The sequence below is a fragment of the Streptomyces roseoverticillatus genome (assembly GCF_000719265.1).
GTDB lineage: Bacteria > Actinomycetota > Actinomycetes > Streptomycetales > Streptomycetaceae > Streptomyces > Streptomyces roseoverticillatus.
In genome coordinates, this window is sequence record NZ_JOFL01000007.1 from 1 (window position 1) to 57671 (window position 57671).

Here is a 57671-nt window from a genome sequence, read left to right on the forward strand (position 1 = left end):
CGCCCCCTCTCCCCCGCCGGCCCCACACGCCGCGCCCGTCGACGGGACGTTCCGTCGGCGGGCGCTTGCCATACACAGATACCCTTGACCGGTGACCGACGCCCAAGAAACCGCAGCAGACACACCACTGCGAACCACCGGGGGCGGCCCCCCGGACGACGTCGTTTCGGCGCCGATCCCCCTACTGGAGCCACGCGAGGGCATCCCGCCGGTCGTCGCTGACAACGATGCCCTGGCGGAGGTCGTCGCCGCGTTCGCCGCCGGCACCGGCCCCGTCGCCGTCGACGCCGAGCGCGCCTCCGGATACCGCTACGGCCAGCGCGCCTACCTCGTACAGCTGCGCCGCGAGGGCGCCGGCAGCGCGCTCATCGACCCGGTCGGCTGCCCCGACCTGTCCGCGCTCGGCGAGGCCATCGCCGACGCCGAATGGGTGCTGCACGCCGCCACCCAGGACCTGCCGTGCCTGCGCGAGATAGGGATGACGCCGACGCGGCTGTTCGACACGGAGCTGGCCGGACGGCTCGCCGGGTTCGCGCGGGTGGGTCTCGGAGCCATGGTGGAGAACGTCCTGGGGTACGCCCTGGAGAAGGGCCACTCCGCCGTCGACTGGTCGACCCGCCCCCTGCCCGACCCCTGGCTGCGCTACGCAGCCCTCGACGTGGAGCTCCTCGTCGACCTGCGCGACGCCCTGGAGGCGGAGCTGGAGCGCCAGGGCAAGCTGGAGTGGGCTCGGCAGGAGTTCGACGCCATCGCCTCCGCGCCGCCCGCCCCGCCCCGCAAGGACCCCTGGCGCCGTACGTCCGGGATGCACAAGGTGCGCAGGCGCCGCCAGATGGCGGTGGTGCGCGAGCTGTGGACCGCTCGTGACCAGGTGGCGCAGCGGCGCGACGTCTCGCCCGGCAAGGTGCTCGGTGACGCCGCGATCGTCGAGGCCGCCCTGAACATGCCGCCGAACGCCCACGCGCTGGCGGCCCTGCCCGGCTTCGGGCACCGCATGAGCCGCAAGCAGCTGGAGCAGTGGCAGGCGGCGGTCGACCGCGCCCGCGCCATCCCGGACGCCGAGCTGCCGCAGCCCGGCCAGCCGCTGACCGGCCCGCCGCCGCCGCGCGCCTGGGCCGACAAGGACCCGGTGGCCGCGGCCCGGCTCACGGCGGCCCGTACGGCCGTGTCCGCGCTCGCCGAGCGCCTCACGATGCCGCAGGAGAACCTGATCACGCCGGACACGGTGCGGCGCCTGTGCTGGGAGCCGCCGGCGCGTCCCACGCCGGAGGCGGTGGCGGAGGTCCTCTCCGCGCACGGCGCCCGCCCGTGGCAGGTCGAACAGGTGACCCCGGTCCTGGTGGAGGCTCTGACGGAGGCCACGGCCTGACGACCGTTTCCCGGGGCTGCGCCCCGGCTCCTCTTCGGGATGCTGTTGACGCATTCGGGACTTGATCACTTCGTCCCGCCGGGTTCACCCGGCGGGACGAAGCGCTGCCGGGCGGGAGGTCCGGGTGTGGGCCGGGGCCTGTCCGCGGTCCAGGCACCGAGCCGGATGAGGTTGCTCGCGGCTGCGGTGAACCAGGGGTGGAGCCGGGTCTTACGGCGTTGTCGGCCATGGAAACCGGGGCGCGCTGTCCTGACCGTCCGGCTGGTGATCACTGTCCGGCAGAAGCCGCCGCGGCCTGAGATCCGGCAGATCCGGCGCATGACGTACGTTTCGGCGTGATCAACATTTCAGGACGTGGTCGTCGTACCGCCCGGCACGCAGCATGCTTTTGCCGCCGCGCCCGGTGAGATTGCGGACATGCTCGTCATCATCACGCCCGGGGTGGAGCGCTTCGAGTACTTCCGCCACCTTGAGCGCATCCGCTACGGCAAGGTGCCGCCGGAGAGCCTTCTCGAAGTCCAGGAACTGTACGACTCCTACTTCGGGACCAGCGCGGTCTGGGACGCCGCACGCGGATAGACACGGATCAACGCACTCAGGCTCAGACGATTCGCTGGAAGGCGCCGGCGTTCTCTGAAGCCCACTGCCGAAACGGGCGGGCCGGCGTTCCGGTGACCTGTGAAACCGTGTCGCGCACCATCAGCAGCTCGTCGTTCACGTCTCCGCCCATGACGTCGAGCACCGCGTCCGCGGCTTCGGCCCCGAAGACCGCGGCCATCTGCGCGTGGGCCTCCTGGCGGCTGACCTCGGCGAAGGGGACCTCCCGGCCCAGTGTTGCCGCGATGGCCTCGACCTGCTGCCGAGCGGTCACCGGCTCCGGACCGGTCAAGGCATACGTGCGCCCCTGGTGGCCGGGCTCGGTAAGTGCCACCCGTGCCACCGACGCGATGTCCGCAGGGTGGATGGTGGGCAGTGCAGTGTCCGCGTACGGCGCGTGGACGGTCTCGTGGTCACGGATGGAAGCCGCCCACATGAGGGTGTTCGAGGCGAACTGCGTCGGCCGCAGGATCGTCCAGGCCATGCCGCTTGCCTTGAGCAGTTGCTCCACCGCCAGGTTCTCGCCGGCAGGGCCGAGGCGGGGGTGGGTCTGGACGGTAATCGACGACACCAGCACGACGTGCTCCACACCCGCCTGCCGGGCAACTTCAAGGATGCCGGCGTCCGGCCCCAGGCGCGACACAAGGAACAGCGAGCGCACCCCGTCCAGCGCGGGCTTCAACGACGCCGGCTTCGCGAGGTCGCCCTCCACGGCCTCGACCCCTTCGGGGAAGACGGCCCGTGCGGCATCACGGGTGAGTCCTCTGAGCGGACCGACACCGCGTGCGTGCAGTTCTTCCAGCAGGGCACTGCCTATGTTTCCGGTGGCTCCGGTCACGAGGATCATGAGTTGTTTCCCGTCGTCAGATGATCAACCAGACGCCACGGTAGAACCTCAATCATGATTCAGGTCAAGGAATCCCTTGGGCATTCGCACTGCTGAGCACTTCAGCTGTACGCAGTTGGGCACGATTGTTCACGTGTGCGCCGGCACCGGGCCCCGGATTCGCCGGCAGCATCCCGACGAGGGGCCGGGGCGCAGGCCCTTTTCCCTCCCCGGCGCCCCCGCCGGGCCCGAACCCGCAGTAGCCCCCTCCGCACACGGAATGTGACCTTCGCCGCCCGCCGAGGGGGCTGGGCAACTTAGTTACCCGTAAGTAGCATGACGGTGTCAGCCCGCACCGCGGCGGAGCCGTCCCCCCGGCATGCCCGCGCGCAGCGATCCCGCACAGGAGGAGAGCCAAGTGCCTCGTACCGCTAGGGACGTCGTATTCGTCGACGGCGTCCGCACCCCGTTCGGCAAGGCGGGCCCGAAGGGCATCTACCACGAGACCCGCGCCGACGACCTCGTCATCAAGTGCATCCGTGAGCTGCTGCGCCGGAACCCGAACCTGGACCCCGCCAAGATCGACGAGGTCGCCATCGCCGCGACCACGCAGATCGGCGACCAGGGCCTGACCCTGGGCCGTACGGCCGGCATGCTCGCGGGCCTGCCGCAGACCGTGCCCGGCATGTCCATCGACCGCATGTGCGCCGGTGCCATGACCGCCGTGACGACCGTCGCCGGCGGCGTGGCCTTCGGTGCCTACGACGTCGCCCTCGCGGGCGGTGTCGAGCACATGGGCCGCCACCCGATGGGCGAGGGCGTCGACCCGAACCCGCGCTTCCTCTCGGAGAAGCTGGTCGACGAGTCCGCCCTCGTCATGGGCATGACGGCGGAGAACCTGCACGACCGCTACCCGCACCTCACCAAGGAGCGCGCGGACGCCTACGCGGTCCGCAGCCAGGAGAAGGCCGCCAAGGCCTACGCCGACGGCAAGATCCAGGCCGACCTCGTGCCGATCTCCGTGCGCCGCACCACGCCCGAGGGCGGGGAGCTGGGCTGGGGCCTGGTCACGGCCGACGAGCCGATGCGCCCGGGCACCACCATGGAGGGCCTGGCGAACCTCAAGACGCCGTTCCGCCCGCACGGCCGGGTCACCCCGGGCAACGCCTCGGGCCTCAACGACGGCGCCACCGCCTCGCTGATCGCCGCCGAGGACGTCGCGCGCGAGCTGGGCCTGCCGGTCCGCATGCGCCTCGTCTCGTACTCCTTCGTGGGCGTCGAGCCCGAGGTCATGGGCTACGGCCCGATCCCGGCGACCGAGAAGGCCCTCGCCAAGGCGGGCCTGACGATCGACGACATCGGCCTGTTCGAGCTCAACGAGGCCTACGCGGTGCAGGTGCTCGCGCTCCTGGACCACTACGGCATCGCCGACGACGACCCGCGCGTCAACCAGTACGGCGGCGCCATCGCGTTCGGCCACCCGCTGGCCTCGTCCGGCGTCCGTCTGATGACCCAGCTGGCCCGCCAGTTCGAGGAGCAGCCGCACGTCCGCTACGGCCTCACCTCGATGTGCGTCGGCCTCGGCATGGGCGGCACGGTCATCTGGGAGAACCCGCACTTCGACGGAGGCAACAAGTGAGCACCACCGCTGAACTTCTCAAGGGTGCGGCGGAGCTGTTCCCCGGCGAGGTCGTGACCCAGGCGCACGTGCGCCACTTCGACCTCCCCTTCGGCGCCGGGCGCTTCGCGCTCATCACGCTGGACAACGGCCTGGACCACACCAAGCCGACCACCTTCGGGCCGCAGTCGCTCGCGAACCTCAGCGCCGCGATCGACCAGGTCGAGAAGGAGGCCGCCGAGGGCTCCATCACCGGCATCGGCCTCACCGGCAAGCCGTTCATCTTCGCCGTCGGCGCCGACCTCAAGGGCGTCGAGCTGCTGAAGAAGCACGAGGACGCGCTCGCCATCGGCAAGGGCGGCCACGACGTCTTCAAGCGTCTCGCCTCCCTCGCCGTCCCGACCTTCGCGTACTACAACGGCGCGGCCATGGGCGGCGGCGTCGAGGCCGGTCTGCACTGCACCTACCGGACCGTCTCGCGGGCCATCCCGGCCTTCTCCCTGCCCGAGGTCTTCCTCGGCCTGGTCCCCGGCTGGGGCGGCTGCACCCTGCTGCCGAACCTCATCGGCGCCGACCGCGCGGTCTCGGTCATCATCGAGAACTCGCTCAACCAGAACCGCCAGCTCAAGGGCGCGCAGGTCTTCGAGCTCGGCATCGCCGACGCCCTCTTCGACGGCGCCGACTTCCTGGAGCAGTCCCTCATCTGGACGGCCTCCGTCCTCAAGGGCGACATCCAGGTCGACCGCGCCGAGATCGACCGCGGCGAGGCCTGGGACCAGGCCGTCGAGCGCGGCCGCTTCATCGCCGACTCCAAGGTCCACGGCGCCGCCCCGGCCGCCTACCGCGCCCTGGACATCATCGCCGCGGCGAAGAACGGCGACCTGCGCCAGGGCTTCGACGCCGAGGACCAGGCCCTCGCGGACCTGATCATGGGCGACGAGCTGCGCAGCGGCATCTACTCCTTCAACCTGGTGCAGAAGCGCGCCAAGCGCCCGGCCGGTGCCCCCGACCGCTCGCTGGCCCGCCCCGTCACCAAGGTGGGCGTCGTCGGCGCCGGCCTGATGGCCTCCCAGCTCGCGCTGCTCTTCGCGCGCCGCCTGGAGGTCCAGGTCGTCCTCACCGACATCGACCAGGAGCGCATCGACAAGGGCGTCGGCTACGTCCACGGCGAGATCGACAAGCTCCTCGCCAAGGGCCGCATCGGCAACGACAAGGCCAACCGCCTCAAGGCCGCCGTCACCGGCTCCCTCGACAAGGCCGCCGCCTTCGGCGACGCGGACTTCGTCATCGAGGCCGTCTTCGAGGAGATGGGCGTCAAGCAGCAGGTGTTCGCCGAGGTCGAGGCGGTCGTGCCCGCGCACACCATCCTCGCCACGAACACCTCCTCGCTGTCCGTCAGCGAGATGGCGTCCAAGCTCAAGCACCCCGAGCGGGTCGTCGGCTTCCACTTCTTCAACCCGGTCGCCATCCTCCCGCTGCTGGAGATCGTCCGCGGCGAGAAGACGGACGACGCCTCCCTGGCCACGGCCTTCGCCGTCGCCAAGAAGCTGAAAAAGAGCGCGGTCCTGGTGAAGGACGCCCCGGCGTTCGTCGTCAACCGCATCCTCACCCGCTTCATGGGCGAGATCCAGAACGTCATCGACGAGGGCACGCCGGTCGCGGTGGCGGAGAAGGCCGTCGAGCCGCTCGGCCTGCCGATGTCCCCGCTGGTGCTCCTGGAGCTCGTCGGCCCCGCGATCGGCCTCCACGTCTCCGAGACGCTGGCCGGCGCGTTCCCCGACCGCTTCAAGGTCTCCCCGAACCTCGCCGCGGTCGTCAAGGCCGGGAAGCGCGGCTTCTACGTCTACGACTCCGGCAAGCCGGAGCTGGACCCGGAGGTCGCTGCCCTCCTCGTGCAGGGCGACTCCGTCCTGACGGAGGAGCAGGTGCGCGCCCGCGTCCTGGAGGCGGTCGCGCAGGAGATCGGCCTCATGCTGGACGAGGGCGTCGTCGCCGAGGCGCAGGACATCGACCTGTGCCTGATCACCGGCGCGGGCTGGCCCTTCCACCTGGGCGGCATCACGCCGTACCTGGACCGGGTCGGCATCGCCGAGAAGGCCAACGGCAAGCGGTTCCTGCCGGTGGGCGTGGCGAGCGTCCCCGCGTAGTCGCTGACGCTGTGCCGAGACGAGGGCCGTACGGGGTTTCCCCGTACGGCCCTCGTTGTCGGTGCGGCGCCGTGGGCACGTGCGGCCCGGCCTCAGCGCCGCCCCACGCGGTCGACGACAGCATTACCGCTGGTGCGGGGGTCGGCCCATGGGAGTCGGATAGGTCAGGGGGGCGTAGTCCTCGGGCAGCGTCTCCATCACCGACTGGATGAACGCCACCGATTCCGACGGTGACAGGGCGCAGGACCTGAGCAGATCGTAGGAACGCCGACGGGCGACGACCCTTTCGAGGTCCTCCATCAGCGTCCCGTTGTCAGAGCTCTCTTCCCAGGCCACTTGAGTGTCGTCTGCCAGGGTGAACAGCGCCAGAGCCGCCCACCAGGGGGTGCCCTCCGTAGGCGAACGGCAACACCTGCACCACGCCCGCGGACGTCAGCATCAGCTCGATCAGCCGGGCGAGCTGCGCCCGCATGACAGCAGGCCCTCCGAAGCCGCGGTGCAGAACAGCCTCATCGAGAATCGCCGAGTATTCCGGCGGATTGTCGCGCCGGAACACGGCTTGTCGACTCATCCGGCGATTCACAGCTTCCTCGATGGCGTCCTCTGTGTGGCGCGGGTAATGCATCTTGTAGAGAGCGCGGGTGAAGTCCGCCGTCTGCAGGAGGCCCGGAACCACCTGACAGGTGTACTCGGCGATGACGCACGCCTGTCGTTGCCCGTTGCGGGCGAGCAAGACCCAACGGAGGCCGGACAAGACGAACGCACGCGCGAACGCCCACCCGTACAACGATGACGAGGGCAGCCGTACGGCGAAGACCGCCTCATGTCTGACGTGCGCCATCCTCGTCATGAAGCGCGCCAACGCCTACCGGCAGGGCCTCGCCGCGGTCGAGGAGATCGAGGACCGGCGCAGGGAGCATCTTCAGAAAGAGCACCAGTGACGCGTAGCAGATGGCTAGCATTCTGCTATGGCTACAACCCAGTTGAACGCGCGAGTGCCTGAAGAGCTCGCCGAGCAAGTACGGGCCGCCGCCGCGCGCGCGGGCATGTCCATCGGCGACTACGTGAGCGACGTACTCGCCGCCGACCAGGCCGCGGCATCCGGCAGCCCGGCCTTGAGGGAAGCTCGCGCGCAGATGCACGCCCTCGCGGCCTACAAGAAGTGGAAAGCCAGCGGTGGATCCGAAGAGGGCGCGATGGACATGAGCGAGGTCTTCGGCACGTGACTGCCATCTCCGCGCGGTTCGCCGCAAGCGTCGGCGAAACCATCAAGGGCCTGCCGGTCGCCGCGAGGGAAGAGCTGCACAAAGCGATGCTGCGGGCGTGCTCCGACCCTTGGTCCTGGCCTCAGGCCGACAAGTACGAGATGGACGACACCGTACGCATCGCCACGACGAGCGCCGCCATCGTCCACTACGCGATCCTCATGGGCCCTAACCCTCACCTGTGGGTCTTCGCCATCACCGTCTGACCAAGGGCACCCACAGGAATTGGCCCATGATCCATGGAGCGAAGTGGACCTGACCACCGGTCCGCCTCCCCCGTAGCCTCATGGTCATGACACGCAAAGTCGACTTCTACTTCGACCCCGTCTGCCCCTTCGCCTGGATCACCTCCCGCTGGATCCTGGAGGTCGAGCGCCACCGCGACCTCGACCTCCGGTTCCGGGTCATGAGCCTGTCCGTCCTCAACGAGGGCCGGGCCGGCCTGCCCGAGCGCTATCGCAGACTGCTCGACGTCGGCTGGGGCCCGGTGCGCGTGTGCACCGCCGCGGCGCAGGAGCACGGGGAGGACGTGCTGCGCGACCTGTACACGGCCCTGGGTACCCGCATCCACAACGACGACGGCGAGGTCTCCGACGAGCTGATCAGGAAGGCGCTGGCCGACGCCGGCCTCCCGGAGTCGCTGGCGGACGCGGCCCACTCGACCGACTACGACGAGGCGCTGCGCAAGAGCCACCACGAGGGCATGGACCCCGTCGGTGAAGAGGTCGGGACGCCGACCATCCACATCGACGGGGTCGCCTTCTTCGGGCCCGTCCTGACCGCGATCCCGCGGGGCGAGGAAGCCGCCCGGATCTTCGACGGCGTGCGGCTGCTGGCCGGTTACCCGGACTTCTTCGAGCTCAAGCGCACCCGTACAGGCAGCCTGGACTTCAGCTGACCCGGGACCCGAGGGTTCAAGGCCCTACAGGTCGAGCCGGTACTGCCGCACCTCGTGCGTGGGGACGTAGCCGAGGCCGTCGTTGATGCGCCGCATGGGCGCGTTGACGTCGGCGGTGTCGGTCAGCAGGCCTGCCAGGTCCGGGTGCCGCACGCGGGCCCGGCGGATGGACTCGGCCTTCATCCACCGGCCGAGGCCGTGCCCGCGGTGCTCGGGCAGGACCGCGGTGCCGTAGTGCCGGGCGTCGCCTTTGCCGTTGCCGGGGACGACCAGCTCCGTGAATCCGGCGACGGAGCCGTCGGACGCGTCGACGGCGACGACCGTGTGCAGAAGGTCGCCGCGCTCTTCGACCACCCGCGCCACGGCCCGGACCCGGTCCACGTCCCAGGTGAGCGTTCCCTGATCGGTGTCGCCCATCGGCATGTCGTCCATAGCCCGGCGTGACGCGGCGTACGTCCGGGCGAGGTCGTCGGGGACGGTTCCCTGCCAGGACGCGAGCCGGTAGCCGGGGTGCGGCTGCCCGGTGATCGTCGCGAGGGCGGCGAGGTCCACGCCCGCAAGGGCCAGGCGCGTGTACTGCAGCGTGAGGATCTTGCGGAAGCCCCGGGCCGGCAGGAACCGGTCGCCCGGCGTTCCCGCCTCGGCCTCCGCGACGACGCAGCGCCGGGCATCGGCCCGGGCAGCCGCCGCAGCGGCGTCCAGGAGCCGGGAACCGACGCCGCCCCGCCGCTCCGCCGGGTGGACGTGGAGGGTCAGTTCGGCCAGGTGGTCCCGCCCGGCGTCGGTGAACAGCCGCAGGAAGGCCGTACCGGCGGGAGCGCCGTCGGCATCGCTCGCCAGCCATGCGAGACGCCGGCTGTACGGGCTGTCCTGGGGGTCGGTCAGTGCGGTGAGGTGGAACGACAAGGTGTCTCCGTCGTGAGGAAGCAGCGAACGTCAGTACGCGAGATCACCTGCTGGGCACTCGTGCGCATGTGCTCCACACCTCCTGTTGACGGCGTGACGGCGTGACGGCGTAATCACGTAACAACGTGACGACGTCCGGGGAACGTAACTGCTCCTGCCGTCCACCCGCAAAGGGTTAACGCCCCGCGCCCCACGTCCTCGCGATCTCCACCAGCGCCCGCACCGCCTTCGCGACCAGCCCGTCGTCGTCCCGTACGCGCCGGTTGTGCTCGACGTGTACGAAGGGCACGCCGGCCTCCCCCGCATACTCGCCCTCCACGTTCGTACGGCCTTCGAGGCGGCCGCAGTAGCGCTCCCAGACCTCGCAGACGCGCATGCCCTGCGCGCGGTAGGCGGCGGCGAGGCGGCGGGCGGAGGGGAGGCCCGCTTCGCCGCTGCCGGGGGAGACGACGACGTCGTGGTCGGGCAGGCTGCTGTCGGCGAAGCCGTGGACCTGGACGGCGGGGAGGCGGCGGTCGGCGAGGGTGTCGGAGACGGCGGCGAAGACGGAGTCGCGGCGGTGGGCGACGTCCGCGGCGTCGGGGCCGGCGCCGGAGTCCGCCGCGCGGTGGGCGCCGGCGAGGACGAGGACGCCGCCGGGCGCGCCGCGCAGGAGGCCGATGCCGAGCTGCTCGGTGCGCTGGTCGGCGGAGGGGTGCGGGACCTGGACCTGCCAGCGGGCCGGGCCGCGCAGGTCGGCGTAGACGCGTCCCCAGCCGCGGCGGACCTCGCCCTCGCGCGTGGCGTCGGCGATCTCCGCGTACCGGGCGCCGCCGCCGCTGTCGACAAGGGTGCGGACGGCGTACCCCACGCCCGCGAGGCGGCGGGCGGCCGTGGCGCGGTCGCCGTCGAGGAGGGCGCGGACGCCGTCGGCGACGGCCCGGCGCTCGCGGTCGGTGGGGATGCGGTAGCTGCCGTCGGCGGTGATGCCGGCGGTGTAGTCGGTGATGTGGCGGCCGAGGTCGACGGTGCCGGCGGGGTCCGCCGGGGCGGCCTTGCGCGACGCCGGGGCTTCCTTGTGCGCGTCCGCCGTCGAAGGGCCGCCGCAGCCGGTGGCCCCGGTGAGGGCCAGTGCGCCGAGCAGCACGCAGGACAGCACGGCGCGTGCGGTGCGGGCGGCAGTGCTGCGGGCGGCCGGCTGGGTCGTCATGCGGGCAAAAGTACCGCGGAAGCGGCCGGCCCCCGCGCCTGTACTCCAACTACGTCCGCAGCGCACGCATATGACACACGCGCCGCCAAAATTTTGTCGATACTTTAACTTCCACTTAGAATTCAGCGGTTCTCGATAGTTCATCCTGATGTGCGGCAAGCGGAACAAGGCATTCCGCCGACCCGGTCAAGTCAGCAATGCCGAGCCGCGGCCGAAAGGAATACCCAGGAATGCCGCTGTCCGCCCCGCGCGGCGCGCGCCGGCGCAAGCTGCGCCGACGCGCCGACATGCCTCTCCTCGGCGGGGCCCGCCCGCCGATCGCCGCGCTCCTCGCACTCCTGCTGCTGGTCGCGGGGGCGACCGCCCTCGTGCTGGGCGACCACGACCGGACCGCCGTCGACAAGGCCGTCCTCTCCTCGCAGCAGCGGGTCGCGGAGGACGGCGCCCTCGCTCTGCGCGCCTCCCTCGACGAGAGCGTCACCGACCTCCAGCGCGCCGCCGCGCTCTTCGCCGGCCCCGAGGCCGTGCCCGCCGACACCGTCCTCGACAAGCTCGGCAAGGTCTACAACAAGTGGCGCGGCCTCGCCGTCATCGACCCCGCCGGCGGCAGCCTCCTCGCCGCCCGCGGCGAAACGATCCCGCTGGCCGACGCCCTCACCGGCAAGAAGACCGATGCGGACAAGGACGGCGCCCCCGCCCCCCGCCTCGTCAAGCTGTCCTCCGGCGACACCCGCATGCTCGTCACCGCCGCCCTGCGCGGCGGCGACAAGCCGCGCCTCCTCGTCGCCTCCGGCACCCTCAACGTGCCGGGCATCTCCACCGGCGAGAACCGCTCCCTGCTCGTCGTGGACTCCGCCGGCACGGTGCTCGCGAAGGACGGCCCGTCGATCGCCCGCACCGCGTGGGCCAAGCGCGCCGCGAAGACGGCGGCCGCGGCCTTCGCCAAGATCCCCGAGCCCGGCGGCCACCCCGGCGCGAGCGGCAATCTCATGGGCGGCACGGACAAGCACCGCACGGCCGTGGGCTACGCCGCCGCCGGCCGCGCGCCCGGCGAGACCAGCCCCGCGGGCGGCCTCGGCCTGTCCGTGGTCACCTCCGTCAAGGTCACCGAGGACGCCAAGGCGGTGCGCACCCAGGCCTTCGGCCTCGTCGCCGCCGCCGTGCTGCTGCTCCTCGCCGTGCTCGTGACCTGGGTCCTGATCCGTACGGTCCAGCGCCCGCTGATCGGGCTGTACCTGGAGAGCCGCCGGCTCGGCCGCGGCGAGCTCGACCGGCCCGTCCGCGCGTTCCGCGGCCGCGAGCCGGCCCGCACCGGCGCGGCCCTGGAGAGCCTGCGCGGCCAGCTCCTCGGCGGGCGGCCCACCCGCGCCGGCCGGGCCCGCGGCGGCATCGGCACCCGCACCACCGTGATCGTCTGCGGCGTCGTCCTGCTCGCCTGGGCCGCACCGCTCCTGCTGCTGCTCAACCGCGCCGGCAGCGGCGTCACCGTGCCCAAGCAGCTGGTCGAGGACCAGCGGCGGCGTACGGACACGGCCGCCGACCGCGTCCGGAAGGCCCTCAACGAGGGCTGGGCCGACGTCGCCTCCGTCGCGCAGATCGTCGGCGCGGGCAGTGAAAAGGGGGACAAGGAGGACGCCGACGCGGGCAGCGCCACCAAGGCCGTCCTGCAGACCACCCTGCGCGAGCACCCCCGCTACCGCTCCGTCTACGTCCTCGACGCCGACGGCAAGGTCCTCACCCGCGCCGGGGCCTCCCCGCGCCACCCGGCCGACCGCAAGCCCTACGCGGACTCCGTCGCCCAGCTCAACACCTCCGGCAAGGAGCCGGCCGTCGCCGCGTACGCGGCCGTGCCCGGCGGCAAGGGCCGCACCGTCGTCGGCGAGTACGACCCGCAGTTCCTGATCTCCATGGTCACCCGGCCCGGCCTCGGCCAGGTCTGGCTCGTGGACGACAAGCACCGCATCATCGCCGCCGACCGCCAGCACGGCTTCCGCGCCTTCTCCAAGCTGCCCGGCAGCCACCTCGGCGACCTCGTCACCAAGGCGCGCAAGGACACCAACGGCACCGCCCTGCTGCACCGCTCCGGCGGCGGCTCCTCCCTCGCGGCCGCGGCGTCCTTCACCGGCGGCGGCGCCGTCCGCGACCTGAACTGGCAGGTCGTGAGCGAGCAGCCGGCCTCCTGGCTGGAGCTGCCCGAGTACACCGCGCAGCGGCACACCATGCTCGCCGGCCTGCTCGGCGTGACCGCCGCCGTGGCCTGCCTGGGCTGGCTGCACATCATCGTCGTCCGCCCGCTGCGCACGCTCGCGGACCAGGCCGAGGCGCTGGCCGGCGGCGACCGCAAGACGGTGCTCTTCCCGCAGCACCACGACGAGGCGGGCGCGGTCGTCCGCAACCTCGAACTGATCCGGCAGCAGCTGCGTACCGCCGAGCGACCGCCGGCCGGAAGGAACTGACGCGTGCTCTTCCTCTACACGGTCCTGGTGATCTGCTGCGCGATCGTCCTGGTCGCGGGCGTGATCGAGCAGCGCCGGCACTTCACCAACCTCGACATGATCCCCACCCGGGTGCTGATCAACGGCATCCGCGGCAAGAGCTCCATCACCCGGCTGTGCGCGGGCGCGCTGCGCGGCGGCGGGCTGGTCACGGTCGCCAAGACCACCGGCACCGCGGCCCGCTTCATCCACCCGGACGCCACCGAGGAGCCCGTCTACCGCAAGTTCGGCATCGCCAACGTCGTGGAGCAGATCGGCATCGTGCGGCGCGCCGCCGCGTACCGGCCGCACGCGCTGGTGATCGAGTGCATGGCCGTTATGCCGGCCCTGCAGGAGGTCAACCAGACCAAGCTGATCCGTTCCACCATCGGCGTGCTGTGCAACGTCCGCGAGGACCACCTCGCGGAGATGGGCCCCACCCTGGACGACGTGGCCCGCTCGCTGAGCCGCTCCATGCCGCACGGCGGGATCTGCGTCACGGCTGAACGCGACCGGCTGCACATCCTGCGCGAGGAAGCCGCCAAGCGCGACTGCCGGCTGATCGCCGTGGACCCGGAGACGGTGACCGACGCGGAGCTGCGCGGCTTCAGCTGGTTCACGTTCAAGGAGAACGTCGCCATCGCTCTCGCCGTCGCCGAGCTCCTCGGCGTCGACCGGGCGACCGCCCTGCAGGGCATGTACGACGCGCCGCCGGACCCCGGCGTGCTGTCCGTGGAGCGCTACCGCACCCCGGGGGGCATGCCGTTCCGGTTCGCCAACATCTTCGCGGCCAACGACCCCGAGTCGACGCTCATGAACGTCGAGCAGCTGCTCAGCCTCGGCGCCATCGACCGGCCCCTGCACGTCCTCATCAACTGCCGCCCGGACCGCGTCGAGCGCAACGGCCAGATGGGCGAGCTCATCCCCCGCCTCGCCCCCGAGTCGGTCTTCCTCATCGGCCACCCGGCGAAGAGCGCCGCCGACGCGATCCCCGCCGAGTGGCGCTCGCGCATCGTCGACCTCGGCGGCGACCGCCGCGACCCGGCCGAACTGGAACGGGAGATCCTGGAGCGGCTCGGGCCGGGCGCCTCGCTCATCGCCATCGGCAACATCCACGGACAGGGCGAGCTGCTGCTGGAGCGGCTGGCGGAACTGCCGGCGGACGACGAGCCGGAGCCGTCCCGGACGCAGCATCCGGAGGACCCCCAGGTATACGTCCCGACCTACATAGACCCGGACTTCACAGGAGACTTCCGTTGATCCCCGCCGTCCTCACCCCGGAGATCGCCGCCATCGGGATCGCCCTGGGCCTGCTGTTCTCCCTGGTCTGCTACCTCACGACCAACCTCTCCCCCGGCGGCATGATCACCCCCGGCTGGCTGGCCCTCACCCTCGTCGAGAGCCTCCAGCGCGCCGCCATGGTCGTCGGCATCACCGTCCTGACGTACCTGGCCACCCTGCTGCTGCAGCGGTACGTGATCCTCTACGGCAAGCGGCTGTTCGCGGCGGTCGTGCTGACCGGCGTCGTGCTGCAGGCGACGCTCTACGTGATCCTGCAGCAGCAGTTCCCGCTGATGTACGCGAACCAGACGCTCGGCTTCATCGTCCCCGGCCTGATCGCCTACCAGCTGGTGCGCCAGCCGCGCGGCGCGACCCTGCTGGCCACCGGCACGGTCTCGCTCGCCAACTACGTCGTCCTGACCGCCGGCATCCTGCTGGGCTTCATGCCCACCGCCTGAGCCCTACGGAGCAGAGCCCCATGAAGAAGGACCGCAAGCGCAAGAAGCGCGTCACCGGCCGCCACGCCCTCCACACCCTGGTCGTGCTCGGCCTGCTCGGCACCAGCGCGTACCTCACGGTGGAGCTGCGCGAGAAGCAGGACGGGACCGCGCCGCCGGTCCAGTCCGTCTCCGGCGCCGGGGCCGCGTCCGGCAGCAAGCCGGCCTCCGGGGAGCGCCGCTTCGAGCGGCTGACCGGCCCGGCCCGCACGGTCGTGCGCGCGGCGGACGGCGGCGTCCTCGCCACCTTCACCGACGGCGCCCGCACCGCGGTCCTCACCGGCGCGAGCCGCACCTTCACCGAGCCGAAGTACACGGACGCGAAGGTCACCACGGACAGCTGGGTGCGGCTGCTGCCCGAGGCGTGGAAGGAGGGCGCCGAGAAGGCGGCCTGGTTCAAGAACTGGTTCAGCACGTCCCTGGGCAGCAAGGACCCCGACGTCTTCGCCTTCGCCATGGAGTACCTCGAGGGCGCCCCGCAGAAGAAGGACGCCAAGGGCGTCCCGTACTCCGGCGACGCCCAGTTCGGCCCGCCGAACCCCAACGGCTCCGTCGCCGGCGACCTGCGCCTCGAACAGTCCGACTTCTACGACTACCTGGGCATCCCGTACCGCTTCCGCGACGGCACCGTCGAACAGCCCGAGACGGCGCGCTTCCGGGCCATGGACTGCTCGGGCTTCGTCCGCACAGTCTTCGGCTACCGGGCGCGCTACCCCCTCATGGCCAAGGACATCAAGGGCGACGGCCTGCCGCGCACGGCCGACGGCATGGCCCGCCTCTCCCCCGGCGTGCCGGTGCTGGAGCTCACCGGCAAGCGCCCCGACAGCATCGACAAACTGCAACCGGGCGACCTGATCTTCTTCGAGATCGACAAGCGCACCGGCGAACGGCTCGACCACGTCGGCATCTACATGGGCCTCGACACCGACGGCAAGCCCCGCTTCATCTCCAGCCGCGAAGAAGCCAACGGCCCCACCTTCGGCGACAAGGGCGGCACCGCCCGCCTGGACGGCAACGGCTTCTACGCGACGGGCTTGCGGAGCGCGAAGCGGCTCTGACGCCCCCTCAGCAATACCTGCCCAAATATTCCGTTTGCCGGAACTCCGTGTCAGACTTGCCCGGTTCACAGGTGGTTCGCGAGAGAAGTGTGAGACCGTGCCCCAGCAGGTGAAGTCCTCGTCCGGAGAACGGAGCGCAGGAGAACGGATCGGCCGCGCGGCTCGCGGCGCCCGCACGCGGCTGTGGTCGACCCGCAGGCGCCGGCTGACGACCATCGGCACCTCGGCCGCCCTGTTGGCCGCCGCCGTCACTGGCGTCCTGGTCTTCTGGGACAGCGATCCCGGAGCGGATCCCGGAGCCAAGGGCGCTCGCAAGCTCGTCATGGCGTACATCGACGCGCTGGCCGACGACGACATGCGCGAGGCGTGCCGCCTGATGCATCCCAAGGTGGTCTCCTCCATGGCCGAGGCCGAGGGCGGTTGCCCCGGGGCCATGCGCGCCCAGATCGGTGACCGGCTCAGCAGCAAGGAACAGCGCAGGGTAGGCGACATCGACGTCCACGCGGCACGGGTCGAGGGCGGGGGCAAGGTCGCCCGCGTCGAGGTCAGCTCCGGGCCGAAGGGAGCCAGGAAGAGCACCGTGACGGTGGAGCGCACCGACGGGCACTGGCGCATTCTGGAGGACTGAACAAGCCGTGCGAGGGGTGGGCGGGAAGCGTGCCTCCCGCCCACCACCACTATCGGCCTTCCTTCGCCACCGGCTTGCCGTCATGGGACCTTGCGGTGACCCCGCCGGTGAACACCGGGTCGGCCGGGGTGCTGCGCTTCGCCCTGGTCAGGGAGCGGGGCTGAGCGCTGCCGCCGTCCGCATCGGAGAGCCAGTACATCCGCTCCAGGCCGTCGGTGTCGACGTAGAACACGGCCCACTGCCCGTCGGCGAGCTGTACCACCACGGGGTCGGTCGCCGCCTGCTTCGAGGCCACGAGGCTCCACCTGCTGAAGTCGCCGTCCGGGCCCAGCTGACGGGCGTAGTGGACATAACCCTTCTCGTCCCGCACAACCACCCCGAGCGACTTGTCCTGATTGACGGCGACCGCAGGTGAACCCGTCGTCTTCACGCCGGACAGTACGGTTCCGTCACCGAAGAATCCGTTGAGCGGGAGCTTGGTGTCCGCATCGGTACGAGTGGACTCCTTGGCCGACCAGATCTCGCCGTCCTTGGTACGGGCGAAGGCCATGACCTTGCCATCGGCCCCGCGCGCCGCGGCCGGCGTGCCGCCGAGGCCGCTCACGTCGGAGGCTCCCCAAACCCACCAGCCCTCGCGCTTGGCGTCCGCACGGTTCATCCCGAGGCGGCCCTGCTTGTCCAACCCGAGGATGAACGGGCGGTCGGCGTTGGCGTCCACCGAGGCGACCTGGCCCGTACCGGCGAAGGACGACTTCTCGTACCCGGCAGGCATGGAAGAGTAGGCGTCCCGGGTACGCCACGGGATGAAGTTGTCGCTGTTCGGGCTCTGCTGGTTCAGGTACCACATCTTGCCGTCGCGATCGAAGGCATGGACCCCGACGATGCCCTGGGTGTTCCTGGAAACGGTGGGCGCGCCGGTGAAGTCGCCGCCGAGGTCCGCCAAAGCGGACCAGACTCCACCCGCTTGACGCTTCGTCATCCAGACGTGGCCGTCCTTGCCGAGGACGAAGGCCATCGGGGTACCGTCCGCCTGCTCCATGACGACCGGCTGGTCGACGAAGTCACGCGCGCCGGGCACGGTGCTGTAGGCCACGGTGCCCAGGTCCCTGGGATCGCGCTGGACACCGTTTATCAGCCAGCCGCGCTCATCGACGTAGAACTGCTGGATGAGCTTGTCGCTGCCCTGCCGGATCGCGGCGGGCATGTTGGGCCGCGGTGCGACGGGGGACTTCGGGGGCTGGGCCGGAGTCTTGCAGGCGTCCGTGGACATGGATATTCCATGGAACGTCTCGAAGTTCCAGCCGGCCTTACGGCCCTTGGTGTCGACCCAGGCACCGGCGCTGACGTCGTAGCGGAACCAGTAGAGCGAGCCGTCGGCGTACAGTCCGTAAAGGGTGCCTCCGCCCGCCGAGCGGATCTCCCGGAAATTCTCCCAGCCGCTCATCCAGGCCGGCGCCTTGAGCTCGAGCCACTGCTGGCGGTCGACGTCGTAGCGGTAGCGGTACATGTCCTTGCCCTGGCGGGCGAAGATCAGCCCGTCTCCGGCAGCGACGACGAGGTTGTACCCGCCCCAGTTGCCGGTGTCGATCACACGGCCGTTGCCGGGCACCGGGGCCCCGGTCTTCTCGTCGTAGCGGTATATCCGCAGAGTGCCGTCGTCGTGGACGGCGAAGATGTTGCCGCGTTCGTCGACGGTGACGCGGTTGCGGTGGGCGGCGCCGTTGAGGAAGTTGCCCCAGCCACTGTCGATCTTCTCACCACGGGGCTTGTCCCAGCTGCTGGTGGCCGGATCGTAGCGGTGGCGGTACAGGTCGCCCTCGGAGTTGATGCTGTAGATCCAGTTGCCGGGGCCGCCGAGGGTGATGCGGGGCGAGCCCCACCCGCCGTCGCCTATCCGCTTGCCGATCACAGGCCAGTTGAAGGACCCCTGCGCGGCGTCACCGTGGGTGAAGAGCTCCAGCTTCCCGTCGGTGGCCGCACCGTAGAGCTGGGCTTGGGGCCGACAGGTCACCTGGGAGACGGCGGCGGGCGTAGGCGGCACCGCGTCCGCCACGGCGGCGGGTGCGCACACCAGCCCCAGCGGCAGGGCCGTGACGGCTGCGAGGGTCAGTGCCGCCATGCGGGCGGCAGACGGGCGGGGGCGACTCAAAGACATCGAGGGGCACTTTCTGACGGGGCGACAAGGCCCGGCCGGGGCCGAGGTCCCGGCCGGAGGACGGCGGGGCGGGATGCATGTAATCACACCCCATGTACCTACCTTTGGGATAGTTACGCTCGATGAGCGTTGATGGCGGCAAATCGCCCATAAGCCCTGTTCCCGATTTCGGAGTGTAGTCACTACCGTTCCAACTGCCCCAACCTCTTGCATATCTGATCTTTACTCAGATAAAACATCGTCTCAATGCCCGCCATCTATTGGTTGTGGCGGTCTGTGGCGACCTATGCCCATATGGCGACGCATGTCCATATGCAGGCTCGCCACCTCCAGGTCTATGGGTGGGGTGTGTTCTCCGTGTTCCTTGGCAGCCGGCGCTCCGGGTCCTCCGGCGCGCGACGCCGCCGCGGCGCCTTCAGGCACCGCGGCTTCTTCGCCACCAGACCGGGGGTGAGCAGAACCGTCGCGGCGACGGCCGCAATGCTGGTGTTCGCCGCCACGGCCCCCTCGGAGGCCGTGGCCAAGCCGGAGTCCGGGCCCTCGCTGCCGGGCGTCAAGGGCCACACCAAGCGGCCCGACGGGCAACGCTGGGGCAGTGCGGCGGATCTCGACCACCTCGACGGCACGTCCACCCCGGTCAAGTCCCGCGGCCCGCAGACCCTGCACGGCAAGTACGCCGCGGAGCACCCGAAGGCCTCCGAGGTCACCGCCCGGAACGAGGCCAAGGTCGAGACCGCCCCAGGCAAGGAGGTCAGGGGCTACGACCCGAAGAGCAGCAACGAGATCACCGACAAGCGGTCGGAGTTCGAGCGCACCTTCAGCAACCGAGACGGCTCGCAGACGACCCAGTTCTCCAAGGAGCGGCTGAACTACCGGGCCTCCGACGGCAGCTGGAAGCCCATCGACGCAACGCTCGTCCGCGCGGGCGACGGCAACGCGAGCGGTTGGCGCAATACCGCCGACAGCCTCGACATCCGGCTGGCGGCACAGGCAGATGCCAAGGACCTGGCCCGGCTCGTCGTGGACGGCGACCACGAGGTCTCCTTCGGCCTCGACGGAGCGCACCGCTCCGCCGGCCGGACCGACGACAAGAACAAGTCCTCGGTCACCTACCCCGACGTCCTCAAGGACGCCGACCTGGAGCTGATATCCAGGCCGGGCGGCCTCAAGGAAGTCATGGTCCTGCGCTCCAAGGACGCGCCGCGCAGCTGGCTCTTCCCGCTGCGCACCAAGGGCCTGACGGCCTCACTGGACAACGGCGACGTCGTCCTCAAGGACGCCGAGGGCAAGCAGCGCGTGCGCATCCCGCACGGCTACATGGAGGACTCCAAGGTCCACCCGGAGTCCGGCGACGGCGCGATATCGACCAAGGTCGGCTACCGGCTCGTCGAGCACGACGGCGGGCAGGCCCTGCGCGTGGACCTCGACGGCGGCTGGCTCTCCGCACCGGAGCGCGTGTTCCCCGTACGGGTCGACCCTCCCATGGTCGAACCCGTCGGCGCCTCGTCGAGCATGTACGTCGAGAAGTCCGGCAGCAACAACTGGAGCTCGGGCTCCGAGGACACCCTCAAGTTGGGCGCCGTCAGCGACGGCGGAACCAGCCGGGCCGCGAGCTACCTCGCCTTCCCGAACGTGGCCTCCAAGCTGCGCAACCACAAGATCTTCGGTGCCTCGCTCAACGTCCTCAACTACTGGTCGGCGTCCTGCCGCCCGCGTGAGGTGAGCGTCCACCCGGTCACCGAGGCGTGGACGGCGGGCAAGGGCCACACCTACCCCGGCCCCTCCTTCGGATCGAAGATCGCCGGCTCCTCCTTCGCCCACGGCTTCATCGGCGAGGGCCAGTCCAGCTCGGCCTGCCCCGCAGCCTGGGAGGCCATGGATCTGGGCACCAAGGGGCGCAACCTGGTCGAAGAGTGGGCCAACGGCACCCGCCCCAACTACGGCCTGACCCTGCGCGGCTCGGAGTCCGACACGGCGAGCTGGAAGAAGTTCTCCAGCACCAACAGCGCCAACCCGCCGTCCCTCTACGTCACGCACTCGCCGTACGACGCCAAGTACTCCGTTGAGCGCGCGAATCCGGAGCCGCCGGTCAGCCGGAGCCAGGACGGCAAGGTCAAGATCAAGGTGACCAACCTGGGCGCCGAGACCTGGACCCCCAGCACCTATGAGCTGGGCTACCGCGCCTACAAGGGCGGCAAGCTGGTCAAGGAGGTGTCCGCGGCCCAGCTCCCCAAGGACGTGCCCCGCGGCGCCGGCGTCACCCTCGACGCGACGATCCAGAAGGGCGACCCGGGCGAGTACCTCATCGACTTCTCGATGATCCGCAAGGGTCTGGGCTTCTTCACCGACTACAACATCGCGCCGGTCCGCATCGGCCTCAACGTACTGGCCATCCCGCCGGTCGTCGACGCCTTCCACCCGGCCAACGGCTACCAGTCCCAGACGCTCACGCCGGAGCTGTGGGCCAACGCCCGGGACATGGACAAGACCGGGCAGACGCTGCAGTACCGCTACGAGGTCTGTGAAGCCGGCAAGGACGGCAAGCCGAAGGACTGCTTCTTCTCCGACTGGTCCCCCGACCGCAGCTGGGTCGTCCCGGCCGGCAAGCTGCGCTGGTCCAAGACCTACCTGTGGCGCCCGTGGAGCAGGGACAACGCGGCCGTCAGCCCCGAGCTGCCCTACGCCACGCTGCTGACCGCGGTTCCGCAGCCGGTCATCACCTCGCACCTGGCGGGTTCGCCCTACGGCTCCTCGGACAAGCCCTTCGACCCGCAGATCGGCAACTTCGCCAGCTCGGCGGTCGACGCGTCGGTGGCCACCATCGGCCCGGACCTCACCGTGACCCGCACCTACAACAGCCTCGACCCGGCCACCAATCACGTCTTCGGCACCGGCTGGGCCTCGCGCCTCGACATGAAGGTGACGCCGGACGACGACGGGACCGGCAATGTCGTCGTGACCTACCCCGACGGCCAGCAGGTCCGGTTCGGCCGCAACCCCGACGGCTCCTTCGCCGCCCCCATGGGCCGCGACGCCGTCTTCACCACCGTCAAGGACGGTGGCTGGCAGCTCGCCGACAAGAACGGCGTCCGCTACGCCTTCCGTGCCGACGGAATGCTCGGCACGATCACCGACGCGAGCGGCCTGGCCCAGACCTTCACCTACACGGACGGCAAGCTCGTCCAGCTCCGTAACGAGGCCAGCAAGCGAAGCTTGTTCTTCCAGTGGACGGGCGACCACATCACCGCGGTCGGCACCGACCCGCTCCGCATCAGCCCGCTGACCTGGACGTACGAGTACGACGGAGACAAGCTGACCAAGGTCTGCTCCCCCGAGAAGACCTGCACCCGCTACGAATACGCCAAGGGCTCGCACTACCGCAGCGTGGCCCTGGACTCCGGCCCCTACGCCTACTGGCGCTTCGGTGAGGACGGCGGCGACGACGCTGTCAGCCAGGTCACCGTCAACCAGGGCAAGGACCGAGCCCAGTATGTCGACGTCACCCACGACGCCACCGGCCCGCTGAGCGGCACCTCGGACAGTGCGGCCGGTTTCAACGGCACCTCCTCTCGCGTCGACCTGCCCGAGAACCTGCTGAACCTGCAGCGCAGCCTCGCGGTCAGCATGTGGTTCCGCACTTCCGGCAGCGGCGTGCTGCTGAACTACCGCTCCGACAAGCACAACGACAGCAGCGACGGCACCAGCGCGCCCGTGCTGTACATCGGCGCGGACGGCAAGCTCCGCGGGCAGTTCCGCATCGGCCGCATCTCCCCGATCACCACGGGAACCGCCGTCAACGACGGCCAGTGGCACCAGGTAGTGCTGTCCTCGGACGGCGCCCGGCAGACCCTGTTCCTGGACGGCAAGCGCCACGGCACCCTGGACGCACCGGTCAACCACGGCAACCAGCGGTTCGCCGAGATCGGCTCCGGCTACGCCTACGACTGGCCCTCCCCGCCCGCCAAGGGCGCGGTCTACTTCAAGGGCGACATCGACGAGGTCGCCGTCTATCACAAGCCGATCGGCACCGCCGCCGCGCAGTCCCTCTACACGGCGCGTGAGCAGGCCGACCAGCTCACCAAGGTGACGACGCCCGGCGGCCGCACAGCCGTGGAGGTCTCGTACGACACCTCCGTCGACCGCGTCGACAAGCTGACCGACAACAACGGCGGCCAGTGGCAGCTGGGCGTCCCCGTCACGGGTCTGTACGGCAAGGAGCTCATCCGCACCATCCAGGTGACCGACCCCAGGAACCGCCGGCACTTCTACGACTACGACCCGCTGGCCGGGCGCGTCATCCGCTATGTCTCGCCGCTGCGCGACAAGCCGGTGGAGCCCCAGAAGCCCAGACCCACAACCTCCCCGACCCCCGGCACCGAGGGCGGGATATTCGAGGGCGGTGTCGTCGGCGACGGCAACCCCCCGCTGGACTATCCCGACCCCGAGTTCGTCGGCGGCGCCGTCAACGCCATGGGCGTGCGCAGCTTCGGCTACGACGAAAAGGGCTTCCAGAACCGGGTCATGGACGAGAACGGTCATGCGATCGACATGACCTACGACGACCAGGGCAACGTGGCGACGCGCAAGACCTGCCGCGACCTCGGTGACTGCCAGACCACCTACTACACGTACTACTTCGACGAGAAGAACCCGGTCGACCCGCGCAACGGCAAGCTCACCGAGTCCCGCGACGCCCGTTCGGCGAGCGCGGCGGACAACACCTACCGGACGGCGTACTCCTACGACGCCCGCGGCGAGCTGACCGAGCAGACCGCGCCGGACGGCCGCAAGGCCACCCGTACCTTCACCACCGGGTCGGAGCCCGCCTTCAACAACGAGGGCACCGCACCTGCCGGCCTGCTGGCGTCCATGACCGACGCCAAGGGCAAGACGACCAAGTACACCTACTTCGCCAACGGTGATCTCGCCGAGACCACCGACCCGGCGGGCCTCATCACCCGGTACACCTACGACCGCCTGGGCCGCAAGCTCACCGAGACCGACATCAGCGACTCCCAGCCCAAGGGCGTGACCGTCGGCTACACCTACGACGGATTGGGCCGGACGGTCACCACGACCAAGCCCGGGGTCAAGAACCAGGTCACCGGCGTCATGCACACGGCGCTGACCACCATCGAGTTCGACCCGGACGGCCTGGTGCTGCGCTCCGAGGTCGCCGACACCACGGGCGGCGATCCCACCCGCGAGACCCGCACCGAGTACGACGACTCCGGCCGCCCGGTACGGGTGACGGACGCCGAAGGCGCCGAGACCAGCTTCGGCTACGACGCCCTGGGCAACCGCGCCTGGCAGGTCGACCCGAGCGGCACCCGGACCGAGTACACCTACACCCCGCGCAACAAGGTGGCCGAGGTGCGGGTGCGCGACTGGCACGGCGACCCGGAGGAGGCGCCCAAGGACAGTGACGAGAAGGTCCTGGTGACCGACTCCTACGCCTACGACATGGCCGGCCGCCTGACCCGGCACGCCGACGCCATGGGCCGCATCCGCGCGTTCAGCTACTACGACGACGGTCTCAGCAAGTCCGTGCGCGCCCTGGGCGTGCGCCAGCCGGACGGGTCCACCCGCGACATCGAGCTCGAACGGAACGTCTACGACGCCCTCGGCAACCTGACGCGCAAGACCACCGGCAACGGCACCACCGTCACCGCCTACGCCTACGACGTCTCGGGCCGCACCCAGACCATCACCACGGACCCGGGCCGGCTCGACCGCAAGGTCAGCTACACGTACGACGACGCCGACAACGTGACACGCGTCGTACACACCGGCAAGAGCTCCAACATCGGGTTCTCCAGCAGCAGCTCCGAGGTCGTCGACTACACCTATGACGCCGCCGGCCGGGAGCTCAGCGAGACCACACTCAACGGCAAGGAGCGGCTGACCACGACCTTCAAGCGCGACCAGCGCGGTCTGTTGCTCGCGGAGACCGAGCCCCGGGGCAACGCCGAGGGTGCGGGCGCGGAGGCGTTCACCACCACCTACACCTATGACGAGCTCGGCCGTCAGGTGACCGTCACCGAACCGGCCGCCGACGTGGAGAACGGCGGCGACACCCAGGCGGTCAAGATCCGTCCGGCCACCACCACCGGCTACAACGCCTTCGACGAGGCGACCCAGAGCAAGGACCCGCAGGGCCGGGTCTCCTCCGTCGTCTTCGACAAGTCCGGCCGCCCGACGGTCAGCACCTCTCCGTCCTACACCCCGCCCGGGGCGTCCGAGCCGATCACGCCGGTGAGCCGCAACGAGTACGACGCGGCGGGCCGGATCACCGCGACCACGGACGGGCTCGGCAACACCCAGCGCTTCCGCTACGACCAGCTCGGCCGGATGGTCCAGCGTGAGGAGCCGCGCGCTTCGAAGCTGCTCGGCCTGGTGACGGAGCCGGGCAAAAACGTTCCGGCAGGTGCCGGTGCCGTGTGGTCGTACACCTACTCCCGCACGGGCGAGACGCTGTCGGTGACGGACCCGACCGGAGCCCGGACCGAGAGCACCTACGACGACCTCGGCCGGAAGCGCACAGCGACGGCGGTGGAGCGCAAGTCGGACCAGACCCGCTACTTCTCCACCACCTTCACCTACGACGACGCCGACCGGCTCGTGGCACAGGCCGCGCCCAGCGGCGACACCACGCGCTTCACCTACGACGCGCTCGGCCAGCTCACGGGCACCGAGGACGCCGCCGGCGTGAAGACGCAGACCGGCTATGACATGGCCGGCCGCGTCATCCGCAACAGCGACGCCCTGGGCCGCACCGTGCGGCAGGACTACGACCAGGCCGGCCGGATGACCGGTCAGCTCTGGCTGGACAAGGACGATCGCCCGCTGCGCGACCGCAGCTTCCGCTACGACCAGGCGGGCAACCTCTCGACGTCCACCGACGCCAAGGGCAAGAGCACCCGGTTCACCTTCGACCCGCAGAACCAGTTGGTGAAGCAGGTCGAGCCGGTGAGCACGGACAAGACCATCACGACCAGCTTCGGCTACGACGCCAACGGCAACCGCACCCGTTTCACCGACGGTCGCGGCAACACCACCCGCTACACCTTCAACACGCTCGGCCTGCCCGAATCGGTGATCGAGCCGGAGACCAAGGACCACCCGGCCCCGGCCGACCGCACCTGGACCACCTCCTACGACGCCGAGGGCAACCCGGTCCGGCTCTCCGAGCCCGGCAAGGTGGAGCGTCAGCGCACGTTCGACCCCAGCGGTCTGCTGCTGCAGGAGACCGGCTCCGGGGCCGAGGCCTCTACCCCCTCCCGCGTCTACGAGTACGACGCGGCAGGCCGGATGACCTCCGCCGGCGCCCCCAAGGGGACGAACGTCTTCGAATACAACGACCGTGGCCTGCTGACCTCCGCGAAGGGCGGCTCCGGCGACGCCACGTTCGGCTACGACGAGAACGGCCGTCTGCTCACCCGGGTCGACGCGGCCGGTACGGCGGTGTTCGGTTACGAGAACGGCCGGCTGAAGTCCGTCAAGGACGCACAGTCGCAGCGGCTCTTCACCTACCGGTACGACAAGTCCGGGGCGTTGGAAGGCGTCGACTCTCCCGGCCTGAACCGCACCTTCGGCTATGACTCGCTGGGACGCCAGGTCTCCGACGTCACCAAGTCCACTGGGGGGACGACACTCACCTCGTTCGAGTACACCTTCGACGACAACGACCGCGTGGTCTCGAAGAAGACCACCGGCACGGCCGACGCCGGTGAGCAGAAGTACGCCTACGACGACGCCGGCCGCCTGACCTCCTGGACCGACAAGGACGGCAAGACCACGGGCTACGCGTGGGACGACGCCGGAAACCGCATCCAGGCGGGCGAGCGGAAGGCGACGTACGACGCGCGCAACCGGATGCTGACCAACGGCGAGGCCACGTACGCCTACACCCCACGCGGCACCCGGAAGTCCTCCACGACGTCCGGACTGGCCGAGGAGAGCCGCTTCGACGCCTTCGGCCAGCTGGCCAAGCAGGGCGAGATCTCCTACCAGTACGACGCCCTCGGCCGCCTGGTCGACCGGGACGGCACCCAGCACACCTACGACGGTCTCGACGACGAGGTCGTCACCGACGGCCGCGGCGTCTACAGCCGCGGACTCAACGGCGAGCTGGTCTCCATCACCCAGGACGGAGCCACGCGGCTGGCGATGAGCGACCGTCACGGCGACGTCGTCGGCACGCTGGACGCCAAGGACACCGACCCGAAGAAGCTCACGTCGTCGACGGGCTACGACCCCTTCGGCCGTACCACGGCCACCCAGGGCGACAAGGTCTCCATCGGCTACCAGGGCGACTGGACCGACCCGTCCACCCAGCAGGTCTCCATGGCCGCCCGCTGGTACGACGCCGACGGCGGCTCCTTCACCTCCCGCGACAGCTACAACCTCGACCCGACCCCCGCGTCCATCCGCGCCAACGGCTACACCTACGGCGACGGCGACCCGGTGGACAACACGGACCCGACGGGGCACTGGAGCATCCGGGGTGCCCTGAAGAAGGTCGGGCGGACGGTCGCGTCCGCCGGCCGCGCCGTCGCGCAGACGGCCACGCAGATCTACCACTACGCGGAGCAGAAAGCCTCGCAGATCTACCACTACGCGGAACGGCAGGTCTCGCGGCTCTACCACTACGTGGAGCGAACGATCTCCTCCGGCGTCAACTGGATGCGGCAGAAGATCTCCTCCGGCGCCCGATGGCTGGGCAACAAGATCTCGTCCGGAGCGCGGTACATACGCAACCAAGGCGCACGGATCTACAAATCCGCGGCCCAGATCTACCGCGAGAGCAAGCGCTACATCAGCGACACGGCACGGGCGGCGAAGAAATACGCCGCCACCCACAACCCCATACCGGTCCTGGCCAAGGCACTTCGCCCCGTCTACGCGGGCATGAAGATGGTCGTCGCGGCAGCGGCCCACGCACCGGCACTGATCGTCCAGGAGACCAAGCAGGTCGTCCAGGACGTGGCCAAGGTCGCGACCGAGGTCACGAAGATCGTCGCCGACGTGAGCGCCAAGATGGTCTCGGCCGTCGACACCGCGATCACCGCGGTCTCGGAGTTCGCCCAGACGGCTGCGCCATACCTGAAGGCGGCGCTGGACTTCGCGGCCGAGGTCACGGGCGTCAACGACGCGATCGCATGCGCCACGAAGGGCGACGTCGAGGCGTGCCTGTGGACCATCGCGACGGTCGGCAGCATGTTCGTGCCGGGCGCCACGGCGGGGGTCCGCGGTGCCAAGGCGGCGCGGGCCGGCATGAAGATGGAGCACGCGGCGAAGACGGCGTTCGTCTCGGAGAAGGGCGCGGGGAAGGGCGCAAAGCTCGCAGAGAAGGTTGAGGATCTGGGCGGGGCCACCTGCCAGAGGAAGCCCCCGAACAGCTTCACTCCGGAAACCCCGGTCCTGATGGCCGACGGCACGAGCAAGCCCATCAAGGATGTCAAGGTCGGCGACAAGGTCCTGGCAACCGACCCGACCACGGGAAAGACGGAAGCCCGGAGCGTTGACGACGTCATCGTCGGCAATGGCGAGAAGCATCTCGTCAAACTGACGGTCGACACGGATGGCGACAAGGGCGACGCCACCGACACCATCACCGCGACCGAGGGCCACCCAATCTGGCTGGAGGACCAGAAGACCTGGGCCAAGGCCGGCGAGATCAAGCCCGGCTCGCTGCTCCGCACTTCGGCGGGCACGTGGGTCAAGGTCACGGCGACGCGGGCGTGGACAGCGGTCCAGCAGGTGTTCAACCTGTCGGTCAGCGGGATCCATACGTACTATGTGCAGGCAGCTGGGGCATCGGTCCTCGTCCACAATGCAACACCACAACAGAAATGCGATCTCACTCTCGGAGCTGGCCCTCATGCCCGAGAGGGGGTAGGCCTGGAGAATGGCGACATTGACGCAGACGGAGTTCGAGACCTGATCAATGAAGCTGGCGATACACACGGCTGTCACACCTGTGGGACCAAGACCTCGGGCACTAAGAAGGGGGAATGGATCCCGGATCACCAACCTCCGTCCGGCCTCGTTCCTCCAGGTTCTCCTCAGACGGCCTATCCGCACTGTCAGCCTTGCGCCAGAAGGCAGGGCGGCGTTGTCTCTCAACTATCACAGGGGAAGAGCAAGAAGGAATGGTAGCTAATGAGCCCGTGGTTTCATTTCTGGCAAAAATTGCCCACGGATGCTTGATCCTGCGGGATACAGAGAGTGAAGCCGATCTCTCAGATTGGGATCCCACATCAAGCAATTGGCACAGAGAGGGAAGTGCAATCATCTTCGGCGTCCAGGCGGGCGTCGATGGGCCGGTCGAATGCGAAGTATGGAGATCTACACCCCCCGCCACTCTGCCAGCACAGTTGCTCGATGAGCGACTCCCCTGTCCGTCCGGTTGGCTGGCAGTGCACGATCCGAACGATCATGTTCGAATGCAATTCCGGGGAGAGCGCGAGTTCGTACTCTGTTCGGTAATGGTGGACGACCCGCAGTTTCCGTCAAAGGTGCAGATCCTCTTGAAGGGGAATCCTCACCCGGCTCCCTAATGATGTACGGCGCAGCGGAAAAGGGCCGCTGGGTGGACAGGCATTGCCTGTCCACCCAGCGGCCCTTCGGCGTTGAGCGCAATGACGTCCGCGTAAAGGTCAGACGTTGCTACACCCGCTGCCAGGACCCGAGTGCCAGCCCCGGCTCGTCGGTCTGCTGGCGGGCCACGCGCAAGTGACCGTCGGCACCGAGCACGGCCACCGTCACACGCCCGTTCGCGTCCAGGGCGAGCGCCGGCGCCCCGGTGAACTCCTCGCCGGTCTCCGACCACTGCGCGGCGAGCGTCTCGTCCCCGCTGGGACACACCGCGACGGCCGGCAGGCCGGAAGCCGCCCGCTGGGCCAGCACCGTGCACTCGTGCCCGTCGAGCACGGCCCGCAGCACGGCGACCGGCCCGCTGCCGGTGCCGCCCACCGAGACCGTGGCGGGCTCAGCGTCGGCGTCAGCGCCGGCCTCGGCCTCGCCGGACACCGGCTCGGGAACGAGCGTCCGCAGCTCCCCGTCCGCCGCGTCGCGCCAGAAGTGCGTGACGCGGTCGTCGCCGGTGACGCCCGAGGCGGAGGACCCGGACGCGGGCTTCGCCGGGACGTTGCGCACGCGCCGCACCGGGCCGCCCGCCTGCTCCTGCCGCCAGCGCAGCACGCATTCGGCCGCGGGGGCGATCAGTTCGACGCGCCCGGCGGGCGTGGCGACGGCGGTCAGCCCGTCGAGGACGTGACTGCCCTTCATATCGGCCCAGGGTCCCCAGATGCCGCGGGCATCCTGCCGCCGCCCGCACACCCCGCCGCCGGAGTTCCGCACGAAGACGTGCAGGCCGGCGGAGTCCACAGCGGCCGCGGGGGCACCGATCTGAGCCGAGCGCTGCCAGTCCTGGCCGTGGGGCGAGCCGAGCGAGCGCCAGTTCGTGGGCGGCCGGCCCGACTGGAACTGGGTGGCGTAGACGATGTCGGTCTCGGTGCGTCCCTCGACGTCACGGCGCCGCACGCCGACCAGGTGGACGTACCCCTTCGGGCCCTGCGCTATGGACAGGCACGGCTCCAGGCCGGGCACCGCCAGCAGCTCCGGGCCCGTCCATTCGGGGCCGCCGGGCCGGGTCTCGGTCCAGCGCACGACACCGCCCTCGGCCGGTGCGTAGGCCGTCAGACGGCCGTCGCTCCCCCTCAGTAGCCAGCCGGTGACCGGGGTGGCCGTACGCACTGCCATGACTCGCTGCCAGCCTTTCTCGCATGCGGCTCTCGCATTCGGCCTCGGTCGCGCTGCGCTCGGAGCCCGTTTGTCGACCCTCGACAATAACATCGTGGCCGGTCAGGGCGGTCTGCCGTCCTGCCGTCCCGCCGCAGTGGGCGTGCGAGGCTGCGGGCATGAACAGCATGAACACTCTCCTCGTCGTGGACTCCGCGAACGTCGTCGGCTCGGTGCCGGACGGCTGGTGGCGGGACCGGCTCGGCGCGGCCGAGCGGCTGCGGGACCGTCTCGCGGCGTACGCGGCGGCCGGCGCGCCCGCGCTGTTCGCGGACGCGCCGGAGGTCGTCCTGGTGATCGAGGGCAAGGCGCGCGGTGTCGCGCCGGTGCCGGGCGTACGGGTCGAGGAGGCGTCCGGCAGCGGTGACGACGCGATCGTGGCCGTGGTGGCGGGCCGGGCGCCGGGCCGGCGCTGCGTGGTCGTCACGGCCGACCGTGAGCTGCGGGCGCGCGTGACCGCGCTCGGCGCGGAGGTGACCGGGCCGAGCGCGGTGAGCGCCTGAGCCCTACGGGACCCGGCTGTGCTGCTTCCCGTACACGAAGTACAGGCCGAAGCCGAGGACCATCCACGCCGCGAACCGCAGCCACGTCTCCGCGGTCAGGTTGAGCATCAGCCACACCGAGGCGATGACCGACAGGACGGGCACCAGCGGCACCAGCGGGGTGCGGAAGGCGCGCGGCAGGTCGGGCCGGGTGCGGCGGAGGATGATGACGCCCAGGGCCACGACGACGAACGCGAAGAGCGTGCCGATGTTGACGAGTTCGGCGAGGACGTCGATCGAGGTGAAGCCCGCGAGGACGGCGACGACCACGCCGAGCAGGATCGTGGAGCGGTAGGGCGTGCCGTACTTCGGGTGCACGCGGGAGAAGATCCGCGGCAGCAGTCCGTCGCGGCTCATCGCGAAGAACACCCGGCTCTGGCCGAGCAGCAGGATCATGCAGACGGTCGTGAGGCCGACGGCGGCGCCGAAGCTGATGAGCCCGGCCCAGAACGGGTGCCCGGTGGCCTTGAAGGCGTCGGCGAGCGGGGCGTCCGTGGACAGCTCGCTGTACTTCTGCATGCCGGTGACGACGACGGACACGGCCACGTAGAGCAGCGTGCAGATGGCGAGGGACCCGAGGATGCCGCGCGGCACGTCGCGCTGCGGGTTGCGGGTCTCCTCGGCGGCGGTGGCGACGATGTCGAAGCCGATGAAGGCGAAGAAGACGACGGCGGCGGCCGAGAAGATGCCCATGACGCCGAAGTTCGACGGGGAGAAGCCGAACATCAGCTGGATGAGCGGGGCCTTGATGTCGCTGCCTGCCGTGGTGCTGTGGGACGGCGGGATGAACGGCTCGTAGTTGGAGCCGGTGATGAAGAAGGCCCCGACGATGATCACGATGAGGACGACGGTCACCTTGATCGCGACCACGACGGCCGTCACGCGCGAGGACAGCTTCATGCCGAGGACGAGGATCGAGGTCAGGACGAGGACGAGGATGCAGGCGAGCAGGTCGAAGCCGAAGCGGCCCTCGTGCGTGCCCCGCAGGGCGACGGGCAGGTGCCAGCCCGCGTTGTCCATCAGCGACTGGATGTAGCCGGACCAGCCGACGGCGACGACGGCGCAGCCGAGCGCCAGCTCCAGGATCAGGTCCCAGCCGATGATCCAGGCGGGCAGCTCGCCGAGGGAGGCGTACGAGAAGGTGTACGCGGAACCGGCCACCGGCACGGTGGAGGCGAACTCGGCGTAGCACAGCGCGGCGAGCCCGCAGACGACGCCGGCGAGGACGAAGGCCAGCGCGACCGACGGGCCGGCGTTCTCCTTGGCGACCTTGCCGGTGAGGACGAAGATGCCGGTGCCGATGACGACGCCGACGCCGAAGACCGTCAGGTCGAAGGCCGTGAGGGACTTCTTGAGCGCGTGCTCGGGCTCCTCGGTGTCCCGGATGGACTGCTCCACCGATTTGGTACGGAAGATCCCGCGCCTGCCGCGGCGCTCCCCGAGAGGTTGCTGTTCGCTAGTGCTCATCGGCCCACCTCCACCTGCTCGCACACTCTTCGCCATCGCTCACCGTGAACTGAGCGAGTGTCCGCGATGATCCGGGCCGGACAGGGGCCTGACCGGCCACCCTCAACAGGATTCACCCGATGGGACGCAGTGGTCCATATGCAAACGGACCGGTCGGACCACCCGGATAGGTGGTACGACCGGTCCGTGAGGAGCGGGGCAGTGCCAATCTGCGGCTCCGCCGCGTGGGCACGACCGGCCACGCACGACCGCGCCCCGTAAGGGGCGCGGGACGGTGTCAACCTGCGGCTCCGCCGCGTGGGCACGACTAGCCGCGCACAGCCGCGCCCCGTAAGGGGCGCGGGGAACTGCGCGACCAGCCACAGCGGGCCCGCGGCCGACCGACGGCGCTGCCGTACGGAAGGGCAAGCCCTAGTCGCGCACAGGCTCCGCAGCAGCCTCGGCGGCAGTCCCGGACGCTCCGGACGCCTCAGGGGCCGCCCCCGCAATCCCGGGCGCATCCTCAAGCCGCCCGTCAAGCTTGGCGACAAGCCCCGTCACCTGACGCGCGATGTCCGGCGCGGTCAGCCCGATCTCGGCCATGACCTCCTTGCGGGAGGCGTGGTCGAGGAAGCGCGGCGGGATGCCGAAGTCGCGCAGCGGCAGGTCGACGCCGGCGTCGCGCAGCGCCTGGGCGACGGCGGAACCGACGCCGCCCACGCGGCTGTTGTCCTCGACGGTGACGACGACGCGGTGCTCGGCGGCCAGGCCGGGCAGGGCCTCGTCGACAGGCTTGACCCAGCGCGGGTCGACCACGGTCGCGGAGATGCCCTGCTTGTCGAGCAGGTCGGCGATCTCCAGGCACATCGGGGCGAGCGCGCCGACGGAGACGATGAGGACGTCGGGCCGCGTGACGCCCTCGGCGGGCTTGCGCAGCACGTCCATGCCACCGACGCGGCCGACGGCCTCGACGGCCGGGCCGACGGTGCCCTTGGAGTAGCGCACGACGGTCGGCGCGTCCTTGACCTCGACGGCCTCGCGGAGCTGCGCGCGGACCTGGTCGGCGTCGCGCGGGGCGGCGATCCGCAGCTCGGGCACGACCTGCAGGATCGACATGTCCCACATGCCGTTGTGCGAGGCGCCGTCGTCACCGGTGACACCGGCCCGGTCGAGGACGAACGTCACGCCGCACTTGTGCAGGGCGACGTCCATGAGCACCTGGTCGAAGGCACGGTTGAGGAACGTGGCGTAGACGGCGAAGACCGGGTGCAGGCCGCCGGTGGCGAGGCCGGCCGCGGAGGTGGCCGCGTGCTGCTCGGCGATGCCGACGTCGTAGACGCGGTCGGGGAAGGCCTTGGCGAACTTGCCGAGGCCGACCGGCTGCATCATGGCCGCCGTGATGGCGACGATGTCCTGTCGCTCCTGGCCGAGCTTGACCATCTCGTCGGCGAAGACCGAGGTCCAGCTGGCGCCGCCGGAGGCGACGGGCAGGCCGGTGTCGGGGTGGATGGCGCCGATGCCGTGGAAGCGGTCGGCCTCGTTCTGCTCGGCGTGCTTGTAGCCGCGGCCCTTCTGGGTGAGGCAGTGCACGAGGACGGGGCCGCCGAAGCGCTTGGCGCGCTGGAGCGCGGACTCCAGGGCCTCGATGTCGTGGCCGTCGATCGGGCCGACGTACTTCAGGCCGAGGTCCTCGAACATGCCCTGCGGGGCGATGAAGTCCTTCAGGCCCTTCTTCGCGCCGTGCAGCGTCTCGTAGAGGGGCTTGCCGACGACCGGGGTGCGCTCCAGCAGGTCCTTGCCGCGGGCCAGGAAGCGCTCGTAGCCGTCCGTGGTGCGCAGGGTGGCCAGGTGGTTGGCGAGGCCGCCGATGGTGGGCTCGTAGGAGCGCTCGTTGTCGTTGACGACGATGACGAGCGGGCGGTCCTTGGCCACGGCGATGTTGTTCAGCGCCTCCCAGGCCATGCCGCCGGTGAGCGCGCCGTCACCGATGACGGCGACGACGTGGTCCTTGCGGCCGAGGACCTGGTTGGCCTTGGCGAGGCCGTCGGCCCAGCCGAGCACGGTGGAGGCGTGGCTGTTCTCGATCACGTCGTGCGCGGACTCGGCGCGCGAGGGGTAACCGGAGAGGCCCTCCTTGGCGCGCAGCTTCGAGAAGTCCTGGCGGCCGGTGAGCAGCTTGTGGACGTACGCCTGGTGCCCGGTGTCGAAGAGGATCTTGTCCTTGGGCGAGTCGAAGACCCGGTGCATGGCGATGGTCAGCTCGACCACGCCCAGGTTGGGCCCGAGGTGCCCGCCGGTCTTGGAGACGGCGTCGACGAGGAAGGTGCGGATCTCCGCGGCGAGCCGGTCGAGCTGCTCCGGGCTGAGCCGGTCCAGGTCGCGCGGTTCCCTGATGCGGGTCAGCAGGGCCACCCGTGCCTCCTCTTCGTCGAGCTGTCGGCTTGTAGAAACATGTAGAAGTCTTGAAGAACCTCTAGATCCGTCGAGTCTAATGTTCCGCCCGGCGTGGCGATGAACGGGTGATGCGACCTGAGTCACCCGACCGGACGTACGAGCGACGGACGGCAAGGCAAAACGCACCATAGGGGAACGGTCCGGGCGGTCCGATGAGGACCAGGCGGCCCCATTCGCACGTACGGCCGCATGGCGGGCGACCGCGCCCGAAGGGGCGCGGGGAACTGCGCGACCAGCCACGACGCACCGGCAATCGGCAACGGCCGGACGGACCCGCGCATCCGTACACCCGTACGACGGCAATACCCGTACGCAGCCGGGCGCACCGTACACAGGCGGGCCGCGTCCCGCGCGCAAAGACACCGCCGTCCGCCGCCCCGGGCGGGCGGCGGACGGCGGCGGTACGCCGTGGGCAGAGCGCAGCCCGCAGGGCCTACGCCCGCCCCGCCGTCTTCTGCGTCCGCCGCGAGACGGAGTCAATGACGACCGCGGCCAGCAGCACCGCGCCCGTGATCATGTACTGGACGGCCGAAGCGATGCCCAGCAGCGCCATGCCCGACGCGATCGACTGGATCACCAGCACGCCCAGGAGGGCGGACCAGGTCTTGCCGCGCCCGCCGAAGAGGCTGGTGCCGCCGATGACGGCCGCGGCGATCGCGTTCATCAGGAGGCTGCCGGCGCCGGAGGACTGGTTCGCGGCGTTGATCTGCGACGCCAGGAACATTCCGCCGACGGCCGCCATCGTCCCGGAGAGGGCGAAGACGGAGATCCGGACCGCGGCGACGTTGATGCCGGCGCGGCTGGCCGCCTCGACGCTGCCGCCGAGGGCGAAGACCTTCCGGCCGTACGAGGTGCGGCGCAGCACGAGGTCCAGCGCCACGACGACCCCGAGGAAGATCACGACAGCCAGCGGCAGGCCCTTGTACTGGTTGAACAGCCACGCCACCACGTAGGCGGGCACGGCCAGCGCCACCGTGCGCAGCACGATCTCGCTGAGCGGCCGGCTGGGCACGCCCGCGGCCTCGCGGCGCCTGCTGTCGCGGAAGGACACCAGGAAGAACGCGGCCACGGCGACCGTCGCGAGCCCGTAGGCAGCGGCGACGTCGCTGAAGTAGTGGTTGGTCAGGCCGGCGACCAGCCCGGAGTCGTCCAGGTTGATCGTTCCGTTGGAGCCCAGGACCTGCAGCATCAGGCCGTTCCAGCCCAGCAGGCCCGCCAGGGTGACGACGAACGCGGGCACCCCGATCCGGGCGAAGAAGAAGCCGTGCAAGGCGCCGATGACGGCGCCGGAGAGGATCGCCAGGACGAGCGCGAGCCACTCCGGCATGCCTTGGTTGACGTTGAGCACGGCGAAGACGGCGGCCGCGAGCCCGCTGACCGAGCCCACGGACAGGTCGATCTCGCCGAGGATCAGCACGAAGACGATGCCGACCGCGATGAGGCCGGTGCCGGCGGCGGTGACGAAGAGGTTGTTCAGGTTCTCCGCGCCGAGGAAGGCCGAGTCCCTGAGCTGGAAGACCAGGGCGATGATGATCAGGCCGACGACGACGGGGAGGGACCCGAGCTCGCCGCTGCGCATCTTGCGGCGGAATTCGCCCCAGTAGCCGGCGAAGCCTTCCTCGCGGACGAGGAGGCGGGGGTCGACGGCGGGGAGGGCGTCGTGGGCGGGGGCCTGGCCATTGGTTCCGTTGGAACCGTTGGAACCGTTGGCGGCCGGCTCGGTGGACGACGTAGGCAGCTCGGTGCTCATGCGCCCGCCTCCTTCTCGGGCTTGTCGGCCTGGGCGGCCTTGTCGGCGTGGCCAGCTTGGGCGGTCTTGTCCGCTGCGGCTGTCTCGCCGGCCTTCTTGTCGGCCTTCTCGCCGGCCTTATCGGCCTGGGCAGGCTCGGCGGCCTGGGTGGTCGGAGCCGCCTCGGCGGCGCCGGCGGCCGCGGTGGCCGCGGTGGCCTCCACAGCCCCCGCAACCTCCGCAACCTCCGCGGAGCGGGCCCGGCGCCGGGTGACAGCGTTGTCCGTCGCCCCGGTGATGGCGGAGATGATCTCTTCCTGGGAGGTGGAGGCCACCTCGAACGTCCCGTTGTTACGACCGAGACGCAGGACGGCGACGCGGTCGGCGACGGCCTTCACATCGGCCATGTTGTGGCTGATGAGGATGACCCCGAGGCCGCGCTCGCGCAGCCGTTCGACCAGGTCCAGGACCTGCGCGGTCTGCTCGACGCCGAGCGCCGCGGTCGGCTCGTCCAGGATGACGATCTTGGGCTCGCCGAGCAGCGAGCGGGCGATGGCGACGGTCTGCCGCTGCCCGCCGGAGAGCGAGGCGATGGGGATCCGGACACTGGGGATCCGGATGGACAGGGTGGAGAGCAGCTCACGGGCGCGGCGCTCCATCTCGACCTCGTCGAGCACCCCGGCGCGAACGATCTCGCGGCCGAGGAAGAGGTTGCCGACGACGTCGAGGTTGTCGCAGAGCGCGAGGTCCTGGTAGACGGTCGCGATGCCGAGTTCCTGGGCGGCGTGCGGCCGGTCGACGGTGACCGGGCGCCCCTCCCACTCGATGACCCCGTCGTCGGCGGGGCCGACGCCGGCGATGGTCTTGACCAGGGTGGACTTGCCGGCGCCGTTGTCGCCGACGAGGGCGACCACCTCGCCGGCACGGATCTCCAGGTCGACGTCGGTGAGCGCCTGGACGGCGCCGAAGCGCTTGGAGATCCCGCGGAGGGCGAGGACGGGGGTGGCACCGGCCTCGGTGGACTGGGTGGCAGGCATCTGAGGAATCCCTACTCGACTACTTGAGCCCGGCGGAGTCGCACTGGGACTTGTACTTGTCCGTGCAGATCTCGTCGCGGTTGAAGAAGCCTTCCTGACCGACGTACTTCGCGATGTCGCCCTTGGTAAGCGCGAAGGGGGTGACGATGATGGAAGGAATCTGCTTCTGGGTCCCGCTGTCGACGGCGGACTTGGCGATTCCGTCGAGCTTCTTGCCCTGGGCGAGCGCGACGGCCAGCTCGGCGGCGGCGTCGGCCTCGGGCTTGTAGGGCTTGTAGACGCTCATGAACTGCTCGTCGGAGAGGATCCGCTGGACGGCGGAGAGCTCGGCGTCCTGGCCGGTGACGGGCGGGAGCTTGTCGAAGCCGGCGCTCTTGAGGGCGGTGATGATGCCGCCGGCCATGCCGTCGTTGGCGGAGTAGACGCCGACGATGTTGTCCTTGCCCAGCGAGGAGATCGCGCCCTTCATGTTCTCGTTGGCGTTCTCCGGCTTCCACTCCTTGGTGTCGTACTCCTTCCCGATCTTGACCTTGCCGTCGAGGACGGAGTGGGCGCCGTCCTTGTACATCTTGGCGTTCGGGTCGGTGACGGAGCCGTTCATCATGACGATCTGGCCCTTGGAGGCGTTGTCGCCGAGCTCCTTGAGCAGCGACTCACCCTGAATCTTGCCGACGCGCTCGTTGTCGACGGAGGTGTACGCCTTGATCGGGCCCTCGGCCAGCCGGTCGTATGCGACGACGGGAATTCCCTTGTCGTTCGCCTTCTTCACCGAAGAAGCTATCGACTTCGCGTCCACCGAGTCGACGATCAGCGCGTCGACCTTCTTGGTGATCATCGTGTCGACCTGCTGCTGCTGGACGGAGGCGTCCTGCTTGGCGTTCTCGTAAAGGACGACGGTGTCCGCGCCCGCCAATTCCTTGATCTTCTTCTCGATCAGCGGCTTGTCGAAGCGCTCGTAACGCGCGGTCTGGTTCTCCGGAAGGAGGAGCCCGATGGTGAGCGGGCCCTTCTTCTCCTTCTTGGACTCCCCGCCACCGGCTTCCTTGGCGCTGCCGCAGGCGGCGAGCCCGGCGGCCATCGACATGGCCGCCACGGCCACGGCTGCACGACGCAGATGTGTGTTCATTACAGAAACCTCCCTGACATGGCCGCGTCGTTGCGACCGAGGTGGCTGGAAGTCAACTCGGCCGCCAAGGGGCCGTCAAGAAGTAAATCCTTAACGAGATGGCAACGGTGCCATTCGTTATCTACATGAACGCAAGGGCTGGGCTCGGCCCGAGCTCGGCTCGAATGCAGGCGAGCTCAGCCCGAAAGATGATGCCCCCGGGACTCAGGCGGGCAGCGGAGCCCCGACCGGAGCATGCCCGTCGAGCAGCGTGGAATCACCCATCTCGCTCAGCACGAGCGCGAGCGCGCCGAGCACCTCGGCCCGCCCACCGAGCGCGCCGGGGACGACCTCCAACTGCCGGGCGGCACTGGGGATGGCGTACCGGGAGACGGACTCGCGGATGGGCGCGAGGATGAGCTCGCCGGCGGGGGCTAGATCCCCGCCCAGCACCACACGGCGAGGATTGAGCAGATTGCACAGATTGGCCACGCCGCTACCAATATGCCGACCGACGTCCGAAATAACCCGCCGACAGCCGGGATCGCCCTCGCGCGCAAGCTGAACCATGCGAGCGACAGTGAGATCGGTCCCGTGGGCCGAATGGAGCAAGGGGAGGACATACCGGGCGGCAGTAAAGGTCTCAAGACACCCGCGATTGCCGCAACGACACACAGGCCCGGACTCATCAAGCGTGATATGCCCGATTTCGCCGGCGGTGCCGCCGGGCCCCCGGTAGATCTGCCCGTTGATCACAAGCCCGGCACCGACACCACTGGCGACCTTGATGTAGGCAAGATCGGAGGCCCCGCGCCCGGCGCCCCACACGAGCTCGCCGAGCGCGCCAAGGTTCGCGTCATTATCGACGTGCACAGGCACACTGAGCCGTGAGGCCAGCTCATCCCGCGGATTGGTCCCGGCCCAGCCCGGCAGAATGGCGGTGGACCCGAGCGTCCCGGTCTCGACGTCAATCGGCCCCGGCACGCCGAGCCCCACGCCGATGATCTTCCCGGCATCGATCCCGGCATCGTCGAGCAGCCGCCTGACCAGCTGCTCGGCCCGGTCGAGCCCCTGTGCAGCGGAGGCGTCCACATCGAGCGGCTCGGCGTCTTCGGCAAGCACACGCTGGGCAAGATTGCCCACGGCGACCCGCAGATGGGTGTGCCCGAAATCCACACCGACGACGACCCCGGCATCCCCGGACAGCGACACGCTCCGCGCCCGCCGCCCTCCGGAGGAGGTGGGCGTGACCTCGACGGTGCCGCCCTCCTTCAGCTCCCGAACGATGTTGGAAACCGTGGCGGCCGACAGGCCGGTGGTCCGGGCGATCTCGGCCTGTGTGAGCGACCCGGCCGTCCGTACGGCCCGCACGACCCGCTCAAGGTTGGCCCGGTGCAGCGACGACTGCGACCCCGGAGTCTCCACGCCCATCCACTCCCGCCTAGCCGGACACGGCACGCCGGCCGTCCCCGTACCGGACCACAGCTCTGGAGCCCGGCATCCATACAACATATGAACCCTAAGCTGAGCCGCCCGGCGGAGCCCCCGTCAAGGCCTTGAGGCACATCGAGGCCGCCCTGGTATGGAAGGCCTCATACGGAGAGGGGACGCCTCGACGACAGAACCATGCGCGCGCAGCCTGCGGCGGCAAAGAGCAAGATCACCCTTGTTGATCCAATGGCCGGGCTCGTCGTGAACATGACCTACAGGGGTATGCACAATCAGTGAAGCCACGTCGTGCCCGCCGACAGTCCGTGCAGGTCCGCCCTCGAAGGGATTCACTCAGCCCGCATTCATGGAGGGCTTGAAGCCCCGCAAGTTCCTGGCGGGGCTTCAAATGAGTTCAGCCAGCCTCTGCTTCTGGGCCTCCTTGTCCTTCGCACGCGCCTCGAACCGGCCGGTCGCGAGGAAGTGATCCGATCCTGCGGAGTGCCCTTCATCGCCGACTTGCCGGCTTCCCTCACTCCGCGCCCCCGGAGCCGATGATCTGTGGGACCAGAACCTGATTGCCCTCATCCCGGGCCTCAAGCTGACCGACCTCAAGGGACTTCCTCACGTAAGCGGGGGCACCACCGAACGCCATCTTGCCCGCATCCTTCACACCAGGACCCCCGGTGCTGATAATGCGCTGGATCTCGTTCCGGTCCTTCTCTGCCTGCTGGTCCTTTTCGGCAGGACCTTCACCCTGCTGTCCGGCGGACTTCGCCACCGAGGCCTGGGCCGACCGCGCGAACGAACCCGCCGCAGCGCAGGCAGGGCGGCCGGAGCGATAGCGGCCACGGTGGCCGCCACAGTCATGCGCGACAGCTTCGAGACACTCCCCACCCCTTCAGAGCATCTACCCTTCTCTGCGTCGGCCACCTGTAGTAAGGCGAACGCACTTTGCTCCAACGCTTAATTCGGGGGCCGGTGCCCCACGAAACGCATTCAACAAGGGGCTCTGGACCTGCGATGGCAGACATCACGTCACCGTCAACTGAGCTCCGGGGCAAAGTGCCTGATGGCCCGTAGCTATGCGCGGCCCCCGACGACGGGCCCCTTACCCCCGGACACCACTGCGCAGCCGAGGCCCGGCGACCGGCAGCTTACGGAGGGGTGACTGGAGGCCGGTTGGGCGGCGCCGATTGCTCCAATCCAACAAGAAGGCAAGCGTGACCGTGTACATGACACTTCGTCACATGCTTGTCGCATTCGCGCCCCTGACGGGCCTGCACCCCGATTCAGACTGTATGGTATGTTCGCCCATATCGCCTGTCACCGCAGCACCACTCGTAGCTACTGCGGCAGAGAAAACCCTTGGAAGGACTCCTAGGTGATGTCACGTGCCCGCAAACTCCTGCTCGCAGGAGTCGTCGCCGGGGAATTGCCCCGCCAGACCGGGCACCTGACTTCTGGAAATCCCCGAGGCCGTCCGCGTCTCGCCGGGTGACTGCAGTCTCCGCTCCTCGGTGAACGCCGACGGCGGGGCCATAGAGTCCGTCTCGGACAGAACAAGGGCGCGGGAGCCGGCCCCAGGGGGCCGACCCTCCGACCGCAACGACGGCAGTACCACGCAGGCTCTCGAGCTCGTAGCGCGCCGACCGTGACGGTACCGGCCAGGCTCGCCCAGCCGACTCCGACGACACTCACAGCGAAATAGCCCTTCTTCTCAAGTAACACCCAGGGGCTCCGCAACGCGGCAGAACACCGAGGCTTGCCCCATCAAGGTGCAGCAAGCCCCGCAGTAGAACCCGCATGCCTTTCTCGGGCCGCGGCGAAAGAGCGCCGTCCGGCCATGGCTGCCACGAGAAGCCACCCCTCGCACCGCGAGGAAGCATTCCGGGTACCAGAAACGGATATGACAGAGAGTCATTGATTTGAAGAGCAGAAATCGCCTCAGACCGTCGGCGCCGCGGCTGGTCGCACTCACGCTGACCGCGGCACTCGCAGGAGGCCTGATGGCGGCTGATGCCGTCGTCGCCGACCCGCAGCCCCCGTACGCCTCACCCGGCGGTCGTACAGTCGTGGCCACTGCCACCACGAAGGACTGGAAGGTGCCGCACCTGACCGTGATGCCTCTGGGCGACTCGATCACGCACGGCGCCGGCAGTTCGACCGAGTCCGGCTACCGCGGCGAACTGTGGAGCCGGCTGGCCCCGCACGCGGACCAGCTGGACTTCGTGGGGTCCGAGCGGCACGGCAAGCTCCCCGATCTCGATCACGAAGGCCACTGGGGCTGGAAGATCGGCGGTCTCTCCACAAACATCGAGTGGTGGCTGCCGGCCGCGAAGCCGAACGTCGTACTCCTGCACATCGGCACGAACGACCTCAACGACAACTACCACGTGGACACGGCCCCTCGGCGCCTCGGTGATCTCATCGACAAGATCACGTCGGCCGCTCCCGACATGACCGTGCTGGTCTCCTCCCTGGTCCCCTCCACGACGGCCGATACCCAGAGGCGCATCGAGCAGTTCAATGCCGTGGTGCCCCAACTCGTGACGGAACGGCGAGCCAAGGGCTTGCGCGTGGGATACGTCGACATGAGCGCGGTCACCACGGACGACCTTGCCGACGACCTCCACCCCAAGGACAGCGGCTACGTCAAGATGGCGGAGGCCTTCGCCGCCGGAGTGGCCCGGGCCGCGGAGAACGGCTGGATTCAGCAGCGCGTGGACGTCAGGCCGGCCGCGGCGCGCCGGGCGGCCCCGCCCGGTGACTACCGGGTCGACATCGACGGCGACGGCAAGGCCGACTACCTCGCCGTCCAGGACAACGGCTCCGTGAAGGCCTGGATCAACAACGGCGGCACCGATCACGGCAGCTGGAGCGGACGCGGCACCTTCGCCACCGGAGTCGGCGAACCCGGCAGCAAAGTCCGCTTCGCCGACATCAACGGCGACGGAAAAGCCGACTACCTGGTCCTCAACGACGACGGGACCGTGAAGGCCTGGCTCAACAACGGCGGCACCGGCCACGGCGGCTGGAGCGAGCGCGGCACCTTCGCCACCGGAGTCGGCGAACCCGGCAGCAAAGTCCGCTTCGCCGACATCAACGGCGACGGAAAAGCCGACTACCTCGTGGTCCACAAATACGGGGCAGTGCAGGCCTGGCTCAACAACGGGGGCACCGGCCAGGGAAGCTGGATCGGGCTCGGCACCATCGTCGGTGGCGTCGGCGAACACGAGGACAGCATCCGTTTCGCCGACATCAACGGTGACGGAAAGGCCGACTACCTCGCTGTCCAGGACGACGGCTCCGTGCGGGCCTGGATCGACAAGGGCACCGACGGACGCGGCCGCTGGAGCGAACTCGATTCCTTCATCCCCGGCGTCGGCGAGCCCGGGCACAAGGTCCGCTTCGCCGACATCAACGCCGACGGCAAAGCCGACTACCTCATCCTCCAGGACAACGGAGTGATTCAGGCCTGGATCAACGGCACCGGTGACGGCCGGGGCAGTTGGACCGAGCGCGGCACCTTCGCCACCGGGGTCGGCGAGCCCGGCAGCAAGGTCCGGATCTAGCGCGCCCCCGAGACGGGCAGGGAACTGCCTCTCCCCGCATCTTCGGTGTACCGGAACCGTGGGTAACAGAGTTCGCGGGCGAGTCGTGATGCCCCGACTCGGCGAACCTGTGACGGAGACACCTCGTGTAGTGACCATCTTGCATATAAGATGGGCGCTTCGTGCTCATTCGTTCTGCAGCCGGGGCCGCATTCCTGCGGCCCCGGCCACCCGCAGTACAGCCTGTGTCCCCTGCCCGCGACCACCGGGCGGGACACAGGCCTTTCCGTGGGCCCCGGGGACGCTTCGCCCAGGGCCCGCGCCATGCCCTCGCCAGGCTCCGCGATGTGACCCACGCCGCGGAACTCGCCTGCTCTTCACCTGGGATAGCCGACAGTGAGTCTGATAACCCCCACCACCACCGAGGTGTCCAGCAAACCCCCCGTCTCACGGGTGCGGCTGGACTCGCTCACAGGCCTCCGGTGGTACGCGGCGCTGCTCGTCGCCTGCTTCCACTTCTTCTACGAGGAGGTGTCGACCGGCACCTCGGTGCACGTCTTCCGGCTGAAGGAGGTCGTCTACGCCGGCCCCTCGGCGGTGTCGTTCTTCTTCATCCTCTCCGGGTTCGTCCTCGCCTGGTCCGCACGACCCCGCGACACCGTCACCGGATTCTGGCGGCGCCGTTTCGCGCGGATCTACCCGAGTCACCTGGTGACCTTCTTCGTCGCCGTGCTCACCATGATCTGGATGGGCAAGGCCCTCGATCCCCGGATCGCCCTGACCAACCTCAGCCTCACCCAGTCCTGGATTCCCAACCGGAAGGACTGGTGGTTCGGGTACAACGGCGTCTCGTGGTCACTGAGCTGCGAGTTCCTCTTCTATCTGAGCTTCCCGCTCGTGGTGAAGATCATTCGACGGTTCTCCACCCGGGGACTGTGGGCGACCGTGATCGCCGGCAATCTGTGCGTGGTCCTGGCCCCGCTCGCCGCCGGCCGGATCGCCCACGCGACGGGCTGGGACCCCAAGTTCATGCTGTACATCTTCCCGCCCGTCCGGCTGCTCGAGTTCGTGATCGGCATCGCGGTCGCCCTGCTGGTGAAGAGCGGGAACTGGCGCGGCCCGGGGCTCACCACCAGCGTCGCCCTTTCGGTGCTGGTCGTCTTCGGGCCGTCCCACGTCATGCCCTTCGACTTCCACTGGGCCGCCGACACGGTCGTTCCGTACACGCTCACCATCGCCGCGGCGGCCCGTGCCGATGTCCGAGGAGAGCCCTCACCGTTCCGGAACCGCGTCACGGTCTACCTGGGTGAGGTCTCTTTCGCCTTCTACCTGGTGCACGAAATGGTCATCTTCAGCGTCGACCACTTCCTCAAGAAGCACCACCTGCTCATCCCGGTGAGCCTGCACCTCGGGCTGGTCCTGGCAGTGTCTCTCTTCGGCGCGGTACTCCTCCACGAGTACGTGGAGAAGCCGGGCGTGAAACTCCTCTCCGCCCGGCGCCGGAAGCGCAGCCCGGCCGCGGCGGCCTGACCGGCGGGTCGTGGAATGACGGTGGGCGGGGCCCAGTACCCCGCCCACCGTCATGCGCACTGGGTGACAGCCGGCTCCCGCCTTCCAGCTAATTCACATTTATCGTCTAACACACCACAATACGCATTCGTGTGGTTTGGTGTGGATACGCCCCAGAGGGTTACTCGTCCTTCGACATCGTGGTTCTTCCAGGGTCGCGCCGCGAGATGGCACGGCCCACCAATGAAGGGCGATCCGAATGCGAAATGTTGCGCGTGCAGCGCTGGTGGTTCTCTGCGCTACCGGTGCCGCGTTGCCCGTCCTCCCCGTGGCGCAGGCCGCGGCGCCCGGGACTCCCCCCGCCCCCGCCGACTGCCGGTACGTCTATTCGAACGGACGCCCAGGGCCGAACGGGGAAATCAGAGGCAGTGGCGTCTACGACGAGGGTGACCGTGACGCCGAGGGCCGTGTCTGCCGCAATGGCTGGTGGGTGCACCCCTACGAGGTCCATCACCACGACGACGACCGCCGGGACGACGACCATCGCCGCGATGACGATCACGGCCGGGATGACCACCGTCGCGACGACGACCACGGCAGGGACGACCACCGGCGCGATGACGACCACCGCTGGGACGACGACCACGGCCGGGATGACCACCGCCGGGACGACGACCACCGTCGCGACGATCGCCGGGATGACCGTCGGGATGACCACCACGACGACCGTCACGACCACGACCGCGACCACGACCACGGCCGCCGCCCGTAGGCAGCGCTCCAGGGCTCCCTGGTGCCTGCCCCCGGAAGGCAGGCACCAGGGAGCTACTTCAGCGCCCCCGCCGTCAGCCCCGCCTGGACCTGTCGCTGGAAGACGATGTACGCCGCCAGGACCGGGAGCATCGCGATGACCAGGCCCGCGAAGAGGCCCGACCAGTCGCCCTTGTAGCCCTGGCTGACGGCGAGGGCGACCAGACCCTGGGGCAGCAGCTTCTTGTCCTCGTCGCCCACGTTCAGTACCGCCGGCAGCAGGTACTGGTTCCACTGGCCCAGGAAGTTGAAGATCCCGACGCTGATCAGGCCCGGCTTGGCCATCGGCAGCATCACCTGGAAGAACGTTCTCGTGTGCGAGGCGCCGTCGATCAGGGCCGCCTCGGCGACCGACGAGGGCAGGGTGCGGAAGAAGCCGCTCAGGAAGAAGATCGTGAACGGGAGCGAGTACGCGATGTAGACCAGGATCAGGCCGTGGTACGTGTCCAGCAGCTGCATGTTCTTCATCACGAAGAACAGGGGGACCAGCGCCAGGATCACCGGGAAGCTCATCCCGCCCACGAACAGGTAGTAGACGAAGCGGTTTCCCGGGAATTCGAACCTCGCCAGGACGTACGCCGCCATCGAGCCCAGCAGCATCGTTCCGAACAGCGAACCGGCCACCACCACGACCGAGTTGAAGAAGTACTCGCTCATGTGCGCCTGCGACCACGCCCTCGACCAATTGTCGAAGTGCAGGCTCGTGGGCAGCGCCCAGGGCGACGTGAAGATGGACTTGTCGTCCTTGAGGGCGCTCATCACCGCCCACAGCAGCGGCAGCGTGACCATCAGGGCCCACAGGATCAGCACCCCGTGCGAGAAGACGTTGAGGAACCTTCCCTCGGTGCCCATGCGCCCTTCGGGGGAGTCCACCACCGGAGCCCCGGTCTCCGCACCGCTTTCTGCACCGCTTTCCGCACCGTTCTCCGCGACGCCCATCAGAACTCCAGCCGTTCGCGCCGGCCCAGCTTCATCACGATGCCGGCGAAGATCATGGTGACGATGAGCAGGGCGACCCCGAGCGTGGTCGCGTATCCGGCCTGCCCGTCCCGGAACGCCTTGGTGTAGAGGAAATAGGCGAGCACTTCGGTCGAGTAGTCCGGTCCGCCGGGGCCCACCGTCATGATCTGCACGACCGCGAATCCGTCGAGCGCCATGATGCCCATGTAGACCCAGCCGGTCTGAACCGTGTCCCACAACAACGGAAGCGTGATCCTGAAGAAGGTCTGGATGCGGTTCGCGCCGTCCAGCAGCGCCGCCTCGTAGAAGTCCTTCGGGATGGAGCTCATGCCCGCCGAGAACAGGACGACGTAGAAGCCCACGTTGCTCCACACCATCACCGCCATCACGCACCACAGCGCCAGATCCGGGTCACCGAGCCAGTTCGGCTGTACGGAATCCAGGCCCACCGCGCTCAGGAAGGAGTTCAGCGCGCCGCTGTTCGGGTTGTACGCGAACTGGAACAGCAGGGCCACGATGGCGATCGACAGCACCTGCGGGAAGAAGTAGACGACCTTGTAGAAGCCCGAGCCGCGGACGCCCGCCACCGCCGCGTTCTTCCTCCTCCGCCCGCCGACGTTCAGCATGAAGGCGAAGAAGAGGCCCAGTCCGAGCGTCACCAGTGGCAGCACCAGCAGCAACAGGACGTTGTGGCCGACGGACTTCCAGAACACGTCGTCGGCGAACATCTTCCGGTAGTTCCCGACCCCGACCATCTTGAAGTCGGGGCTCAGGCCCGTCCAGTCCGTGAACGAGTAGTAGATCGCCTGGAGGAACGGCGAGATCACGAACACCGCGTAGATCACCAGGGGTACGGCCAGGAACCCCACGATGAACCGGTACTTACCGTGCTGCATTGCCTTTCGACCCCGATCTCCCGCGGGCGCGGAGCCGCGGATGCGGGGCGGCGGACGCGGCACCGTCCCGGTTCGCGCCGCCGCCTACGATCTGCCTCAGCCCTTACCGCCTGACTACTTGTGCCGGTACTTCTTGATCGAGTCATCCGCACGCACACCGTCCGCGAATTTCTGGATCTTGGCGATCGTCTCGTCCGGGGTCATCCGGCCGGCCATCATCTCGCCCAGCGCCGCCACGCCGATCTTCTCCTTCTGGAGGGCGACGTACCAGTCCTGGATCCGCGGATTGACCACGTTCTCCCCCGCCTTGGCGAGCGCTTCCTGCGAGGAGCTGAGGCCCGGCGGCAGCGTCAGGCCTTCCGTTCCGCCGTTCAGCGACGTCAGGGACGAGACCTGCTTGATGAAGTTCTGCGAAGACTTCTTTCCCAGCATGATGCGCAGCAGTTCCATGCCGCCCTGCGGGTTCTTCGCGTTCTTCGGCACGATGAACGGCTCGCCGCCCGAGGCCCAGATCGTGCCGAACGGCATCTTGTCGCGCTTGGCATCGAGACTCGACGGCGCCCCGACCGCCATCTTGAAATCGGCGGGGGTGGTCCTCTTCGACTCGTTCTCGACCCACGATCCATTGGGGATGAACAGGGCCTTGCCCTGATTCCAGGCGGTCTGCGACTCGATGTGGGTGAGGCCGGGGGTGCCCTGGAGGATGTAGCCCTTCTTGTAGAGCTCGTAGTACGCCTCGAAGGCCGCCTTGACCGCCGGGTCCTTCCAGGCGTTCGGCTCCAGGTTGTCGATCCGGTCGAGGACCTCCCGGCCGCCGATCTTGGCGATGAAGGGGTAGAGGCTGAACGGCAGGTAGTACGGGAACTTGCCGGGGTACGTCCAGCCGGCGATGCCCTTCTTCTTCGCCTTCTCGCAGACGGCGAGCATCTCGTCCCACGTCTCCGGATACTGCGCGTCCAGTTTCTCCAGCGCCGTCTTCGAATACCAGACGCCGTAGACCGTGTACGCGTAGTAGAGGATCCAGGTCTCCTGGCCCTCGAACCGGCCCATTTCGACGACGCCCGGCCGCAGCGTGTCCCGTACCTTCTTCGACGGGTCGTCGATCGACGGCGCGTCCAGCAGTGCGTTGAGGTCGGTCAGCTGCTTCTTCCCCACCAGGGTGCCCATGTCCATCTGTTTGGCACCGGAGTTGTCGATGAGGTCCGGCGGGGTGCCGCCGTTGAAGCGGGGCTGGAGCTGGGTCTGGATCTCCTGGGTGGCCGCGTGCTTCACCTCGGCCTTGGGATACGCCGCCTTGTACTCGGCTTCTGCGTCCTTGGCGTACTGCTGGCCGAAACCGCCGTCGAAGATGACGACGTCGAGCGGCGCGGATTCGTTGACCGCGAGCGGGTTCTTCTCGCTCTTCGTCCCCTTGTCGACCTTGTTGTCGTCGCTGCCGCCGCCCGACGCACAGGCGCTGAGCACGCCCATCGACGGCACCGCGATCAGGCCGAGTGCGGCCGCTCTCTTGATCAGGTCGCGCCGGCCGAACTCCCCTGTGGATCCCATGCTCGATCCCATGCTCAAGTCCTCGCCTTCTCCAGGACTCAGGCGGTGCACCGGTTCTCCCCTTGCTCACAAGAGTTGCCGAAGGGCCCGACACCGCGGGTCAGTTGAAGCTTGGTGTGGTGCTTGGTGTGCTGGGTGTGGTGCTTGGTGTGCTGGGTGTGGTGCTTGGTGTGCTGGGTGTGTGCTTGGTGTGCTGGGTGTGCGCGCCGGGAGCGGTGACGTGGCCGCGACGTTCCCCCTGTCGCTCTCCCCCGGATCCGCCGCAGCGGCCCTCGGAGCCTCCCCGGTAGCCGACAGGTATAGTCCACTTCTCACCAACTGGGCAAGATCGGGAGCAGCTTCCGCCGCCAGTCTTTCTCTAGTTGAGACCTCAGTTGAGACCTCCCGCGGTACGAGGTCCCGCTCCGGCCGGTGAGCCCGGTGGTGACGACACCAACTCCGAGACCCTTGACACCACCCGCCTCCCACGCCCTACTTATCTCTGCGCGGCTCACTTGACAACGTTGTCTGCACGTTGCGAGACATGGGAGACATGCGATGCGGCAGGGACGGCGGCGGTACTGGCACAGATCCCGGCGACACCGACGGCCCCGCCCCGCCCCCTCACTCGTGCTCCTTCTGGCCGTCACCCTTATGACGGGATTTCAGCTCCCTCAGGCCGCCCCTTCGCAGGCCGAGGCCCCCCGCCCCGCCGACCACTTCGCCTCCTCCTTCGAACCCGGCGACCCCCAGCCCGACTGGCGCAACACCGTCGACTCCACCCCCGACGGCCGCAAGCGCACCGCCGGCATCGACGGCAACGACACCCGCGGTATCCCCGGCAATGTCAGCGACTCCGTCACCGACATCCGGGCGAGCGGCGAGAACGCCGGCTCGGGCGAGGTCAAGGAGAACCTCGTCGACGGCGAGAGCACGACCAAATGGCTCACCTTCGAGAAGGCGGGAGCCTGGCTGGAGTTCGACCTCGCCGAGCCGGTCACCGCCGTCCGCTACGCCCTGACGTCCGCCAACGACGCCCCCGGCCGGGACCCGCGCGACTGGGTCCTCCAGGGCTCGCAGGACGGCAAGAGCTGGACGCCGCTGGACACCCGCAAGGGCGAGACCTTCGACAAGCGGTTCCAGACCCGCGAGTTCACCTTCACCAACACCACCCCCTACGGCCACTACCGGCTCGACTTAACCCGTAACAGCGGCGAGGACATCACGCAGCTCGCCGAGGTGCAGCTCGCGCCGTACTACACCGGCCCGCCGCCGCCCTCCGACATGCGCAGCTACGTCGACGGCGGCCCCAAGGGCTCCCCGACCGCCAAGGCGCGCGCCGGCTTCTCCGGGCGCCGCGCCCTGCGCTACGGCGGCGTCCACCAGGCCATGGGCCGCGCCTACTCCTACAACAAGATCTTTTCGATGACCGGCGGCCTCCGCGTCACCCCGAGCACCGTCCTCTCCTACAAGGTCTTCCCCTCCATGCCGGAGGTCGACCTGCGCTACCCCGCCACCCACGTGTCCCTGGACCTCGCCTTCACGGACGGCACCTATCTGAGCGACCTCGGCGCGGTGGACCAGCACGGCGCGCCCCTCACGCCCCGCGGCCAGGCCGGCTCCCGCACGCTCTACGTCAACCAGTGGAACAACAAGGAGTCGCACATCGGGGCCGTGGCCGCGGGCAAGACCGTGGCCCGGGTGCTGGTGGCGTACGACTCCCCCGCCGGGCCGGCGCGGTTCCGCGGCTGGGTCGACGACATCTCCCTCGCGCCCGCGCCCGCCGAGAAGCCCCCGGCGCACCTCGCCGACTACGCCGTGACGACGCGCGGCACCCATTCCAGCGCGAGCTTCTCGCGGGGCAACACCTTCCCCGCGACCGCCGTCCCCCACGGCTTCAACTTCTGGACGCCGGTCACGAACGCGGGCGCCATGGACTGGCTCTACCAGTACGCCGCCGCCAACAACGCCGACAACCTCCCCACCATCCAGGCGTTCAGCGCGAGCCACCAGCCGAGCCCCTGGATGGGCGACCGGCAGACCTTCCAGGTGATGCCGGCCGTCGCCCCCGGGACCGGTCCTCCCGGCACGAGCCGGACGGCCCGCGCCCTCCCCTTCCACCACGCGAACGAGACCGCCCGGCCGCACTACTACGGCGTCACCTTCGACAACGGCCTCAAAGCCGAGATCGCCCCCACCGACCACGCCGCGGTCATGCGCTTCACCTATCCGGGTGACGGGGCAGCGGCGGACAGCGCCGCCCTCGTCCTCGACAACGTCCGTAACCAGGGCGGCCTGACCCTCGACCCCGAGACCCGCTCCTTCACCGCCTACTCGGACGTGCGCAGCGGGCTGTCCGTCGGCGCGGGCCGCATGTTCGTCTACGGGGTGCTCGACACGCCCGTCACCGCGAGCAGCGAACCGGACGACAAGGCGGGCACCACCGGCTGGCTGCGCCTCGCCCCCGGCAAGGACCGCACCGTCACCCTGCGCATCGCGACGTCCCTCATCGGCACCGAGCAGGCGAAGGCCAACCTGGAGCAGGAGATCCCCGAGGGAACCTCCTTCGGCCGCGTCCACGACCGGGCCCGCGCCGCCTGGGACGGCCTCCTCGGCCGGGTCGAGGTCGAGGGCGCGAGCCGCGACCAGCTCACCACCCTCTACTCCAGCCTCTACCGCCTCTACCTCTATCCCAACTCCGGCTTCGAGAACACCGGCACCGGCGCCCGCCCTCGCCACCGCTACGCCAGCCCCTTCTCCCGCCCCGAGGGGGAGAACACCCCCACCCGTACGGGAGCGCGGATCGCCGACGGCGAGGTCTACGTCAACAACGGCTTCTGGGACACCTACCGCACCGCCTGGCCCGCCTACTCCCTCCTCACGCCCAAGCAGGCGGGGCGGCTCGTCGACGGCTTCGTGCAGCAGTACAAGGACGGCGGCTGGATCTCGCGCTGGTCCTCCCCCGGCTACGCCGACCTGATGACGGGCACGAGCTCCGACGTGGCCTTCGCCGACGCCTACGCCAAGGGCGTCTCCTTCGACGCGGAGGCCGCGTACGAGGCCGCGCTCAAGAACGCCACCGTCGTGCCGACCCAGCCCGGCGTCGGCCGCAAGGGCATGGAGACCTCCCCCTTCCTCGGCTGGACGAGCACGACCACCCGCGAGGGCATGTCCTGGGCCCTGGAGGGCTACCTCAACGACTACGGGCTCGCGACGATGGGCAAGGCCCTCTACGAGCGCACCCGCAAGGCCCGCTACCGCGACGAGTCCGCGTACTTCCTGAACCGCGCCCGCAACTACGTCAAGCTCTTCGACCCGGCCGTCGGCTTCTTCCAGGGCCGCAACGCCGACGGCTCGCGGCGCCTGCCGCCCGGCCGCTACGACCCGCACGTCTGGGGCCACGACTACACCGAGACCAACGGCTGGAACTTTGCCTTCCACGCCCCGCAGGACACCCGCGGGCTGGCCGGGCTGTACGGCGGCCGCGAGGGCCTGGCCGAGAAGCTCGACCAGTTCTTCGGCACGCCGGAGACGGGGGCGCCCGAGTTCGCCGGCTCGTACGGCGGGGTCATCCACGAGATGACCGAGGCGCGGGACGTGCGGATGGGCATGTACGGGCACAGCAACCAGGTCTCGCACCACATCACGTACCTCTACGACGCGGCCGGGCAGCCGTGGAAGACGCAGGAGAAGGTGCGCGAGGTGCTGTCCCGCCTCTACCTCGGCAGCGAGATCGGGCAGGGCTACCCGGGCGACGACGACAACGGCGAGATGTCCGCCTGGTACCTGTTCGGCGCGCTGGGCTTCTACCCGCTGGTGATGGGCAGCGGCGAGTACGCGATCGGGTCGCCGCTCTTCCGGAAGGCCACGCTCCATCTGGAGGGCGGCCGCGACGTGGTCGTGAAGGCCCCGCGCAACAGCGCCCGCAACGTGTACGTGCAGGGCCTGCGGGTCAACGGCAAGGCCTGGCGGTCGACGGCGCTCCCGCACGCGGTCCTCGCCAAGGGCGCGACCCTGGAGTTCGACATGGGCCCGCAGCCGTCGTCCTGGGGCAGCGGCCGCGCCGACGGGCCGGCGTCCATCAGCAAGGACTTCGCGGCCCCCGTGCCGGACGAGGACCTGACCGCGCCCGGCACCTCGCCCCTCACCGACGACACGTCGGTCACGGACGTCTCCTTCGGCACGGCCCTGCTGCAGGTGCCGTCCGGCGCGCGCGTGACCTCGTACACCCTGACCTCGGCGGACCGGGCCAAGGCCCCGGACGGCTGGGTGCTGGAGGGTTCGCGGGACGGCACCGGGGAGTGGCAGGAGGCCGACCGGCGTACGGGCGAGGCCTTCGCCTGGGACCGGCAGACGCGGGTCTTCTCGGTGGCACGGCCCGGCGCGTACCGGCACTACCGGCTGCGGCCGGCGGACGGCGGCGACCACGTCCTCGCCGAGATCGAACTATTGGGGAAAAGATCCACATAAAGCCTCTTGACCCGTAAAGAAAGTGTGAAACGATCACGTGGATCCAGTGGCGTGCTCCTGACAGGGGGGCACGCCGCTCTTCGCTGAGACCCTCCTGGAGAACCCACGTGGCTCACCTTCCCGGCCGCCCGCGCGCTCGCGCGGTGCAGCGCATCGCCACCGCGGCGATAGCCGCCGCCCTGGTCGGCACCACCGCCGGCACGGCCCTGGCCGACGGCCCCAAGTCCCCCTCTTCCGGGCGTGCCGCCACCGCGGCCGAGCGGGCGGCGAAGCTGCCCGCCGACACGTCGTTCAAGCACCGCTCCGAGGCGCTGCGCGGCGAGGCGAAGTCCGGCGACTACCCCAAGTCGGGCGCCGTGGCCCCGCAGGCCCCGCGCCTCGCGGCCCCCCGCAAGGGCGTCAAGGCCGACGGCGCCACCGCCGAGGCCCCGTTCCTCCCGCTGAGCGCCGTCAACAACGACGACCTGTACTTCTACTGGCCCGACGGCAAGGGCGGCATCACGCCCAAGGAGTACGTCACCAAGGGCTGGAGCGCGATCAACTCCGCCGCCCGCGTCGACCACGACCGGGACGGCATCGCCGACGGCCTGTACGTCCGCGACAACGCGCAGAACATCATCTTCGCCCCGGCCGGCAAGAGCCCGGGCATCGTGGCGGACGACTGGGGTCAGTACGACCAGTTCATGTCCCCCGGCAACCTCGGCGGCGGCAAGGAGTCGGACATCCTCGTCCGCGACCGCGAGGGCGTCCTGTGGCTCTACCTCGCCTACCCGGACGGCACGCTTACCGGCCGCAAGAAGGTCGGCCCGGGCTGGGGGCAGTTCACCGAGATCGCCGGCCGCGGCGACCTGACGGGTGATGGCAAGGCCGACATCGTCGCCCGCGACAAGGACGGCGTCCTGTGGCTCTACAAGGGCACCGGCGACTACACCAAGCCGTTCGAGTACAAGCAGCGGATCGGCAGCGGCTGGAACCAGTTCAACAAGCTGGTCGGCACCGGCGACGTCGACCTGGACGGCAAGGCCGACCTCATCGCCCGGGACAAGGACGGCGCGCTGTGGCTGTACCGCGGCACGGGCCGCGCGGACCAGCCCTACGACTACAAGGTGAAGATCGGCAACTCCGGCTGGAACCAGTACGGGCTGATGTTCTGACGTAGCGTCACCGCGCACTGCGCGCGATCGCCGCTCCTGCGTGAGCCGTCCGGCCTCACGCGGGGGCGGCTCGGGCGTACAGGGCCTCTCCCGCAGGGGAGTTCTCCCCGGCGACGTGCGCGCGGACCGAGGCCAGGTAGTCCGCCCGGACGACCCGGCCGTCGCCGTCACCGTCCAGCGCGGCGAAGGCCGATTCGATGTTGCCGGCCGGGTTCCCCAGGGCCGCGCGCAGCGTCGTGAACTCCTTCAGGTCCAGGGCGCCGTCCCCGTCGGTGTCGGCGAGATCGAACAGGCCGCCGAGCACGGGCTCGCAGACGGTGTCGAACGCCTCGGCACCGGCCCAGGCCGCGTACTCGTCGAAGGTCACTCCCCCGTCGCCGTCCGCGTCCATCGCCGCCCATGCCCGCGCACCGTTCGCGCGTGCGGCGACGACCAGAGGGTCGTCGTCCGTCCGTCCGGTCGCCAGGGTCACGCGCTCGACCCGCGCGGAGTACTCGGCCTTCGAGATGACTCCGTCGCCGTCCGCGTCCAGCATGGCGAAGACAAGTCGCTTGGCAGCAATTTCGTCCACTGAAGCACCTTCCATCAGGTTTCGTTCCCGGTCGGCTGTCCCTACCCGGAATACCGGGGTTCGACGCCGTCGCGGCAGCGTGCACGCCCCGCGCGCAGGCGGAACGTGCGCGGCCGGGCCGCTCCAAGAGCCGGGGGCGGCGGAGGCGGGCAGGGGTAGTCACAGGGCCGGCAGTGAAACCGGTCCCTTGGAGGGCGCATGGTCGGCGGACGTGGTGCGGCAGTAGCGTTGGGCGTTCTGGCTCTGATGGGGTCGTCGTTGATGTGGTCCCCGGCCGGTCAGGCGCATACGGGCGGGCACAGAGGCGTCATCCTGTGCCAGGGCCCCAGCGACAGCACGTACGACCCACCCCTCACCTTCGAGTCACACAGCACTCGCGTCCACACGGACGCCCGGTACACGTGCACCATCGAACCCGGCCGGACCGTAGCGGCCACCGGTTCCCTGGACGGTGTGTCACCGGACGCGTCCTGTGACGGTTTGGGCAACCCCCGGATCACGGAAGTGGTGAAGTACGACGACGGGGCGGAGTCGTTGATCGTCTATGACCAGGGCACCACTGCACGCGCTCTCGGCTTTGCCGACGTCATGTTGTCGGGCCGGGTCGCCAAGGGGCGTGGGGAGGGGCAGTCCGCGCGGCGGACCGTGTTCTTCGCACCGCCCAAGCAGCTGCCCACGGAGTGCCTCTCCACCGGCCTCCGGGGGAACAGCGGCGAGGCGCAGCTGGAGGTCCCGAAGCCATGACGATTCCCACCGAGCCCATCGGCAGCATTCCCCGCCCCGCCGAGCTGCTCACGGCCATGGCGGCCCACGCCGACGGCCGGATCGGCGACGACGAACTCGCCGCCGTCCAGGACGAGGCGGTCCGCGACACCGTCCGCCGTCTGGAGGAGCTCGGCTCGCCGGTGGTCACCGACGGCGAGCAGGCCAAGCCCAGCTTCGCCACGTACCCCCTGGCAGGGCTGGACCGGCTGGCGCCCGACGGCGTCGTCATCCCCTTCGCCGACGGCCACCAGCGGCAGCTGCCCCGGCTGACGGCAGGGCCGCTGCGCTACGCCGTGCACGCCGAGCACTATCTGCGCGCCGCCCTCCGGCACGCGACCGTCCCCGCGAAACAGGCCGTGATCGCCCCCTCGGCGCTCAGCCTGCTCTACCCGCCGGACGGCATCGACGGGTATTCCCGCGAGGCGTTCCTCGACGATCTCGCCGCAGGGGCCGAGGCCGACATCCGCGGCTGCCTGGATGCCGGGGCCCACGTCGTCCAGCTCGACTTCACCGAGGCCCGGCTCGCGCTGAAGCTGGACCCGTCAGGGGGCGTACTGGAGGATTTCATTGCGCTCAACAACCGTGTCCTGGAACGTTTCTCCGCCACCGAGCGGGCCAGGATCGGCGTGCACACCTGTCCCGGCGGCGATCAGGACTCCACGCACAGTCTCGACGTGGACTACGCCGCCCTTCTGCCCGGGCTGATGCGGCTCAAGGCGGGGGCGTTCTACGTGCAGCTGGCCAGTGAGCCGGAGCCGGACAAGGTCCTCGGCGTCCTCGCCGACCACCTGCCCGGTCACGCCCGCGTGTTCATCGGGGTGACCGACCCGATCGACCCCCGCGTCGAGACCCCCGAGCAGGTCCGCGACCGGGTCCTGACCGCCGCCCGTCACCTGCCCGCCGACCGTCTGGGCACCTGCGACGACTGCGGCTTCTCGCCCTTCGCCGACGACACCTCCACCTCGCGCGACACCGCCTTCGCCAAGATCCGTGCCCGGATC

Annotated in this window: 36 protein-coding genes and 3 pseudogenes (1 of these 39 running past the window's edge); 21 read left to right on the forward strand and 18 right to left on the reverse strand. The window is 69.5% G+C overall.

What is annotated here, in order from left to right; genetic code table 11:
- Positions 1 to 91 precede the first annotated feature (91 nt).
- Together IF61_RS0109965 and IF61_RS0109970 are read left to right on the forward strand one after the other, a co-directional pair.
- Positions 92 to 1369 (forward strand): HRDC domain-containing protein, encoded by a 1278-nt coding sequence (locus tag IF61_RS0109965; protein ID WP_030365927.1) that lies wholly within the window; start codon positions 92 to 94, stop codon positions 1367 to 1369.
- A 351-nt stretch (positions 1370 to 1720) separates the two neighbouring features.
- Positions 1721 to 1948: pseudogene (locus IF61_RS0109970) on the forward strand (cupin domain-containing protein); the annotation flags it as partial.
- A gap of 22 nt (positions 1949 to 1970) precedes the next feature.
- Here the strand turns inward: IF61_RS0109970 and IF61_RS0109975 are convergent.
- Positions 1971 to 2813 (reverse strand): NAD(P)H-binding protein, encoded by an 843-nt coding sequence (locus tag IF61_RS0109975; protein WP_030365929.1) that lies wholly within the window; start codon positions 2811 to 2813, stop codon positions 1971 to 1973.
- 397 nt (positions 2814 to 3210) lie between these two features.
- Between IF61_RS0109975 and IF61_RS0109980 the strand changes: the two genes are divergently transcribed.
- Both IF61_RS0109980 and IF61_RS0109985 read left to right on the forward strand, forming a co-directional pair.
- Complete coding sequence (locus IF61_RS0109980; RefSeq protein ID WP_030365930.1) at positions 3211 to 4431, forward strand: thiolase family protein; 1221 nt, start codon at positions 3211 to 3213, stop codon at positions 4429 to 4431.
- Positions 4428 to 6557 (forward strand): 3-hydroxyacyl-CoA dehydrogenase NAD-binding domain-containing protein, encoded by a 2130-nt coding sequence (locus IF61_RS0109985; protein WP_030365931.1) that lies wholly within the window; start codon positions 4428 to 4430, stop codon positions 6555 to 6557. The genes IF61_RS0109980 and IF61_RS0109985 overlap by 4 nt, the downstream gene beginning before the upstream one ends.
- Positions 6558 to 6821: 264 nt before the next feature.
- On the opposite strand, the pseudogene IF61_RS32200 reads toward IF61_RS0109985, so the two are convergent.
- Positions 6822 to 7233 (reverse strand): annotated as a pseudogene (locus IF61_RS32200) (DUF5753 domain-containing protein); the annotation flags it as partial.
- A gap of 43 nt (positions 7234 to 7276) precedes the next feature.
- Here IF61_RS32200 and IF61_RS35805 point away from each other — a divergent pair.
- From IF61_RS35805 to IF61_RS0110010, 4 genes are all read left to right on the forward strand, one after another.
- Complete coding sequence (locus tag IF61_RS35805; RefSeq protein WP_157848583.1) at positions 7277 to 7498, forward strand: hypothetical protein; 222 nt, start codon at positions 7277 to 7279, stop codon at positions 7496 to 7498.
- 27 nt (positions 7499 to 7525) lie between these two features.
- Positions 7526 to 7783, forward strand: coding sequence for a hypothetical protein (locus tag IF61_RS0110000; protein WP_157848584.1), 258 nt, complete (start codon positions 7526 to 7528; stop codon positions 7781 to 7783).
- Positions 7780 to 8028: a hypothetical protein gene (locus tag IF61_RS0110005; protein WP_030365933.1), complete on the forward strand. Its 249-nt coding sequence runs from the start codon at positions 7780 to 7782 to the stop codon at positions 8026 to 8028. The genes IF61_RS0110000 and IF61_RS0110005 overlap by 4 nt, the downstream gene beginning before the upstream one ends.
- Before the next feature lie 86 nt (positions 8029 to 8114).
- Positions 8115 to 8720, forward strand: a complete 606-nt coding sequence (locus IF61_RS0110010; RefSeq protein WP_030365934.1) for a mycothiol-dependent nitroreductase Rv2466c family protein — start codon at positions 8115 to 8117, stop codon at positions 8718 to 8720.
- 24 nt (positions 8721 to 8744) lie between these two features.
- Here IF61_RS0110010 and IF61_RS0110015 read toward each other — a convergent pair whose 3' ends face one another.
- A complete protein-coding gene (locus IF61_RS0110015) occupies positions 8745 to 9626 on the reverse strand; it encodes a GNAT family N-acetyltransferase (RefSeq protein WP_030365935.1) in 882 nt (293 codons plus the stop codon).
- Between the two features lie 175 nt (positions 9627 to 9801).
- A complete protein-coding gene (locus IF61_RS0110020; RefSeq protein ID WP_052392577.1) occupies positions 9802 to 10815 on the reverse strand; it encodes a hypothetical protein in 1014 nt (337 codons plus the stop codon).
- A gap of 230 nt (positions 10816 to 11045) precedes the next feature.
- On the opposite strand from IF61_RS0110020, the gene IF61_RS37430 reads away from it, so the two are divergent.
- From IF61_RS37430 to IF61_RS0110045, 5 genes are all read left to right on the forward strand, one after another.
- Positions 11046 to 13271, forward strand: coding sequence for a cache domain-containing protein (locus tag IF61_RS37430; RefSeq protein WP_030365937.1), 2226 nt, complete (start codon positions 11046 to 11048; stop codon positions 13269 to 13271).
- A 3-nt stretch (positions 13272 to 13274) separates the two neighbouring features.
- Entirely contained in the window at positions 13275 to 14549 is a 1275-nt protein-coding gene (pgsB, locus tag IF61_RS0110030; protein ID WP_052392578.1) for a poly-gamma-glutamate synthase PgsB, read from the forward strand.
- Positions 14546 to 15028: a poly-gamma-glutamate biosynthesis protein PgsC/CapC gene (locus IF61_RS0110035; protein WP_030365939.1), complete on the forward strand. Its 483-nt coding sequence runs from the start codon at positions 14546 to 14548 to the stop codon at positions 15026 to 15028. Before pgsB ends, IF61_RS0110035 begins: the two co-directional genes overlap by 4 nt.
- Before the next feature lie 20 nt (positions 15029 to 15048).
- A complete protein-coding gene (locus tag IF61_RS0110040; RefSeq protein ID WP_030365940.1) occupies positions 15049 to 16125 on the forward strand; it encodes a C40 family peptidase in 1077 nt (358 codons plus the stop codon).
- 97 nt (positions 16126 to 16222) lie between these two features.
- Complete coding sequence (locus IF61_RS0110045; protein ID WP_030365941.1) at positions 16223 to 16753, forward strand: nuclear transport factor 2 family protein; 531 nt, start codon at positions 16223 to 16225, stop codon at positions 16751 to 16753.
- A 49-nt stretch (positions 16754 to 16802) separates the two neighbouring features.
- On the opposite strand, the gene IF61_RS0110050 is transcribed toward IF61_RS0110045, so the two are convergent.
- Entirely contained in the window at positions 16803 to 18872 is a 2070-nt protein-coding gene (locus IF61_RS0110050; protein WP_030365942.1) for a tachylectin-related carbohydrate-binding protein, read from the reverse strand.
- 486 nt (positions 18873 to 19358) lie between these two features.
- Between IF61_RS0110050 and IF61_RS0110055 the strand changes: the two genes are divergently transcribed.
- Positions 19359 to 29069 (forward strand): DNRLRE domain-containing protein, encoded by a 9711-nt coding sequence (locus IF61_RS0110055; RefSeq protein ID WP_169748812.1) that lies wholly within the window; start codon positions 19359 to 19361, stop codon positions 29067 to 29069.
- Positions 29070 to 29579: 510 nt separating this feature from the next.
- Here IF61_RS0110055 and IF61_RS0110060 read toward each other — a convergent pair.
- Positions 29580 to 30674, reverse strand: a complete 1095-nt coding sequence (locus IF61_RS0110060; protein WP_030365944.1) for a PLL family lectin — start codon at positions 30672 to 30674, stop codon at positions 29580 to 29582.
- Positions 30675 to 30841: 167 nt separating this feature from the next.
- Between IF61_RS0110060 and IF61_RS0110065 the strand changes: the two genes are divergently transcribed.
- Positions 30842 to 31216: a PIN domain-containing protein gene (locus tag IF61_RS0110065; RefSeq protein WP_030365945.1), complete on the forward strand. Its 375-nt coding sequence runs from the start codon at positions 30842 to 30844 to the stop codon at positions 31214 to 31216.
- Positions 31217 to 31219: 3 nt separating this feature from the next.
- Here IF61_RS0110065 and IF61_RS0110070 read toward each other — a convergent pair whose 3' ends face one another.
- The 7 genes and pseudogenes from IF61_RS0110070 to IF61_RS35810 form a co-directional block, all read right to left on the reverse strand.
- Positions 31220 to 32722, reverse strand: a complete 1503-nt coding sequence (locus IF61_RS0110070) for an amino acid permease (protein ID WP_052392580.1) — start codon at positions 32720 to 32722, stop codon at positions 31220 to 31222.
- A 411-nt stretch (positions 32723 to 33133) separates the two neighbouring features.
- Positions 33134 to 35113: a 1-deoxy-D-xylulose-5-phosphate synthase gene (gene dxs, locus IF61_RS0110075; RefSeq protein ID WP_030365947.1), complete on the reverse strand. Its 1980-nt coding sequence runs from the start codon at positions 35111 to 35113 to the stop codon at positions 33134 to 33136.
- A 475-nt stretch (positions 35114 to 35588) separates the two neighbouring features.
- The gene (locus IF61_RS0110080; protein WP_030365948.1) at positions 35589 to 36905 is read right to left on the reverse strand and encodes a sugar ABC transporter permease; all 1317 of its coding nucleotides are present in this window, start codon (positions 36903 to 36905) and stop codon (positions 35589 to 35591) included.
- 224 nt (positions 36906 to 37129) lie between these two features.
- Positions 37130 to 37921: pseudogene (locus IF61_RS0110085) on the reverse strand (ATP-binding cassette domain-containing protein); the annotation flags it as partial.
- 19 nt (positions 37922 to 37940) lie between these two features.
- Positions 37941 to 39047 (reverse strand): substrate-binding domain-containing protein, encoded by a 1107-nt coding sequence (locus IF61_RS0110090; RefSeq protein ID WP_030365950.1) that lies wholly within the window; start codon positions 39045 to 39047, stop codon positions 37941 to 37943.
- Between the two features lie 204 nt (positions 39048 to 39251).
- The gene (locus tag IF61_RS0110095) at positions 39252 to 40451 is read right to left on the reverse strand and encodes an ROK family transcriptional regulator (RefSeq protein ID WP_030365951.1); all 1200 of its coding nucleotides are present in this window, start codon (positions 40449 to 40451) and stop codon (positions 39252 to 39254) included.
- A 535-nt stretch (positions 40452 to 40986) separates the two neighbouring features.
- Entirely contained in the window at positions 40987 to 41235 is a 249-nt protein-coding gene (locus tag IF61_RS35810; RefSeq protein WP_157848585.1) for an ALF repeat-containing protein, read from the reverse strand.
- A 1228-nt stretch (positions 41236 to 42463) separates the two neighbouring features.
- Here IF61_RS35810 and IF61_RS0110110 point away from each other — a divergent pair.
- Complete coding sequence (locus IF61_RS0110110; RefSeq protein WP_052392581.1) at positions 42464 to 44029, forward strand: FG-GAP-like repeat-containing protein; 1566 nt, start codon at positions 42464 to 42466, stop codon at positions 44027 to 44029.
- Between the two features lie 375 nt (positions 44030 to 44404).
- Positions 44405 to 45538: an acyltransferase family protein gene (locus IF61_RS0110115; protein ID WP_078660100.1), complete on the forward strand. Its 1134-nt coding sequence runs from the start codon at positions 44405 to 44407 to the stop codon at positions 45536 to 45538.
- Positions 45539 to 45698: 160 nt separating this feature from the next.
- Here the strand turns inward: IF61_RS0110115 and IF61_RS33305 are convergent, their stop codons facing one another.
- From IF61_RS33305 to ngcE, 4 genes are all read right to left on the reverse strand, one after another.
- Positions 45699 to 46274, reverse strand: coding sequence for a hypothetical protein (locus IF61_RS33305; RefSeq protein ID WP_052392583.1), 576 nt, complete (start codon positions 46272 to 46274; stop codon positions 45699 to 45701).
- 68 nt (positions 46275 to 46342) lie between these two features.
- Entirely contained in the window at positions 46343 to 47266 is a 924-nt protein-coding gene (locus tag IF61_RS0110125) for a carbohydrate ABC transporter permease (protein WP_030365955.1), read from the reverse strand.
- Complete coding sequence (locus IF61_RS0110130) at positions 47266 to 48183, reverse strand: carbohydrate ABC transporter permease (RefSeq protein WP_030365956.1); 918 nt, start codon at positions 48181 to 48183, stop codon at positions 47266 to 47268. The genes IF61_RS0110125 and IF61_RS0110130 overlap by 1 nt, the downstream gene beginning before the upstream one ends.
- A 114-nt stretch (positions 48184 to 48297) precedes the next feature.
- Positions 48298 to 49731: an N-acetylglucosamine/diacetylchitobiose ABC transporter substrate-binding protein gene (ngcE, locus tag IF61_RS0110135; RefSeq protein WP_030365957.1), complete on the reverse strand. Its 1434-nt coding sequence runs from the start codon at positions 49729 to 49731 to the stop codon at positions 48298 to 48300.
- A 537-nt stretch (positions 49732 to 50268) separates the two neighbouring features.
- Between ngcE and IF61_RS0110140 the strand changes: the two genes are divergently transcribed.
- Positions 50269 to 54180 (forward strand): GH92 family glycosyl hydrolase, encoded by a 3912-nt coding sequence (locus IF61_RS0110140; RefSeq protein ID WP_030365958.1) that lies wholly within the window; start codon positions 50269 to 50271, stop codon positions 54178 to 54180.
- Between the two features lie 107 nt (positions 54181 to 54287).
- Positions 54288 to 55334 carry an FG-GAP repeat domain-containing protein gene (locus IF61_RS0110145; RefSeq protein ID WP_030365959.1) on the forward strand — a complete coding sequence of 349 codons (1047 nt, stop codon included), beginning with the start codon at positions 54288 to 54290 and terminating at the stop codon, positions 55332 to 55334.
- A gap of 55 nt (positions 55335 to 55389) precedes the next feature.
- Here the strand turns inward: IF61_RS0110145 and IF61_RS0110150 are convergent, their stop codons facing one another.
- Complete coding sequence (locus IF61_RS0110150; protein WP_030365960.1) at positions 55390 to 55905, reverse strand: EF-hand domain-containing protein; 516 nt, start codon at positions 55903 to 55905, stop codon at positions 55390 to 55392.
- A gap of 507 nt (positions 55906 to 56412) precedes the next feature.
- Here IF61_RS0110150 and IF61_RS35815 point away from each other — a divergent pair.
- Together IF61_RS35815 and IF61_RS0110160 are read left to right on the forward strand one after the other, a co-directional pair.
- The gene (locus IF61_RS35815) at positions 56413 to 56649 is read left to right on the forward strand and encodes a hypothetical protein (RefSeq protein ID WP_157848586.1); all 237 of its coding nucleotides are present in this window, start codon (positions 56413 to 56415) and stop codon (positions 56647 to 56649) included.
- Positions 56646 to 57671, forward strand: the 5' portion of a protein-coding gene (locus IF61_RS0110160; protein WP_030365962.1) for a cobalamin-independent methionine synthase II family protein. 39 nt of this gene lie beyond the right edge of the window; 1026 of the gene's 1065 nt are visible here — the first part of the coding sequence; its start codon is at positions 56646 to 56648; the stop codon falls past the right edge of the window. Before IF61_RS35815 ends, IF61_RS0110160 begins: the two co-directional genes overlap by 4 nt.

Bases quoted from the DNA above. Each gene is read 5' to 3' on its own strand.
- IF61_RS0109975 (WP_030365929.1), bottom strand. From the start codon at position 2,813: ATGATCCTCGTGACCGGAGCCACCGGAAACATAGGCAGTGCCCTGCTG.
- IF61_RS0110000 (WP_157848584.1), top strand. From the start codon at position 7,526: ATGGCTACAACCCAGTTGAACGCGCGAGTGCCTGAAGAGCTCGCCGAG.
- IF61_RS0110010 (WP_030365934.1), top strand. From the start codon at position 8,115: ATGACACGCAAAGTCGACTTCTACTTCGACCCCGTCTGCCCCTTCGCC.
- IF61_RS0110020 (WP_052392577.1), bottom strand. From the start codon at position 10,815: ATGACGACCCAGCCGGCCGCCCGCAGCACTGCCGCCCGCACCGCACGC.
- IF61_RS37430 (WP_030365937.1), top strand. From the start codon at position 11,046: ATGCCGCTGTCCGCCCCGCGCGGCGCGCGCCGGCGCAAGCTGCGCCGA.
- IF61_RS0110040 (WP_030365940.1), top strand. From the start codon at position 15,049: ATGAAGAAGGACCGCAAGCGCAAGAAGCGCGTCACCGGCCGCCACGCC.
- IF61_RS0110050 (WP_030365942.1), bottom strand. From the start codon at position 18,872: ATGGCGGCACTGACCCTCGCAGCCGTCACGGCCCTGCCGCTGGGGCTG.
- IF61_RS0110060 (WP_030365944.1), bottom strand. From the start codon at position 30,674: ATGGCAGTGCGTACGGCCACCCCGGTCACCGGCTGGCTACTGAGGGGG.
- IF61_RS0110065 (WP_030365945.1), top strand. From the start codon at position 30,842: ATGAACACTCTCCTCGTCGTGGACTCCGCGAACGTCGTCGGCTCGGTG.
- IF61_RS0110070 (WP_052392580.1), bottom strand. From the start codon at position 32,722: ATGAGCACTAGCGAACAGCAACCTCTCGGGGAGCGCCGCGGCAGGCGC.
- IF61_RS0110080 (WP_030365948.1), bottom strand. From the start codon at position 36,905: ATGAGCACCGAGCTGCCTACGTCGTCCACCGAGCCGGCCGCCAACGGT.
- IF61_RS0110090 (WP_030365950.1), bottom strand. From the start codon at position 39,047: ATGAACACACATCTGCGTCGTGCAGCCGTGGCCGTGGCGGCCATGTCG.
- IF61_RS0110110 (WP_052392581.1), top strand. From the start codon at position 42,464: ATGGCGGCTGATGCCGTCGTCGCCGACCCGCAGCCCCCGTACGCCTCA.
- IF61_RS0110125 (WP_030365955.1), bottom strand. From the start codon at position 47,266: ATGGGCGTCGCGGAGAACGGTGCGGAAAGCGGTGCAGAAAGCGGTGCG.
- IF61_RS0110130 (WP_030365956.1), bottom strand. From the start codon at position 48,183: ATGCAGCACGGTAAGTACCGGTTCATCGTGGGGTTCCTGGCCGTACCC.
- ngcE (WP_030365957.1), bottom strand. From the start codon at position 49,731: ATGGGATCCACAGGGGAGTTCGGCCGGCGCGACCTGATCAAGAGAGCG.
- IF61_RS0110140 (WP_030365958.1), top strand. From the start codon at position 50,269: ATGCGGCAGGGACGGCGGCGGTACTGGCACAGATCCCGGCGACACCGA.